Annotated in this window: 48 protein-coding genes; 39 read left to right on the forward strand and 9 right to left on the reverse strand. The window is 62.8% G+C overall.

What is annotated here, in order from left to right:
• Positions 1-144: 144 nt before the first annotated feature.
• The gene (locus VJX68_RS16860; RefSeq protein ID WP_324096881.1) at positions 145-738 is read right to left on the reverse strand and encodes an MBL fold metallo-hydrolase; all 594 of its coding nucleotides are present in this window, start codon (positions 736-738) and stop codon (positions 145-147) included.
• Between the two features lie 64 nt (positions 739-802).
• Between VJX68_RS16860 and glgB the strand changes: the two genes are divergently transcribed.
• The 21 genes from glgB to glmM all read left to right on the forward strand — a co-directional run bounded on the left by glgB (position 803) and on the right by glmM (position 21,183).
• On the forward strand, positions 803-3,004 hold the full coding sequence (gene glgB / locus VJX68_RS16865; protein ID WP_324096882.1) for a 1,4-alpha-glucan branching protein GlgB: 2,202 nt from the start codon (positions 803-805) through the stop codon (positions 3,002-3,004).
• A gap of 19 nt (positions 3,005-3,023) precedes the next feature.
• A complete protein-coding gene (locus VJX68_RS16870; RefSeq protein ID WP_324096883.1) occupies positions 3,024-3,659 on the forward strand; it encodes a hypothetical protein in 636 nt (211 codons plus the stop codon).
• Between the two features lie 222 nt (positions 3,660-3,881).
• A complete protein-coding gene (locus tag VJX68_RS16875) occupies positions 3,882-4,199 on the forward strand; it encodes a hypothetical protein (protein ID WP_324096884.1) in 318 nt (105 codons plus the stop codon).
• A 258-nt stretch (positions 4,200-4,457) separates the two neighbouring features.
• Entirely contained in the window at positions 4,458-4,616 is a 159-nt protein-coding gene (gene yacG, locus VJX68_RS16880) for a DNA gyrase inhibitor YacG (RefSeq protein WP_414643497.1), read from the forward strand.
• Positions 4,613-5,443, forward strand: coding sequence for an acyl-ACP--UDP-N-acetylglucosamine O-acyltransferase (gene lpxA / locus VJX68_RS16885; protein ID WP_324096886.1), 831 nt, complete (start codon positions 4,613-4,615; stop codon positions 5,441-5,443). Before yacG ends, lpxA begins: the two co-directional genes overlap by 4 nt.
• 671 nt (positions 5,444-6,114) lie before the next feature.
• Positions 6,115-6,564, forward strand: coding sequence for a cytochrome c maturation protein CcmE (locus VJX68_RS16890; protein WP_324096887.1), 450 nt, complete (start codon positions 6,115-6,117; stop codon positions 6,562-6,564).
• Positions 6,565-6,579: 15 nt separating this feature from the next.
• Positions 6,580-8,604 (forward strand): heme lyase CcmF/NrfE family subunit, encoded by a 2,025-nt coding sequence (locus tag VJX68_RS16895; protein WP_324096889.1) that lies wholly within the window; start codon positions 6,580-6,582, stop codon positions 8,602-8,604.
• 49 nt (positions 8,605-8,653) lie between these two features.
• Complete coding sequence (locus VJX68_RS16900; RefSeq protein ID WP_324096928.1) at positions 8,654-9,127, forward strand: cytochrome c-type biogenesis protein; 474 nt, start codon at positions 8,654-8,656, stop codon at positions 9,125-9,127.
• A 3-nt stretch (positions 9,128-9,130) separates the two neighbouring features.
• The gene (ccmI, locus tag VJX68_RS16905) at positions 9,131-9,697 is read left to right on the forward strand and encodes a c-type cytochrome biogenesis protein CcmI (RefSeq protein WP_324096890.1); all 567 of its coding nucleotides are present in this window, start codon (positions 9,131-9,133) and stop codon (positions 9,695-9,697) included.
• Positions 9,646-10,398 carry a heme ABC exporter ATP-binding protein CcmA gene (ccmA, locus tag VJX68_RS16910; RefSeq protein ID WP_324096891.1) on the forward strand — a complete coding sequence of 251 codons (753 nt, stop codon included), beginning with the start codon at positions 9,646-9,648 and terminating at the stop codon, positions 10,396-10,398. Before ccmI ends, ccmA begins: the two co-directional genes overlap by 52 nt.
• 3 nt (positions 10,399-10,401) lie before the next feature.
• Positions 10,402-11,073, forward strand: a complete 672-nt coding sequence (locus VJX68_RS16915; RefSeq protein ID WP_324096892.1) for a heme exporter protein CcmB — start codon at positions 10,402-10,404, stop codon at positions 11,071-11,073.
• Positions 11,074-11,080: 7 nt separating this feature from the next.
• Positions 11,081-11,809 carry a cytochrome c biogenesis protein CcsA gene (gene ccsA, locus VJX68_RS16920; RefSeq protein ID WP_324096893.1) on the forward strand — a complete coding sequence of 243 codons (729 nt, stop codon included), beginning with the start codon at positions 11,081-11,083 and terminating at the stop codon, positions 11,807-11,809.
• Positions 11,809-11,994, forward strand: coding sequence for a CcmD family protein (locus tag VJX68_RS16925; protein WP_324096894.1), 186 nt, complete (start codon positions 11,809-11,811; stop codon positions 11,992-11,994). Before ccsA ends, VJX68_RS16925 begins: the two co-directional genes overlap by 1 nt.
• 60 nt (positions 11,995-12,054) lie before the next feature.
• Positions 12,055-13,176 (forward strand): J domain-containing protein, encoded by a 1,122-nt coding sequence (locus tag VJX68_RS16930; RefSeq protein WP_324096895.1) that lies wholly within the window; start codon positions 12,055-12,057, stop codon positions 13,174-13,176.
• Positions 13,177-13,192: 16 nt separating this feature from the next.
• Positions 13,193-13,483 carry a chaperone modulator CbpM gene (locus VJX68_RS16935; RefSeq protein WP_324096896.1) on the forward strand — a complete coding sequence of 97 codons (291 nt, stop codon included), beginning with the start codon at positions 13,193-13,195 and terminating at the stop codon, positions 13,481-13,483.
• A gap of 193 nt (positions 13,484-13,676) precedes the next feature.
• A complete protein-coding gene (gene tilS / locus VJX68_RS16940; RefSeq protein ID WP_324096929.1) occupies positions 13,677-15,074 on the forward strand; it encodes a tRNA lysidine(34) synthetase TilS in 1,398 nt (465 codons plus the stop codon).
• Between the two features lie 50 nt (positions 15,075-15,124).
• The gene (gene ftsH, locus VJX68_RS16945; RefSeq protein ID WP_324096897.1) at positions 15,125-17,053 is read left to right on the forward strand and encodes an ATP-dependent zinc metalloprotease FtsH; all 1,929 of its coding nucleotides are present in this window, start codon (positions 15,125-15,127) and stop codon (positions 17,051-17,053) included.
• An 81-nt stretch (positions 17,054-17,134) separates the two neighbouring features.
• Positions 17,135-18,073, forward strand: coding sequence for a dihydropteroate synthase (folP, locus tag VJX68_RS16950; protein WP_324096898.1), 939 nt, complete (start codon positions 17,135-17,137; stop codon positions 18,071-18,073).
• Positions 18,066-18,818 carry a diadenylate cyclase CdaA gene (gene cdaA / locus VJX68_RS16955; RefSeq protein ID WP_324096899.1) on the forward strand — a complete coding sequence of 251 codons (753 nt, stop codon included), beginning with the start codon at positions 18,066-18,068 and terminating at the stop codon, positions 18,816-18,818. The genes folP and cdaA overlap by 8 nt, the downstream gene beginning before the upstream one ends.
• Before the next feature lie 30 nt (positions 18,819-18,848).
• Complete coding sequence (locus VJX68_RS16960) at positions 18,849-19,832, forward strand: CdaR family protein (protein ID WP_324096900.1); 984 nt, start codon at positions 18,849-18,851, stop codon at positions 19,830-19,832.
• Positions 19,816-21,183 carry a phosphoglucosamine mutase gene (glmM, locus tag VJX68_RS16965; RefSeq protein WP_324096901.1) on the forward strand — a complete coding sequence of 456 codons (1,368 nt, stop codon included), beginning with the start codon at positions 19,816-19,818 and terminating at the stop codon, positions 21,181-21,183. The genes VJX68_RS16960 and glmM overlap by 17 nt, the downstream gene beginning before the upstream one ends.
• A gap of 3 nt (positions 21,184-21,186) precedes the next feature.
• Here the strand turns inward: glmM and VJX68_RS16970 are convergent, their stop codons facing one another.
• Positions 21,187-21,933 (reverse strand): pyridoxine 5'-phosphate synthase, encoded by a 747-nt coding sequence (locus tag VJX68_RS16970; RefSeq protein WP_324096902.1) that lies wholly within the window; start codon positions 21,931-21,933, stop codon positions 21,187-21,189.
• A gap of 88 nt (positions 21,934-22,021) precedes the next feature.
• On the opposite strand from VJX68_RS16970, the gene VJX68_RS16975 reads away from it, so the two are divergent.
• A complete protein-coding gene (locus tag VJX68_RS16975; protein ID WP_324096903.1) occupies positions 22,022-23,575 on the forward strand; it encodes an NAD(P)H-hydrate dehydratase in 1,554 nt (517 codons plus the stop codon).
• Positions 23,576-23,605: 30 nt separating this feature from the next.
• Complete coding sequence (tsaE, locus tag VJX68_RS16980; protein ID WP_324096904.1) at positions 23,606-24,109, forward strand: tRNA (adenosine(37)-N6)-threonylcarbamoyltransferase complex ATPase subunit type 1 TsaE; 504 nt, start codon at positions 23,606-23,608, stop codon at positions 24,107-24,109.
• A gap of 18 nt (positions 24,110-24,127) precedes the next feature.
• Here the strand turns inward: tsaE and VJX68_RS16985 are convergent, their stop codons facing one another.
• Positions 24,128-24,466, reverse strand: coding sequence for a cupin domain-containing protein (locus VJX68_RS16985; RefSeq protein ID WP_324096905.1), 339 nt, complete (start codon positions 24,464-24,466; stop codon positions 24,128-24,130).
• Between the two features lie 144 nt (positions 24,467-24,610).
• On the opposite strand from VJX68_RS16985, the gene VJX68_RS16990 reads away from it, so the two are divergent.
• The 3 genes from VJX68_RS16990 to cysE are packed head-to-tail and all read left to right on the forward strand — an operon-like array spanning position 24,611 to position 28,285.
• Positions 24,611-25,858 (forward strand): aspartate kinase, encoded by a 1,248-nt coding sequence (locus VJX68_RS16990; protein ID WP_324096906.1) that lies wholly within the window; start codon positions 24,611-24,613, stop codon positions 25,856-25,858.
• Positions 25,859-25,863: 5 nt separating this feature from the next.
• Positions 25,864-27,537, forward strand: a complete 1,674-nt coding sequence (cimA, locus tag VJX68_RS16995) for a citramalate synthase (RefSeq protein WP_324096907.1) — start codon at positions 25,864-25,866, stop codon at positions 27,535-27,537.
• Positions 27,538-27,586: 49 nt separating this feature from the next.
• Positions 27,587-28,285, forward strand: coding sequence for a serine O-acetyltransferase (cysE, locus tag VJX68_RS17000; RefSeq protein ID WP_414643498.1), 699 nt, complete (start codon positions 27,587-27,589; stop codon positions 28,283-28,285).
• Between the two features lie 36 nt (positions 28,286-28,321).
• Here cysE and VJX68_RS17005 read toward each other — a convergent pair whose 3' ends face one another.
• Together VJX68_RS17005 and VJX68_RS17010 are read right to left on the reverse strand one after the other, a co-directional pair.
• Positions 28,322-29,332: a DUF4331 family protein gene (locus VJX68_RS17005; protein ID WP_324096909.1), complete on the reverse strand. Its 1,011-nt coding sequence runs from the start codon at positions 29,330-29,332 to the stop codon at positions 28,322-28,324.
• Positions 29,333-29,429: 97 nt separating this feature from the next.
• The gene (locus tag VJX68_RS17010; protein WP_324096910.1) at positions 29,430-30,626 is read right to left on the reverse strand and encodes an NAD(P)/FAD-dependent oxidoreductase; all 1,197 of its coding nucleotides are present in this window, start codon (positions 30,624-30,626) and stop codon (positions 29,430-29,432) included.
• Positions 30,627-30,702: 76 nt separating this feature from the next.
• On the opposite strand from VJX68_RS17010, the gene VJX68_RS17015 reads away from it, so the two are divergent.
• The 8 genes from VJX68_RS17015 to gltX all read left to right on the forward strand — a co-directional run bounded on the left by VJX68_RS17015 (position 30,703) and on the right by gltX (position 40,371).
• Positions 30,703-31,866, forward strand: a complete 1,164-nt coding sequence (locus VJX68_RS17015; protein WP_324096911.1) for a cysteine desulfurase family protein — start codon at positions 30,703-30,705, stop codon at positions 31,864-31,866.
• Positions 31,863-32,969, forward strand: a complete 1,107-nt coding sequence (gene mnmA / locus VJX68_RS17020; RefSeq protein WP_324096912.1) for a tRNA 2-thiouridine(34) synthase MnmA — start codon at positions 31,863-31,865, stop codon at positions 32,967-32,969. Before VJX68_RS17015 ends, mnmA begins: the two co-directional genes overlap by 4 nt.
• 2 nt (positions 32,970-32,971) lie before the next feature.
• Positions 32,972-34,303: a tRNA (N(6)-L-threonylcarbamoyladenosine(37)-C(2))-methylthiotransferase MtaB gene (gene mtaB / locus VJX68_RS17025; protein ID WP_324096913.1), complete on the forward strand. Its 1,332-nt coding sequence runs from the start codon at positions 32,972-32,974 to the stop codon at positions 34,301-34,303.
• On the forward strand, positions 34,230-34,991 hold the full coding sequence (gene rnc, locus VJX68_RS17030) for a ribonuclease III (RefSeq protein ID WP_324096915.1): 762 nt from the start codon (positions 34,230-34,232) through the stop codon (positions 34,989-34,991). Before mtaB ends, rnc begins: the two co-directional genes overlap by 74 nt.
• On the forward strand, positions 34,984-35,871 hold the full coding sequence (era, locus tag VJX68_RS17035; protein ID WP_324096930.1) for a GTPase Era: 888 nt from the start codon (positions 34,984-34,986) through the stop codon (positions 35,869-35,871). The genes rnc and era overlap by 8 nt, the downstream gene beginning before the upstream one ends.
• Positions 35,868-37,319: a ribosome biogenesis GTPase Der gene (gene der / locus VJX68_RS17040; protein ID WP_324096916.1), complete on the forward strand. Its 1,452-nt coding sequence runs from the start codon at positions 35,868-35,870 to the stop codon at positions 37,317-37,319. Before era ends, der begins: the two co-directional genes overlap by 4 nt.
• Positions 37,320-37,393: 74 nt before the next feature.
• Positions 37,394-38,923, forward strand: coding sequence for a glutamine-hydrolyzing GMP synthase (guaA, locus tag VJX68_RS17045; protein ID WP_324096917.1), 1,530 nt, complete (start codon positions 37,394-37,396; stop codon positions 38,921-38,923).
• Between the two features lie 2 nt (positions 38,924-38,925).
• Positions 38,926-40,371 carry a glutamate--tRNA ligase gene (gene gltX / locus VJX68_RS17050; RefSeq protein WP_324096918.1) on the forward strand — a complete coding sequence of 482 codons (1,446 nt, stop codon included), beginning with the start codon at positions 38,926-38,928 and terminating at the stop codon, positions 40,369-40,371.
• A 1-nt stretch (position 40,372) separates the two neighbouring features.
• Here the strand turns inward: gltX and VJX68_RS17055 are convergent, their stop codons facing one another.
• The gene (locus VJX68_RS17055) at positions 40,373-40,900 is read right to left on the reverse strand and encodes a cupredoxin domain-containing protein (protein ID WP_324096919.1); all 528 of its coding nucleotides are present in this window, start codon (positions 40,898-40,900) and stop codon (positions 40,373-40,375) included.
• 20 nt (positions 40,901-40,920) lie between these two features.
• On the opposite strand from VJX68_RS17055, the gene clpP reads away from it, so the two are divergent.
• From clpP to VJX68_RS17070, 3 genes are read left to right on the forward strand one after another with little or no spacing between them, the layout of a single operon-like run.
• On the forward strand, positions 40,921-41,523 hold the full coding sequence (gene clpP / locus VJX68_RS17060; protein WP_324096920.1) for an ATP-dependent Clp endopeptidase proteolytic subunit ClpP: 603 nt from the start codon (positions 40,921-40,923) through the stop codon (positions 41,521-41,523).
• A gap of 26 nt (positions 41,524-41,549) precedes the next feature.
• On the forward strand, positions 41,550-44,057 hold the full coding sequence (locus VJX68_RS17065; RefSeq protein ID WP_324096921.1) for a heavy metal translocating P-type ATPase: 2,508 nt from the start codon (positions 41,550-41,552) through the stop codon (positions 44,055-44,057).
• Between the two features lie 9 nt (positions 44,058-44,066).
• On the forward strand, positions 44,067-44,849 hold the full coding sequence (locus tag VJX68_RS17070) for a sulfite exporter TauE/SafE family protein (RefSeq protein ID WP_324096922.1): 783 nt from the start codon (positions 44,067-44,069) through the stop codon (positions 44,847-44,849).
• Here the strand turns inward: VJX68_RS17070 and VJX68_RS17075 are convergent.
• The gene (locus tag VJX68_RS17075; RefSeq protein ID WP_324096923.1) at positions 44,846-46,567 is read right to left on the reverse strand and encodes a DUF885 domain-containing protein; all 1,722 of its coding nucleotides are present in this window, start codon (positions 46,565-46,567) and stop codon (positions 44,846-44,848) included. The genes VJX68_RS17070 and VJX68_RS17075 overlap by 4 nt on opposite strands.
• A 14-nt stretch (positions 46,568-46,581) precedes the next feature.
• Positions 46,582-47,322 carry a dienelactone hydrolase family protein gene (locus VJX68_RS17080; RefSeq protein ID WP_324096924.1) on the reverse strand — a complete coding sequence of 247 codons (741 nt, stop codon included), beginning with the start codon at positions 47,320-47,322 and terminating at the stop codon, positions 46,582-46,584.
• 144 nt (positions 47,323-47,466) lie between these two features.
• Here VJX68_RS17080 and VJX68_RS17085 point away from each other — a divergent pair, with 144 nt between their 5' ends.
• Together VJX68_RS17085 and VJX68_RS17090 are read left to right on the forward strand one after the other, a co-directional pair.
• Positions 47,467-48,252 carry an RMD1 family protein gene (locus tag VJX68_RS17085; protein WP_324096925.1) on the forward strand — a complete coding sequence of 262 codons (786 nt, stop codon included), beginning with the start codon at positions 47,467-47,469 and terminating at the stop codon, positions 48,250-48,252.
• A 116-nt stretch (positions 48,253-48,368) separates the two neighbouring features.
• Positions 48,369-48,809, forward strand: coding sequence for a hypothetical protein (locus VJX68_RS17090; RefSeq protein WP_324096926.1), 441 nt, complete (start codon positions 48,369-48,371; stop codon positions 48,807-48,809).
• Between the two features lie 150 nt (positions 48,810-48,959).
• Here the strand turns inward: VJX68_RS17090 and VJX68_RS17095 are convergent, their stop codons facing one another.
• Positions 48,960-49,490 (reverse strand): pyridoxamine 5'-phosphate oxidase family protein, encoded by a 531-nt coding sequence (locus VJX68_RS17095; RefSeq protein ID WP_324096927.1) that lies wholly within the window; start codon positions 49,488-49,490, stop codon positions 48,960-48,962.
• Between the last annotated feature and the right edge of the window lie 173 nt (positions 49,491-49,663).

Genomic DNA, 49,663 nt, shown 5'->3' on the forward strand with positions numbered 1-49,663 from the left:
GCTGCTCGCCGCGATACGCGGGTCCGTGCCCCGGCAGAACGTATCGCGGTCCGCACTTCGCGATCGCCTCGAGCGTCTCCGCCCATTCGAGCGTGTAACGCTGCACCTTGTTGGGATTGCCCGTGTTCGGCATCGACGAGACGATCAGATCGCCGACCATCGCGAGCCGCCGCGTCGGCATCCAGACCCACGTCGCGTCGTCCGTCTCGCCCATCGCGTGATGCAGCTCGACCGGCTCTCCCACCAATTCGAGAAATTGTTGATCGCGATAAACCAGGTCGGGGTAGCTGAACGACTTGGGCTCGAACAGGCCGTCGGTCGCGAACGCGCCCCCGAACTGGAGCCGATTGATATGCGACTGCCATCCGCGAGTGAGCGCATAGCGCTTGAAGCGGCCGGCGACGTCCTCGTGCGCCAGATTTTCGGCCGCGCATGCCCGCGCGTGAGAGCGTCGGTGATGAACGCCTCGGTGCCGAACGCGTGGTCGCCGTGACCGTGCGTATAGATGAGAAACGCGAACGGCTCGTCGCTGACCTCGCGAATCGCGCGCGCCGCCATCGCGCCCATCAACCGCGAGCTGGTATCGACGACGATCATCTCGCCGCGCCCGTATGCGAACGCGACGTTGGCGAAGCCGTGGAACATCGCGATGCCCGGCTCGAGCACCTCGAGCTGTCCCATCTGCGGGTCGAAGCCGGGCAGGTTGTTCGATCGGTTCGGGTTGGGCGTGGAACTCATGGTCTGTCTCCATCCGGACGCGGGTCGCTTACGACGAATCTATCGTTTAGACTTTGCACTTGGAATGAAGGCTGAAGTCATCGCGTCGAGCGCGCCGGATAACGAGCTGGAACGCCTGCTGGCATTCGAGCATCACGATCCCCATTCGATCCTCGGCGCGCATCTCGACGGCAAGTATCTCGTGGTGCGTGCGTTTCGCCCCGACGCGTCGCACATCGAGCTGCTCGTGCCGGGAGACGCGCCGCGTCCGATGCGCCTGCGCGATCCGGCGGGATTGTTCGAGGCTATGGTCGAGGGTCGCGTCTCGATTTTTCCCTATCAGCTCGAGATTCACTATCCCGACGGCGAATCAGTCACGATTCACGATCCGTACTCGTTCATGCCGACGCTCGGCGACCTCGACCTTCACTTGTGGGGCGAGCAGCGGGACGACCGCGCCTACGACAAGCTCGGCGCCCACGTGCGCGAGATGTCGGGAATCCGCGGCGTGTCGTTCGCGGTGTGGGCGCCCAACGCGCGCGGCGTCAGCGTGGTCGGCGACTTCAATCGATGGGACGGCCGCGTCCACATGATGCGCACGCTCGGCAGCTCGGGCGTGTGGGAGCTGTTCCTTCCCGGCGTCGGCGCCGGCGCGAATTACAAATACGAAATCCGCACGCGCGACGGCGGCTTGCTGCTGAAGAGCGATCCGTTCGCGCAGCAGATGGAAGCGCCGCCCGCGACGGCCTCCGTCGTTTACCAATCGAGCTACGAGTTCCACGACGCGGAGTGGCTTGCAGAGCGGGCGCGCCGCGAATGGATCAAATGCCCCATATCGATCTACGAAGTCCATCTCGGCTCATGGCGGCGCGTGCCTGAGGACGGCAATCGCCCGCTGACGTATCGCGAGATGGCGCCGATGCTTGGCGACTACGTCACGCGCATGGGCTTTACCCACGTCGAATTGCTGCCCGTGATGGAGCATCCGTTCACCGGCTCGTGGGGCTACCAGGTCAGCGGCTACTTCGCGCCGACCTCGCGCTACGGCAGCCCCGACGACTTGCGCTACCTCATCGACGAGCTCCATCGCCGCGGCATCGGCGTGATCCTCGACTGGGTGCCCGCACATTTCCCCAAGGACGAATTCAGCCTCGGCCGCTTCGACGGCACCGCACTGTTCGAGCACGCCGATCCACGCCAGGGCGACCATCCCGAATGGGGCACCTATATCTTCAACTACGGCCGCGCCGAAGTGCGCAACTTCCTGACTGCCAGCGCGCTCTACTGGCTCGGCGAGTTCCACGCCGACGGCCTGCGCGTCGACGCGGTCGCGTCGATGATCTACCTCGACTACGCGCGCAGCGAAGGCGAGTGGATTCCCAACGCTTTCGGCGGGCGTGAGAACCTCGACGCCATCTCATTCATCAAGAAGCTCAACCAGGACGTGTACCGCCTCAACCCCGGCGTCATGATGATCGCGGAAGAATCCACCGCGTGGACCGGAGTCAGTCGCCCGGTCTTTCTGGGCGGACTCGGCTTCGGCTTCAAGTGGGACATGGGCTGGATGCATGACACGCTCGAGTACTTCACGCTCGATCCCATCTACCGCCGTTACCACCATCGCGATCTCACCTTCGGACTGCTCTACGCATGGAGCGAAAATTTCGTGCTGCCGCTCTCGCATGACGAGGTCGTCCACGGCAAGCGCGCGATGCTCGCGAAGATGCCTGGCGACCGCTGGCGCCAGTTCGCCAATCAGCGCGCGCTCTTCGCCTACATGTGGGCGCGCTCGGGCAAGAAGCTGATTTTCATGGGCGAGGAAATCGGCCAGTGGCGCGAGTGGGATCACGACTCGAGCCTCGATTGGAACCTGCTCGAGTACTCCGACCATCGCGAACTGCAGGTCCTCGTGCGCGATCTCAACCACATCTACCGCGACGAGCCCGCGCTGTGGGAGGCCGATACCGACCCGGCGGGCTTTCGATGGCTCGACGCCGACGACGCCGACAGCAACATGATTGCGTTCATGCGTACCGCGCCAAGTACCGGCCGCCGCATCGTCTGTATGTGCAATTTCTCGCCGGTGCTGCGCAAGCGTTTTCGCGTCGGCGTCCCCGGCCCCGGATTCTATCGCGAGATTCTCAACACCGACTCGGCCGCATACGGTGGCTCCAACGCGGGCAACATGGGCGGCGTCGAGGCTGCCGCGATTCCGTGGCATGGATTCCCGCATTCGATCGCGATCGAGATGCCGCCGCTCGCCGTGATCTGGTTCTCCGTCCCGTAGTCGGGTTATACAGTCCGCAATGGACGAACCCGACTCTCACCAGCACTCGTATGCCGAATCGTCCACCGAGCGGCGCAATCGCGAGATAGTTAGCACCGAGCGCTCGCTGCTCGTCAGGCTTGGGCAGGCAGTCAAGCTCGCCGACTTCATGGCGCTCCTGATGGTGCTCGCCACCTTCTTCAGTGCCTACGCGACCTGGCGCACCGCGATGGTCACCAGCACGATCTTCGCCGTCGCGGATCGCCCGTTCATCGGCGTCCAGCAGGTCGCCTTCGCGGGAACTGACACGCAACATCCTATGATTTCGGTCAACTTCAGAAATTTCGGAAGCATCCCCGCCCTCGATACGATCGTCGCCGTTCATGCCGTCGTCGATGGCAAGGTCGTCAGGCCGCCCTCGAGCACGATGTCGGAGATGGACGCGGGAATTGTGTCGCCAAACGTGCCGCACGATTTTTTCGTCTTCCTACCGCCGGACCAATACCAGGCGGTCACTGCGGGCAAATCCAACCTGCAAGTTCACGTCAGCGTTCAGTACAAGGGCCCTGCCCATGAAATGCAGCTCTGCTACTTCGAGCGCTTTGCGTACGATCTCCGCGTCAACGTTTTTCTGGCCTCGGGCGGCAGCGACAAATGCGGCACCGACGTCTTCTGATTTTTACCTCGCCCGTTACTTTACGGGAGAGGTGGCTGGCCGCAGCGCGGCCGCTAGGTGAGGGTTCTGCGGCATCGAGCAAAAGTGCGTCACGCCCCCCTCTTTTAGGCAGCCCGCCCATCGTGTATTAGAATTCTCTAGCGCGTGATCGCCTACCGCGCGGCTCGCTTGGATCTCGTAACAGGCGGACGACCGCCTCAACCCGGTTGAGAGGAGAACACGATGCGCACTCGAAAAGTTATCAGCTCGAATATTCGCCAACGCGGGCTGCGATTCATTCCCGCAGCGGCCATCGCCGCGTCGATTGGGATGCTCGCGCTCGGCGGATGCTCGTCGCAGAGCGCTGACCAGCCGACCGCACCGCCGATGAATGCAAATTTCGCGCTCGACAAGTGCCAAGTGCTGGGCCCGAACCTTTACAAATGTCCGGCCGTCGATCAGCCGCTGTGCACTCCGGAGTTCACTCGCACCGATATCAATTGCGTGCACATCGGCCCCAAGGGCAGTGTCTTCATCCAGCGCCAGGGGGCAACTCCCTAGCGTAGTGGAGTCTTGGCCTGCGGCTGGGGCGCCCGCCTGAGCAGTCACACTCAGGCGAGCGCTCTACCTTCCGAATCGACCCGCATCCACTCAGCTGCGGTTCCCCTTCCCCCAGGGGAAGGGGTTAGGGGTTAGGTGAGCTGACATCCGCACCAATCTCCTTAAGAGCTTCTCGCGCCTCAACGTTGCGCGTCGCGCGCTCATCTGACAATTTTCTTAGACAGGATGAACTGTCCCATCTGCAAAAGGCCCGCTGACTTGTCGCCGCGAAATCGCTTCCGCCCCTTCTGCTCCGAGCGATGCCAGATGATCGATCTCGGCACCTGGGCCTCCGGCGACTACAAGGTCGAAGGCTCGACGACGCCCGCCGACAACGAGCATCACGACGATCTGAAAAAACGCAGGCTCCTCAATTGACGCGTGATGCGCCGCCGCGGATTCATCCGACGTCGGTGGTCGGTCCCAACGTCGAATTGGCCGCCGGCGTCGAGATCGGCCCTCTCTGCCTGCTCGACGGAAAAATCCGCATCGGCGCGCGCACCCGCCTGATCGGTCACGTCACGATTCTCGGCATTACCGAGCTCGGCGCCGACAACGTGCTGCATCCCGGCGCGGTAATCGGCGACGAGCCGCAGGATCTCACTTACACCGGCGTCGCCCGCTCGGTGAAAATCGGCGATCGCAACATCTTTCGCGAATACACCACCGTGCATCGCGGATGCGAGCATGGCGATGTCACCATCATGGGGAACGACAACTTCATGATGCAGAATGCGCACGTCGCGCACGATTGCCGCATCGGCAACTCCACCATCATTGCCGGCGGCGCTCTACTCGCCGGATGGGTCGAGCTGGGTGACCGCGCTTTGGTCTCCGGCAACTGCGTAGTGCATCAATACACGCGCATCGGCCGCCTCGCGATGATGCGCGGTCTCTCCCGCACCAGCCGCGACGTCCCTCCATTCTGCATAATGGATGACACTCACACGCTCCGCGGCATCAACGTAGTAGGCCTCAAACGCGCAGGTATCCCGTTAAAATCGATTCACGCCCTGCGCCACGCCTTCACAACTCTGTTCGGTACCCGTCAAAACCTAAAACTGGCAATCGAGCGGTTAGAAAAATCCGGCAATCTAACAGTGGAAGTAACCGAGCTGCTGAATTTCATCAAATCCTCAAAACGCGGCGTAGCCTTCGGCCCCCAAGACCCCCACTCGTCCAACGACGCCGAGTCCGATTCCTAATCCGAAATACCTCGCCCGTTATTTTCACGGGAGAGGCAGCCGAACCGCGTCGCGGTCGGCAGGTGAGGTTCTGCGGCGCGAGCAAAAGGCGAGATGGGACAGCAACCTTTCCGCGCTTCGTCTGGTGTACTCTCGTTTGTGTCGTCACCTCCCTTCTTTGTGTCATCCCGAGCGTAGCCGAGGGATACCGGATCTTCTTCGAGGCATGCCGACGCACCCCAACCGCGGAGCGAACACGACGGGCGTCCAATGCGCGCAAGCAAATCCTGCAGTAGAGGGCGCCTCGCCTCGGCAAGACCTGAGAGAGGGGGTCGAAGGCCTTGGCTTTAAAAAAGATTGGGGTGTCCCTCGGCTACGCTCGGGATGACACAAAAAATAAGGGAACACAAAAAAGTGAGCAGGCGCGCTTTTGCGCTGCGATCGCGGAACCCTCACCTGCCGGCCGCGATGCGGTTCGGCTGCCTCTCCCGCGAAAATAACGGGCGAGGTAAGAGTCGAACCCCTCCGCCCCAAAATAACTCCTAACAGGGACGAAGTCCCGCATCTTTCCTATCATTGGGTGCAGGGGTCACCCTTGCCGAAGGAAGCGTGAAACCCACCGCGGGTTTCACATACAATCAAGCTCTACACCGTTTGCTCGCACGCCCAACCCCTGAAACAATCACTAAGCAATGCGAATACGTCCACGATTCTTCATCGGCGGCGGCCTGATCGTCCTCGCGATCGGCTACCTTATATTCAGTTCGATTCGCACCACCTCCGAGTACTACCTCACCGTTCCCGAAGTGGCCGCGCGCCAGAGCGTGCTGGGCGGACAGGCGATCCGCGTCGCCGGTCGCGTCAAGCCCGGCAACATCGCCTGGGACCCGAACTCCCTCACCCTCAAATTTGAAATCGTGCCGATTCCCGACGTCGACGATGCCGGTGCGCCCGTCAAGCCCGTCGCGGCGACCGATCCCGTTTCGTTCCGCGTCGTCGCCGCCGGCGAGCCGAAGCCCGACATGTTTGCGCCCGGCCGCGACGTTATCGTCGAGGGCAAGCTCAGCCCCGACGGCGCCATCGCCGCGACGCAGGTGATGACCAGTTGCCCTTCCAAGTACAAGCCTAAGCAAGCACAATAGCAGCGGGTTTTTTTGATGCCGCAACTTGGCAACCTTGCGCTCGCGATCGCGCTGATTCTCGCCGTCTATTCCATCGTCGCGAATATCTACGGCGCGCGCCGGGGTGCGCCCGACTTCGTCGTCAGTGCCCGCCACGCAATCTGGGCGATGTGCGCGATGGTCACGATCGCGGTCGTCGTGTTGTGGACCGCGCTCCTGCGCAGCGACTTCTCGCTCGAGTACGTCGCCGCATACTCCAGCACCACGCTCCCGACCGTTTACAAAATCACCTCGCTATGGGGCGGGCAGCAGGGCTCGCTGCTGTTCTGGACCTGGCTGCTGTCGATCTTCACGTCGATCGCCGCCTTTCAGAATCGCCGCCGCAATCCCGACATCGCCCCGTATGCGCTCGCCGTGCTGGCCGGCGTCGCAATCTTCTTCCTGTTGATGCTGAATTTCGTCACGCGTCCATTCGATCTGCTGGCGACAGTTCCCGCCGAAGGCTCCGACCTCAATCCGCTGCTGCAAAACTATTGGATGGCGATACATCCGCCGTCGCTCTACACCGGCTACGTCAGCGCGACCGTGCCGTTCGCCTTCGGCGCCGCCGCGCTGATCACCGGCAAGCTCGACGACGGATGGATTCGTTCGACGCGCCGCTGGGCAATCTTCTCCTGGTTCTTTCTGACGCTGGGCAACATGTTCGGCGCGCGATGGGCGTACGAAGTGCTCGGCTGGGGCGGTTACTGGGCATGGGACCCGGTAGAGAACGCCGCCTTCATGCCGTGGCTCGTGATGACCGCATACCTGCATTCGGTGATGATCCAGGAACGCAAGGACATGCTGAAGGTCTGGAACCTGTCGCTGATCGGACTCGCCTTCGGACTAACGCTGTTCGGCACCTTCATCACGCGCAGCGGCGTCATCTCGTCGGTGCATTCGTTCACGCAGTCTGGCCTCGGCCCATACTTCCTGAGCTTCCTGATAACCGTGACGCTCGCCTACACCGCGCTTCTGATCTTCCGCTCGAAGGATTTGCGCAGTCCCGCCGAATTCGAGTCGTACCTCTCACGCGAGGCCGCGTTCCTGTTCAACAACCTGATGCTGGTCGGCATCGCGTTCGCGGTTTTCTGGGGCACGATCTTTCCGGTGCTGTCGGAGGCGGTGCGCGGCGTGAAGATCACCGTCGGACCTCCGTTCTTCAATCGCGTCAACGGCCCGCTCGCGCTCGGCCTCGTGTTCCTGATGGGGATAGGCCCGCTGATCGCATGGCGGCGCACGACGACCAGCAATCTTGTGCGCAGTTTCGCTGCGCCCGTTGTGATCGGCGTCGCGACCGGAATCGTCGCCGCTGCCGCCGGGCTGCGCCAATGGTACGTGCTGACCGCCTTCTCGCTGGCCGCGTTCGTGCTCGGCACCGTGCTCGTCGAGTTTCGCCGCGGGATGAACGCGCGTCGCCACATGGTCTCAGAGCCGCGCGCAAAGGCGCTCGTCAATCTCGTCGCCAAGAACAACCGCCGCTACGGCGGCTACATCATCCACATCGGCACGATCGTCGCCTTTGTCGGAATCGTCGGCTCGTCATTCTTTCGCACCGAGGTAAAGAAGAGCGTGCACGTGGGCGAGAGCTTCATGATCGGTTCATACACTCTGCGCTTCCAGGGTTTGGATGAAACCGACACGCCTCATCTCGAGAGCGCGACCGCCCGCGTCCAGGTGCTGAACGCCGACGGCCGCGAGATCACCGTGATGTCGCCGGCCAAACTCTTCTACAAACGCCCGCAGCAGCCCGCGACCAAGGTCGCAATCCGCTCGACGCCCGCCAGCGACCTCTACGTTGTGCTTGCCGGAATCGACGACAGCGGCCAGACCGCGACCTTCGAAGTGTTCCTGACGCCGCTCGTCTTCTGGCTATGGGCTGGCGGCCTTATGATGGTGCTCGGCACCGTGATTGTAATGTGGCCGAACGTCCGCGAGCGAGCCGCAATCGCAACCGCGCTGAGCCGCTCATCGGCCGGCGCGCGCGAACTCGGCGACCTCGGCGCGCCCGGAGGCGACTGAATCCGTGCGCGCTAGAGTGACGCTCGCATCATCGCTTGTATTCCTCATCGTGGCGCTTTTCGTTTTTCTTTCTCCTGAACTAAAATACGTTTCACGTGAAACATTCGCAGCGGAAAACCCAACGAATTCGCAGGTTTCCGAGGGTCTGACCTGCCAATGCGGCTGCGGTTTGACGGTCGCCAACTGCAACATGCCGACCTGCGGCTTCTCCGTGCCGATGCGCGCGGAAATCGACCGCATGATAGGCAAGGGCATGACCCGCGCGCAGATAATCGCCTTCTATCGCCGCGAGTACGGCGAGAAAGTTCTCTCCGCGCCGACCACCGAGGGCTTCAACATCCTCGCGTGGACAATGCCGTTCATCGCACTCGCACTCGGCGGCGGCCTGATGGTATTCGCCGTCGGGCGCTGGCGCTCTCATCAGCCATCCGCGCCGCCGGACTCAACGCGTGGCGCGCAGGAGATGCCATTCGATCCCGAACTCAGGCGCAGACTCGAAAAAGAGCTCGAGGAGCGCAGGTAGCCGATGTTCATTCTTGCCGCCGCGCTGATTGTCGCCGGAGTCGCGCTGTTCGTCGCCGCTCCGCTCGGAATCGGGCTGGTCGGAGCGCGCGCCAAGTCTGCCGGTGAGCTTCAAGTCGAGCGCCACGAGCATGAATGCGCGCTCGCGGTACAGGGCCTCCGCGAACTTGAGTTCGATCGCGAGATGGGCAAGCTGTCCGACGCGGACTATGAGTCGATGCACAAAACGCTCGAGGATCGAGCGCTGACCGCGATGGCCGCCGTCGAGAATATCCGGATGCAGAGCGAAAAGGCCGCAAACGCGAAGAAGCCGAGCGTTACGCCGCTGACGGATGCGCTGCGCCGACCCGCGGCGCCCCGCCGCATCGACCCGATACCGACCCTCGTCCTGCGCACCGAACACCCGCGCCCGGTACAACCCTCGCCGCAGCAGCAGCCGACGCCGTCGGCGTCGGGCAAGATTCGCTTCTGTCCCCAATGCGGAATGCGCGCCGCGATCGATTCGAAGTTCTGCGCGCAATGCGGCATCGCGATCAGGCCGCTCGGCGGCGCGGCCGCCCGGACCGAATGATGTCGGCGCCGGTCGTCGAGACTCACAGCCTGGCCAAGACTTACGGTCTCGCGCCCGTGCTCCGCGACGTGGATTTGCGGCTGCTGCCGGGTGCGGGCGCATTCATCGTCGGCGGCAACGGTGCCGGGAAATCCACGCTGCTGCGAATTCTCGCCGGACTCGAAGCGCCGAGCGGCGGCCATGCACTCGTCTTCGGGCAGGACACGCGCAAGCTCGCGGCGCGCTACCGGCGCCGAATCGGTATGATGGCGCATCAGAGCTTCCTCTATCCGAATCTGACCGCGCGCGAGAATCTGGAATTCTTCGGCGAACTGTATTCGCTCGCCGACCCGCAGGCGTCCGCCGATCAATGGCTCGGGCGCGTTGGGTTGGCCGAGGTTGCCGACGCCCGCGTGCGTACATTCTCGCGCGGGATGGAGCAGCGGCTGTCCGCGGCGCGCGCGATGCTTGCAGATCCGGCGCTGCTGCTGCTCGACGAGCCGTTCGCGTCGCTCGACCATGACGGCGCGGAAATCGTCGCGACTCTTATTCGTGGCGCGGTCGAGCGCGGAGCCTCGGTGCTGGCGACCGCGCATGAGGTTCCCGAAATCGACGGCGTCGAGTTCGCGGTGTTCGAGATCTCGCGCGGCCTGCTGACGCAGCGTGCGTATAAGGAGGAGGTCCGGCGCGGCGGGCGAATCCGCTCGCTGCTCGGCAGATAAACCGTGTCCGGTTTTGCCGCCGTACTCCGCAAGGACCTGCGCCTCGAGCTCCGCAGCGGCGAGAGCACGCTCGCGCTGCTCGCGCTGTCGATGCTGGTGCTGGTGGTGCTGGTGTTCGCGCTCGACGCGGCGCGCGTGCGCAGCGTGGACGCCGCGGCCGGCGCGCTGTGGGTCGCGATGGTGTTCGCAGGGATGCTCGGCGCGAATCGAGCGCTGCTCGCCGAGCGCGACAACGGCGCGATGCGCGGCCTGCTGCTGAGCCCGCTCGATCCAGCCACACTCTACGCCGCCAAGTTCGCCGTCGCGTTGATCTTCATGGCAGTTGCGGAAGTAGGCGCGGTCATCCTGATGGTGTTGTTCTTCAACCTTGAGTTCGACGCGTCGATCGCGCGCCTCGCGCCGATCCTGGCGCTTGGCGCGCTGGGCTTTTCCGCGCTGGCGACGTTGCTCTCCGCAATCACGGGACGCACGCGCGGCGGCGATATGCTATTGCCGATTCTCGCCGTGCCGATTTTCGTGCCCGCGCTGATTGCGGGCGTCAAGGCGAGCGCGGCCGCGCTTGCGGGCGCGCAGCTTGCCTCGATGGGCGACTGGCTGAAGATCATGATCGCGTTCGACGTGCTATTCGTCACCGCCGGTTACCTGCTGTTCGAGCATGTGGTAGGTGAGGACTAGCTATTCAATGAACAGCTCCGCGATTCGCAACTGGCTCGGGTACTCGACGCTTGCTCTCATGCTCGCGGCACTGTTCATGGTATTCGACTATGTACCGCCGGAAGCCGAGCAGGGCATCGCGCAGTTGATATTTTATTTTCATGTGCCGCTGGCGTGGGTCGCGTTCGCGTCGTTCGGGCTGGTCGCGATCGCGGGAATATTTTACCTGTGGCTTGGCGATCAGCTGTGGGATGACCTTGGCTACGCCGCCGCCGAAACCGGGATGGTCTTCTGCACACTGATGATTGTCGCGGGTTCGATCTGGGCCAAGCCGATTTGGGGTACGTGGTGGACGTGGGACTCGCGGCTGACGACCACCTTTATCCTTTGGCTGATGTACGGCGGCTACCTGATGCTGCGTGCGAGCGCCGATGACACGCCGCAGGTGGCGCGCTTCGCGGCGGTGCTCGGAATCGTCGCGGTGCTCGACGTGCCAATAGTCATTGCGTCCGTGCGGCTTTGGCGCACGATTCATCCCGCGGTGCTGGTGACGAAGCAGGGCGGTCATGGACTGGAGGACCCTCGTATGGTCGCGACGCTGCTGGTATGCCTGGCGGCATTCACGGCGTTGTGGGCGTGGCTGCTGATGCTAAGATTCACGCAGCTGCGGACCCGCAGCCGGATGAGCGCGCTGGCGGTCAGGATAGCGTTCGCGACGGCGGCCGCGTCCGATAAGCAAGTGATGGAATTGGGTTGATGGAACATCTGGAATACCTGGTCGCGGCTTACAGCATCATCTTTGCGGTGATTTTCCTGTATGTCGTGTTCATCTGGCGCCGCCAGGCGGCGCTTGACGCCGAGCTTCGCTCGCTCGAAGCGCGAATGGCGTCGCTGACGCAGGCGTCGTCAGAGACTGTACCTCAGGAGCGGTCCGATATCTGATTGGCTAATTGACTGACTATAGCAACTGAGTACTGGAAGATCCTGAACTGAGTATCCCTGATGGACTTTCGCGACTACTACAAAGTTCTCGGAGTTGATCGCAAGGCGAGCGACGCGGAGATCAAGAGCGCCTATCGCAAGCTCGCCCGCAAGTTCCATCCCGACGTCAATCCCAACAACAAGGAAGCCGAGGCTAAATTCAAGGAACTGAATGAGGCCTACCAGGTCATCAGTGACCCCGACAAGCGCAAGAAGTACGACGAGCTTGGCGCCGACTGGGAGCATGGCGTGTCGCAGGAAGAGATGATGCGCCGCTACGCTCGGCAACAATCCGCGGCCGGCGCGCGAGGCGGCGGGGGCGCGGACTTCGGCGGCGGCGACTTCAGCGATTTCTTCTCGCAATTTTTCGGCGGCGGCGGGGGCGCGAGACGCGGTGGCGGACGCAGCCGCGGCGGCGCGCCGCGCGGGTTTTCCGGCTTCGAGTTCGATACCGAACCCGCGGGCGCGCCAGACCTTCGCGCCGAGGTCGAAATATCGCTCGTCGATGCGGTCAAGGGCGCGAAGCGGCGGCTCGATCTCGTCGCCGAGGACGAATGCGCGACCTGCGGCGGCAGCGGGATGATTGCGCGCGAAGAAAAGCAGGGCAAGGCGCGCGTGATTCGCTCCGCCGAGGCATGTCCGACCTGCGGCGGCAACGGTGTGGTGCCGGCGCGGCGCACGCTCGAAGTCACAATCCCCGCGGGAGTCGCCGATGGATCGCAGTTGCGCTTGAAGGGGCAGGGCGGGCGCGCGCCGCGTCCCGATCAGAATGGCGATCTGTTTCTCACGATTAGAATCGAACTTAACCCCGTGTTCGCGATTGCGGGCCGTGATCTGCGGGTGAGTCTGCCGGTGTGGGACTACGAAGCGGCGCTCGGCGCCGAAATCACCGCGCCCACCGTTGACGGACGCGTGTCGCTCAAGATTCCGCCCGGCAGCCAGACGGGACGCGTGATGCGATTGCGCGGGCGCGGACTGCCGGCGCGCGGCAGGGAGCCGGCCGGCGACCTGCTCTACGAGCTGAAAGTCCTCGCGCCGACGGACTTGACGGCTAAGGAGCGCACGCTGATGCAGCAGTTGGCCGATAGCCTGAAGGATCGCGGAGTTGCCGATCCGCGGGCCGAACTGATGGCATCGAAGTGATCGGGAGTTGAATGCGATGGCGCGGCGGACTTCAAGCAAGAGCTCGACTCGCGGCAAAGCCGTGTTGATGAGCAGGAGCGTGTTGTGCGTAGTCGGCGGAATCAGCGAACGCGAGTTGGCTTCATGGGAGCGCGAGGATCTAATCGCCCCGGCGCGAGTCGAGCGCGTGCGCGGACGAATCGAGGCGCTGTACGATCGCGACGCATTGCGGCGCGTCCGCGTGATTCGCACGCTCGGCGAGGAGCTCGAAGTTAATATCCCGGGGATCGGGGTGATACTGCATCTGCTGGATCGAATGGGTCGCTGATTTTGGGGGAAGGGCAAATCATATTACTGAATGTGAAACCCGCCGCTGGGTTTTACACTTCCTTCGGCAGGGGTGACCCCTGCACCCAGTGAAAAAAAGAGCGGCGCGGCCCCTATCCTAACCTCTCCTCGGACAAGAGATTAGGATCTGGGCGCGTTGATGCCGATCTCCTGGCGGAATAATCTCATCGATGATGGCTCGCGAGGCTGAAAATAAAGTCGTTGGCGCGATCGAGCGCGCACTGGCGCGGGCCGGGGTTCGTTCGGGCTCATCCTTACTCGTTGGACTTTCTGGTGGCGCGGATTCTGTCGCGCTCATCTCTGCGCTGCTCGAGTTGCGTGCGCGGTTGGGGCTCAAAATTGCGGCGGCGCATTTGAACCATCGGATTCGCGGCGCCGAGTCGGACCGCGATGAGGAGTTTGTGCGGGAGCTCTGTGCGCGGCTCGATGTCGAACTCTTCGTTGAACGGGCTCCTGGGCTTGGTGCCGGTGCAAATCTTGAGGAGCGGGCGCGGGAGGTTCGGCGGGAGTTCCTTCTGCGTGTTGCGGATCGAATCGGAGCGGAGTTTGTGGCGCTGGGACATCATAGGGATGACCAGGCTGAGACTGTCTTGATGCGGTTGATGCGCGGGGCGGGGGCGGCCGGAATGGCGGCTATGGCTGAGCGCGGGCCGGGCAAACTCATTCGGCCGATGCTCTCGATTTCTCGCGCTGAGATTCGTGAGTACCTTGATGCGCGCGGGATTGCGTTCGTTGAGGACACGTCGAATTCCTCGCGCGATATTTTGCGCAACCGGATTCGCGCTGAACTGATGCCGATGATCGAGCGCGAATATGCGCCCGGAATTAGCGGGCGGCTGGTGGAACTGGCGAGCGAGACGCGATCGCTCGACGAGCTGGTCTCCGAAATTGCGGCGCGCGAGCTGGACGCTATGCGTGTCAGCGGCGGCGCGCTCGACGTGTCGGGATTTGGCGCGGTGAATCGCGCGGTGCAGGCGGTTGCGATTCGGCTGTATCTCGCCGAACGGATGGGATCGTTGCGCGGAATCTCGCGCGCGCATGTCGAAGATGCGCTTCATCTTATACTCGAAGGCGGGCCGAGCGACTCGATTGATCTTCCGGGCGAGTGGCGCGCCGAGCGCGAGTACAATTTATTTCGGTTGGTGAATTCGCGAAAGCGCAAAGCCGAGGGCATCGCATTTTCGGTTGCGATTGCGGCGGACGGGATCACAGTCGTCGAGGCGGCGGGTTTCAAATTCGAGGCTTCGACGATTGCGGCTGTCGATACATCGATGCCCGACAGTTTGGTGGTTGCGATGTTCGATGCCGCAAAAATCGCGGACGGACAGCTGGTCGCGCGCAGTTTTGTGAAGGGCGACCGGATTCATCCGATGGGGATGCGGGGCGCGCGCAAAGTCCACGACGTGTTTGTCGATTGCAAGCTTCCGCGCGTTCGGCGCGAGCGCTTTCCGGTCGTGACGATTGGCGGCGCGATCGCGTGGATCCCCGGGCTTGCGCGCGGGGACTGCGCGCTCGTGACCAAGGCCACCGAAACCGTACTGCGCGTTGAGGCGTCTGAAATCGCGGCTTAGCGCCTACCACGTTGCGTGCGTATTAACGCGCGTGATACTTTGCTAATAGGATGAACCAGTTTTCCCGCAGTATTGCACTATGGCTGGTGCTGGGACTTATGTTCCTGCTGCTGTTCAATATCTTCAGCAGGCAGCAGCCCAAAGAACCTGAAATAATTTTCTCCGACTTCCTCAACCAGGTTGAAAAGGGCCAGGTTGCGCAGGCAACGATCCAGGGCGACCTGATCAAGGGCGACACCGTCAGCGGAGACCATTTCAAGGTCAACGCGCCCGCTTATCCCGACCTGGTCAAGACGCTGCGCGAGAAGGGCGTCAAGATCGCGGCCAAGCCGGCCGAGGGCGATCCGTGGTGGATGATCGCGCTGATGCAGTGGTTCCCGGTGCTGATCCTTGCGGCGCTGTGGATTTTCTTCATGAGACAGATGCAAATTGGCGGCGGCAAGGCGATGTCGTTCGGCAAGAGCCGCGCCAAGCTACTGACTGAGAATACGCACAAAGTTACCTTCGGCGACGTCGCGGGAATCGACGAGGCGAAGGACGAGCTCGAAGAGATAATTCAATTTTTGCGCGACCCCAAGCGCTTCACGCGGCTGGGCGGCCGAATTCCCAAGGGCGTGCTGCTGGTCGGGGCGCCCGGAACTGGCAAGACGCTGCTCGCGCGCGCGATTGCGGGCGAAGCAGGCGTGCCGTTCTTTTCGATTTCGGGATCGGACTTTGTCGAGATGTTTGTTGGCGTGGGCGCGTCGCGCGTGCGCGACCTGTTCGTGCAGGGCAAGAAGCATGCACCGTGCATCATTTTTATAGATGAGATCGACGCCGTGGGACGCCATCGAGGGGCCGGACTTGGCGGCGGTCATGATGAACGCGAGCAGACGCTCAACCAGTTGCTGGTCGAGATGGACGGTTTCGAGGCCAACGAGGGCGTGATCCTCGTCGCGGCGACCAACCGTCCCGACGTGCTCGATCCCGCGCTGCTGCGGCCGGGCCGATTCGACCGGCGCGTGGTGGTTCCTCTCCCCGACGTGAAAGGACGCGAGGGCATCTTGAAGGTGCATACGCGCAAAGTGCCGCTGTCCGACGACGTCGATGGCAGCAAGATTGCGCGTTCGACGCCGGGCTTTGCGGGCGCCGATTTGGAGAACCTTGTCAATGAGGCTGCGCTGCTGGCGGCGCGCCGCAACAAGGACAAGGTCGAGATGTCGGACTTCGAGCTGGCCAAGGACAAGGTCATGATGGGCGCGGAGCGGCGCTCGATGGTGATGTCGGGCTCGGAGCGCAAGATAATCGCGTACCACGAAGGCGGGCATGCGCTGGTCGCGATGCTGCAGCCCGGCGCGGACCCGGTCCACAAGGTGACGATTATCCCGCGCGGAATGGCGCTCGGGGTCACCCAGCAATTGCCGATGGACGATCGCTACACCTATCCGCGCGACTATCTGGTGACGCGGCTCGCGGTGATGTTCGGCGGGCGCACGGCGGAAGAGCTGGTGTTCGGGCAGATGACGACGGGCGCGGGCAACGATATCGAAAAGGCGACCGAACTCGCGCGCAAGATGGTCTGCGAATGGGGCATGAGCAAGGAGCTCGGCCCGATGACGTTCGGGCGGCGCGAGGAGCAGATTTTCCTGGGCCGCGACATCTCGCATCATAAGGATTACTCGGAGCAGACGGCGCTCGAGATCGATCGCGAGGTGCGCAAGATAATCGACGACTCGTATCAGAAGGCCCGGCAACTGCTGTCGGACCATCTGGTGCTGCTCCATGCGATCGCGGCGCGGCTGCTCGAGAAGGAAGTGCTCGACGGCAGCGAAGTCGAGGCGATGGTGACGGCGTTCCGCGAAGGGCGCCCGTTGCCGCCGTCGCCGGCTGCGGTGCGCAATGATTTTCCGCCGCGTCCCGGGCCGGACACGGGCAAGGAAAAGCGCGTCGAGGACGAGAGCCCGGTGCCAGGACTCCCGCCGAAGCCGGTTCTGGTTTAGTCGTCTCTCGGAGCGCTCGATAGCGGTGCTTCACAATCGCGAGTGAATAACCACGCGTGGAGGGGAAGTGGGGGCGGTGCTATGCGACGCTCGCGGATTCAATCCAAGTCCTCATCCAATGATCGCGGCTCGCGCAAGCGAGCGCCGCAATTCCTACCCGCTCCTGCGAACCTCAAGCTGGCCGACGGCCGCATAATCAAATTTCCCGCAGTGATGGGCGTGCTTAACGTGACGCCCGACTCCTTCTCCGACGGCGGCAGATATCTCGACCCGAATCGCGCCGTCGAACATGCGCTCGCGATGGAAGCGGCGGGCGCCGACGTGATCGACGTGGGCGGAGAATCGTCGCGTCCTGTCGGCGCAGTAGAGATACCAGTCGAAGTTGAGCTAGCGCGAGTGACGCCGGTGCTCGCGCGGCTGGGAAAACGGCTGCGCGTGCCGATCTCGATCGACACGCGCCGGGCGGAGGTCGCTCGCGTCGCGTTCGAGTCGGGGGCGGCGATAATCAACGACATCACGGCGCTCGGGCACGACTGCGAAATGGCGCCGCTCGCGGCACGGACGAAGTGCGCGGTGGTGCTGATGCATATGCGCGGCGGTCCCGCGAATCATATCGCGTTCGCCCGCTACCGCGACGTGGTGAGGGAGGTCGTCGAGTACCTGGACGCGCGTGCGAGGTTTGCTGCGACGGCTGGAGTCGCGCGCGCGCGAATCATCGTCGATCCGGGACTGGGCTTTGCCAAGACCGCGCAGCATAATCTGAAATTGCTGGCCGCCTTGCCCGACCTCCTTGCGCTCGGCTATCCCGTATTAGTAGGAGCGTCGCGCAAGACCTTCGTGGCGCGAATTGCCGGCGCGGGCGAGCGGGAGCTGGAATTCGGCACGGCGGCGGCGAATGCGCTCGCGATTGCGGCGGGCGCTTCGATCGTGCGCGTGCATGACGTAGGTGCCGGCGTTGCCGCGATGCGAATGGCCGCGGCAATGACGGGACGGGATCGGCGGTTCAGGCGCGATGCATAACTACATACCAATGATTCCGCAGCCGCGGTGGCAGGATGTCCTTGACGTCCTGATCGTGGCGTATGTGATCTACCGGATCGCGCTTTTGATTCGCGGCACGCGCACGATGCAGATGGTGCTGGGAATGGTGATCGTGGGCGGCGCGTTCGTGGCGTCACAGGTGCTTGGACTGTTCACCCTCAACTGGCTGCTTAATAATTTTCTCGGATCGTTGTTCGTGATCCTGGTGGTGATCTTCCAGGCGGACATTCGGCGCGCGCTGACTCGCGTCGGTGCGCAATCCTTCCTCGGACGCAATTCGGCGGCGGTCACGCCCGCGGAAGAAATCGCGACGGCGGCGGCGTGGCTGTCGGCGCGCAAAGTGGGCGCGCTGATCGTGATCGAGCAGGACGATGGGCTCGGCGAGTTCGTCGAAAGCGGAAGAATCGTGGACGGCAGGGTCTCGCCGGAACTGCTCGAAACGATTTTCATGAACGGCTCTCCGCTGCATGATGGCGCCGTGATAATAAATGGCGATCGGATACTCGCGGCGGCGTGCCTGTTGCCGCTGTCGCAAAATCCCAACGTGAGTCTGTCGCTCGGCACGCGGCATCGCGCGGCGATTGGGCTGAGCGAGGACAGCGACGCGGTCGTGCTGGTCGTGTCGGAGGAGAGCGGGCAGGTTTCGCTGGCGCGCGGCGGCGTGCTGAGCCGTGGACTGGAGCCGGCCGAGGTCCTGTCCACATTGAGGAAGCTGCCGGGCTAGGAGCATGAACGCGAAGAGCGACGACGCACGATGAGGCTTGGCGATTTCAATTATTTGTTTGCAGCCAGAGGCTCGCGACGGCTTCGCGGCGGCGACATCGGGCTGCGGGTCCTCGCGGTAGTGCTCGCGATCGGGTTGTGGATATTCGTCAACGCGGGCGAGCGCGGCTCGGTCGAGTCGCTGACGGTGCCTATCAGCTATGCCTCGCTGCCGAACGGGATGGTGATCGTGAACCGTCCGCCGGCACAGGTGAAAATCGAAGTCACCGGTCCGCGGACGCTGCTGTCTCTGCTGGACCCCGAGCGGCTCACGCTCAAGATCGATCTGCGCACCGTCGCTGCCGGGCAATCCGAATACAAGATATATCCCGCGATGTTCAACGTGGGACGGAATACCGCCGTCACGAGCATCTCGCCGGATCAGTTGTCGCTCGATATCGATCGGATGGTTACGCGCGACGTGCCAGTGCACCTGGCGGTCGAGGACAAGGTCGCGCCCGGCTACACGATTTCGTCGGTGGACATTGTGCCGCCCAGTGTGACGATCGTCGGGCCGAGCCGCTATGTCGAGCCGCTCACGTCGGTCAGCACGGAGCCGTTCGACCTGAAGGGACTCACCTCGGATACCAACCGTTCGGTTGATATCGTGCCGCCCGATCCGTCGCTGGGACTGTCCACCGGTCACGTCGAGGCGAAGGTCAACGTCGCCGAGGCGATCACCGACCGCGAGTTTCGCGCGGTGGACGTGGAAGTGAAGGACAGCGATTTCAAGTACCGCGTCGAGCCGAGGCAGGCGACGCTGACGATTCGCGGACCGGCGGTCAAGCTGGCGGGCCTCGCGCCGAAGGGGCTGGCGTATGTCGACGCCAAGGGCGTAGCGCCAGGCTCGCACGAATTACCGCTGCAGGTGACGCTGCCGGACGGGATGCAGTTGGTGCGCCAGTCGCCCGACAAGGTTAGACTGCGGATGTATCACGAGAAGCTGACCACTACTGCCGATGAGCACCCATCGTAAATTGTTCGGCACCGACGGCGTCCGCGGAGTCGCCAACGAGGAGCCGATCACGTCGGAGACGGCGCTGAAGCTCGGCCGTGCGCTCGCGCACGTGTTCCGCAATACGACGGGGCGTCATCGCAGAATTCTTATCGGCAAGGACACGCGGCTGTCGGGCTACATGCTCGAGACCGCGATCGAGTCCGGGATTTGCTCGATGGGCGTGGACGTGTGGCTGGTCGGTCCGCTGCCTACGCCGGCGATCGCGTTTCTGACGCGCAGCATGCGCGCTGATGCGGGCGTGGTCATATCGGCCTCGCACAATCCCTTCCAGGATAACGGCATCAAGTTTTTTTCGCGCGAAGGATTCAAGCTCGACGACGAGACCGAGCGGCGAATCGAAGCGCTGGTGTTCGACGAGGCCGAAATCGGGAGGCATCGCGCGCGCCCGGACGATATCGGCAAGGCGGCCCGAATCGACGACGCGCTCGGCCGTTACCTGGTGTTTCTGAAGTCGTGCCTGCCGCGCTCGGTCGTGTTCGACGGGCTGAAGGTGGCGATCGACTGCGCCAACGGCGCAGCCTACAAGGTCGGTCCCGAGGCGCTCGAGGAACTGGGCGCCGAGGTCGTCGCGATCGGGGCCGAGCCCAATGGGACCAACATCAATCTGAATTGCGGCGCAGTGCATCTCGACGCGATTCGGCAAACCGTTCTGGGCGAGCACTGCAACGTCGGCATCGCACTCGACGGCGACGGCGATCGCGTGATGCTGATCGACGAGCGCGGCGAAGTCTTCGACGGCGATGATGTGATGGCGCTGCTCGGGCGCAAGCTCGCTGCTGAAGGCCGGCTCCACGGCAACGCTGTCGTCGCGACAGTGATGAGCAACTTCGGACTCGAGCTGGCGCTTCGCGACGCGGGCGTGCGGCTGATTCGCACCGAGGTCGGCGACCCCGCTGTGGCGCGCGAGATGAGGCTTAACTCGTACAACCTTGGCGGCGAGCAGTCGGGCCACGTGATTTTCATGGACCATTCGACCACCGGCGACGGACTGATCAGCGCGCTGCTGGTGCTCGCGCACCTAGCCGAGAGTGGACGGACGCTCGCCGAGCTGCGCGCGATGCGCCGCGTGCCGCAGGTGCTGGAAAATGTGCGCGTCAAAAGTCGTGTGCCATTCGCCGAGATGCCCGACGTTCAACGAATAATCACCGACGCCGAAAAGCGGCTCGCGGGCACTGGCAGGCTGCTGGTGCGATATTCAGGGACCGAGATGCTGGCGCGCGTGATGGTCGAGGGCGAGGACGGCGTTCAGATCAAGACACTCGCGCAAGAGATTGGCGCCGCGATTCAGAAATACGCCGGCGCTTTCTGACCGTTATTTTCGTTTGACCATCAGCGGCTTCGAGCCCAGCGCCTTCAGATACGACTTCACCGTGCGCGTCAGGCCCACATAGAGCGCGTCCGAGATCAGCGCATGGCCGATCGAGACTTCCTGCAAGCCTTTGGCCGCTTTCGCGTAGGCGGGAATGTTCTTGAGGTCGAGATCGTGGCCCGCATTCACGCCGAGCCCGATTTTCCGCGCCAGGCGTGCGGCCTCGCGATGCGCCGCGAGAATCACGTTGCCTTCCGGCGTGCCGAAGGCCTTCGCATAAGGCCCGGTGTATAGCTCGATTCGATCCGCGCCGAGCTTTCGCGCGCGTTTGATCTGCTCGGCGTCGGGCTCGAGAAAAAGACTCGTGCGGATGCCGGCCTTGCGGAACCGTGTGAGCAAGTCGCCCAGCCAATCCGCCGATCCACTCGTCAGGTTCCATCCCGCGTTCGAGGTCAGCACGCCGGGCGGATCGGGCACCAGGGTCACCTGTGTCGGGCGCACCAGCATCACGAGGTCGATAAACTCCGCGCCGGGGTATCCTTCGATATTGAACTCGACCGTCAGCATTGCGGCCAGGTCGAAGACGTCCTGAAACGTGATATGCCGCGCGTCGGGCCGCGGATGCACCGTTATCCCGTGGCATCCTGCGGCTATGCACGTGCGCGCGGCCTCGACGACGTTGGGAATATTTCCACCGCGCGCATTTCTGAGCGTGGCGATTTTGTTGACGTTGACGCTGAGGCGAATCACTTGGCCACCGACCGCAAGGCTACCAGAGCTACAGCGCGCATTCACGGGTGGTGCGCATGGTGTAATATTTTTGCCGGGATAGCTGACGATGATTTTACTCAACGCCGCCGAGAGCCGCGAACTCGATCGCCTCAGCCATGAAAAGTATGGAATCCCGTCGTATTCGCTGATGATGCGTGCGGGCGAAGCGGTTGCCGACGCGCTGGTCGAGAGATTTCCCGACGCGGCGACGGACGTGCTCGTCGTGGCGGGAAAGGGTAACAATGGCGGCGACGGATTCGTCGCCGCACGGCGGCTGACTCAAGACGGCTTCGCGGCGCGAGCGGTTCTGCTCGGCCGTGCGGCGGACTTGAAGGGCGATGCCGCACGCGCACATGCGGAGTTTCGGAAATGCGGCGGCAAGGTGATCGAGGCGTCGGGAGAGTCGAGTCTCGAAGCCGCGCTGAGCAAACGGCCGAGCGCTGTTGTCGATGCGATTTTCGGCACGGGGCTTCACGCGGAGGTGAAGGACGGCACCCGCCGCGCGATCGAAATTGTTAATTCATTCGCCGTGCCGACGGTCGCGGTAGATATCGCGTCGGGGGTGAACTCGGATACCGGCGCTGTCATGGGCGCGGCGATCCGCGCCTCGCTGACGGTGACCTTCGGGTTCGCGAAGTTTGGCCATGTTTCGTATCCGGGCGCGGCGGATTGCGGCGAACTGCGCATCGTCGATATTGGTTTCGCACCCCGCGCGATTGAAGAGATAGCGCCGCGCGGACGATTTCTCGAGCGCGCGGACTTGCAGCATTTGATTCGCCCGCGCCCAATCGACTCGCACAAGGGAATGTATGGGCATCCGCTGGTGATTGCCGGCGGTCGCGGCAAGTCCGGCGCCGTCCTGCTCGCGTCGCGCGCGGCTCTCAGAGCGGGCGCGGGACTGGTAACGGCGGCGGTGCCGGAGTCGATCCAGCCGATAGTCGCGGCGGGGCAGGCCGAACTGATGACGGAACCGATTGCAGATCGCGACGGCCATTTTGACGGCGCTCATGCGCCCGACGCGCTGAAGATGTTGCTGCCGGGCAAGAACGCGCTGATCGTGGGACCGGGAATCGGAGTCAGCGACGATACGAAGCGGCTCGTCGAATGGTTGATTTCGGACGCCTGCGCGCCAGAGCGTCCGATGCTGATCGATGCCGACGGGCTCAACGCGCTCGCCGCGATCGGCTGCGGAGTTCTGAAGCGTGCGCATGGTCCCGTCGTGCTGACGCCTCATCCGGGAGAAGCCGCGCGTCTGCTCGGAGTTACGACGACGACAATCAACGATGATCGCGTCTCAGCCGCGCGCAATTTGATGGAACTAACCAGGGCGACCGTGCTGATTAAGGGTGCGCGCTCGGTTATCGCCTCGCCTGACGGCGACATCTTTGTCAATTCGACCGGGAATCCAGGCATGTCCACGCCGGGTGTGGGTGACGCGCTGTCGGGTATCGTCGGGGCGCTGCTCGGACAGCACATGCGACCGCTTGACGCGCTCGCGCTCGGCGTTTTCCTCCACGGCGATGCGGCGGATCGCGTCGCGCAGCGGATGGGGCGAGTTGGCTATATTGCGGGCGACGTTATCGACGAGCTGCCGGCGGCGCTGGAAGCACTAACTGAGTAATTTAGCTATGATAGTTAGTGAGTAATCAAGATGGCTAATGCTGTTACAGAGTCCGGAGCGGCTGCGGTCACGATGGTGATCGAGAGCCGCTCGCCGCACGAGACTAAATCGTGGGGACGTCGGCTGGCGTCGCTGCTCGAAGGCGGTGAGCTGCTGGGCCTGACTGGCGATCTCGGCGCGGGCAAGACCTGCTTCATCAAGGGCCTCGCGAGCGGACTCAGCCTGCGCGAGGAGGACATCCTGAGTCCAACCTTCACAATGATCCAGGAGCATCACGGGCGCTTCCCGCTCTATCATATCGATCTGTACCGGCTCGAAGAGGCAACGCTCGACGACCTGGGTCTTCGCGAATACTTGTTTTCCGAAGGTGTTGCGGCGGTGGAATGGTTCGAACGTCTGCGCGGCGGCGATGAGATGGAGTATCTGTCGGTCCGAATCAGCTACGCCGGTGCGAATCTGCGGCGGATAGAATTCAGCGCCGGCGACTCGCGCCACGCGCAGATTATTTCCAGGTTGAAGCGGCGCTTCGCCTGAGGCCGCGTCGTCGAATTTTCATCTTGCCGGTTTGATGCCGCTCATCTCGCGGCGCAGCGGATAGTCCACGACGATTGCGCGTCCATTTGTGATTGCTCTCACGAAGTGAAGGGTTTCCGGCGGCACGATCGCTACGAAGCCGGGCCCGGCTATTTGCTTGTTGCCGCCGATCGTCACTTCGAGCTGGCCTTCGATGACGTTCCAGACTTCTTCGTTCGCGTGGGAATGCTCGTGGATTGTCGAGCCCGCCTCGAATACGTAGTGGCCGAAGGTCATGCTTTCCGAATCGAAGTATTTTCCTTTCCAGCCGGGCAGGCGCTCGATGGTGTTCAGTCGGTTAGTGTCGATGAAAGGCATTTGCTGATCTCCGCATTGCCTCTGATACCTATATCAACCGCCGGCCGCGGCAAGAAGTTACGGTAGCATGGGGGCTGGTTTGGGGGCCATTTTCCGAACATAATACTCGATTACCCCATTTTTCGGGGCAGATAGGGCATTCTGGTGGGATTGGTCGTTCAAAAATACGGCGGAACTTCGGTCGGTTCGATCGAGCGGATCAAGGCGGTCGCCGATCGCGTCGTCAGGGCCCGCGACGCCGGCGATCGGATCGTTGTGGTCGTGTCCGCGATGGCTGGCGAGACGAACCGGTTGTTCAAGCTCGCTTCCGAACTGAGCGAATCGCCGAACGCGCGCGAGACTGACGTGCTGGTCGCGACGGGTGAACAAGTGTCGGCCGCATTGCTTGCGATCAGGCTCCAGGCGATGGGGCATCCGACGGTTTCTTTTCTCGCTTTTCAAATGAACCTGACCACCGACTCGAATTATGGCCGCGCGCGAATCAAATCCGTGCAATGCGAGCGCGTTATGCGGGCGCTCGACGACGGCAAGATTGTTGTCGTAGCGGGATACCAGGGCGTCAACCCCAGCGGCGATATTACCACGCTTGGCCGCGGCGCGTCGGACCTGACCGCGGTCGCGCTCGCAGCCGCTCTCAAAGCCAACGCGTGCGAAATCTACACTGACGTGGACGGCGTTTATACTGCTGATCCCAACATCTGCCCGAAGGCGAAAAAACTCGGGCGCATCTCGTACGATGAAATGCTCGAGATGGCGGGACTCGGCGCTAAGGTCCTGCAAACCCGCTCGGTAGAACTTGCCCGCCGCTACAACGTGCCGCTCGTCGTCCGCTCCAGCTTTAGTGAAGCGGAGGGGACGTGGGTCGGACAAGAGGATCAGTCGATGGAGGACGTGCTCGTCTCGGGCGTAACGCTCGACCAGAACCAAAGCAAGATAACGGTAGCCGGCGTCGAGGATCGGCCCGGGCTCGCGGCGAAGATTTTCAGCCCGATTGCGGACGCGGGAATCGTCGTGGACATGATAATCCAGAACGCCAGCGCCGACGGCCGCACCGACATGACGTTTACGATCGGGCGCGAAGATCTCAAGCGCGCGCTCGAAATCGTCACGCGCACGGCGAACGAAATCGGCGCGGCGGGCGTGCGGTACAACGACCAGGTCGCGAAGGTCTCGGTGGTCGGGGTTGGCATGCGGACGCATGCAGGGGTCGCGTCAACAATGTTCAAGGTGCTGGCGGCGGAGCGGATTAATATCGAGATGATTTCGACCTCGGAGATTAAAGTGTCGGTCGTGGTCAATTCGAAATACGGCGAGCTCGCGATGCGTGCGCTGCACGACGCGTTTATCAACGGCGACGGCGGGCCGAATGCCGCGCCGCGGGAGTCAGTTTGAGTCCGATGGCGGATGCAAAACATATCCAGGTTTACGACACCACTTTGCGCGACGGGTGCCAGTCCGAGGACGTCTCGCTGACGGTCGAGGACAAGGTCACGATTGCGGAGCGGCTGGACGATCTCGGCTTCGATTATATCGAGGGTGGATGGCCGGGCTCGAACGATCGCGACGCGGCGTTTTTCAAAGAGATCAAGAAGATCAAGATTCGCCACGCGAAGATCGCGGCCTTCGGCTCTACCCGCCGCTCCGGAGTGCGCGCCTCGGCCGATCGCAATCTTCAACTGCTGCTGCGCACCGGCACTCAGGTCGCGACGGTCGTGGGCAAGACCTGGGACATGCACGTGCGCGAGGCGCTCAGAATCCCGCTCAACGAGAATCTCGAGATCCTCAACGATACGATCGCGTTTCTGAAAAAGAACTTTGACGAGGCGATTTTCGATGCCGAGCACTTCTTCGACGGTTATTTTCACAATCCGGAGTACGCGCTCGCGTGTCTGAAGGCGGTCGATGACGCGGGCGTCACGCTGATCGCACTGTGCGATACCAACGGCGGCCGCCTACCGCATGAAATCGAAGCCGCGGTAACGGCGGCGAGCGCGGCGGTGAATTGCCCGATCGGAATTCACTGCCACAACGACTCGGAGGTCGCGGTCGCCAATACCCTTGCCGGCGTGCAGGCAGGTGCGGTCCAGGTCCAGGGGACCGTCAACGGTTTTGGCGAACGATGCGGCAACGCGAACCTCGTCTCGATCGTCGCGAACCTTCAGCTCAAGCTCGGATACCATTGCGTGCCGCCCGCGAAGCTTAAGACGATGCGCGAGGTCTCCACGCTGGTCTACGAGCTCGCGAACATCACGCCATTCGCGCGTCAGCCGTACGTTGGCCGCAGCGCGTTCGCGCACAAGGGCGGGCTGCACGTGTCGGGAATCCAGCGCAACACGGCGACTTACGAGCATATCGACCCCGCGCTGGTCGGCAACGATCGCCGCGTGCTGCTCTCGGAGCTGTCGGGCCGCGCCAATATCGTGTACAAGGCCAAAGAATTCGGCCTCGACCTCGATGCGGCGAACGACAAGATCGGGCTGCTGCTCGACGAGCTCAAGCGGCTCGAGGGCGCGGGCTATACCTTCGACGGTGCGGATGCTTCGTTCGAGCTGCTGATGCTGCGCACGCTCGGCCTCGCGAAGGAACATTTCAACTTCGTCAGCTTCCGCGTGTTCGACGACAAGTGGCATGAGGATCGCGCGCCATTCAGCGAGGCGGTGGTCGTGATCGAAGGGCCGGACGGAGTGCGCACGCGCAACTCCGCGATCGGCAACGGCCCCGTCAACGCGCTCGATTCGGCGCTGCGTCATGCGCTGTTGCCGTACTATCCGAATCTTGAGGCGATGCAGCTGGTCGATTACAAAGTCCGGGTGCTCGACAACGGCGCGGGCACCGAGGCTCGTGTCCGCGTGCTGATCGAATCAACGGACGGCAAGCGCCGATGGGGCACGGTCGGGCTGTCGAGCAACGTGGTCGAGGCGAGCTGGCAGGCGCTGGTTGACTCGGTCGAATACAAGCTGCACAAGGATAACGTGAAGCCGCGAGCGAAGGCGGCGAGCAAACACAACGGAGCGCGTCCGCGGTCCGCCAAATCCGCGGAGAACAGTCACGCCGCCCATCCTAAAGCTTGAACAGCAGCGGGAGGCGGAAAAGGAACGTGCCATGGGTGTTGTGAGCCGAATGAGGGAAGACATCCAGTCGGTCTTCGACCGCGACCCCGCCGCGCGCACTTCGCTCGAAGTGGTGCTCCTGTATCCGGGGCTTCACGCTATCTGGGCCTATCGCATCGCACATTGGCTCTGGGAGCATCACTGCAAGCTGCTCGGCCGCTTGGTCAGCGAGCTGGCACGCTTCATCACCGGAATCGAGATTCACCCCGGCGCGAAAATTGGCCGCCGCCTGTTCATCGATCACGGGATGGGCATCGTGATGGGGGAGACTACGGAAATCGGCGACGACGTCCTCATCTACCAGGGCGTCACGCTCGGCGGCACCAGCCTCAAGAAGGAAAAGCGGCATCCGACCCTCGAGGATCACGTGATCGTCGGCACGGGCGCGTCGGTCATTGGCCCGGTACGAATCGGCGAAGGCAGCCGCATCGGCGCGGGCGCCGTGGTCGTGTCGTCGTCACCGCCATGGTCAACGGTCGTGGGAATCCCCGGCAAAGTGATCGAAGGCGACAACGCTCGCCACGACGTGATGGAGCTCGATCACGCCAAGCTGCCTGACCCGGTCGCACGCGCGATGGGCAATCTAATCGAGAAGCTCAACCGGATGGGCGTGCGGATGGAAGAGATCGAGGAGCGGCAGGATTGCCTCGAAGACAAAGTCAGCGAGCATCACCCGCCGCCCGATCGCATCCTCGCCAACAAGGGCTAGTTTTTCAGCGGATACTTCCTGCGTGGTTGCGCTGCTCTATTTCTTCTGATGCGGCGTGCCGATGTACGGGAACTCCTTTAGAGTGTCGGTGTGCGGCTTGAGGCCGCTGGGAGGGCATTCGCCCTTGGTGAGGAACGCGAGGCGGTAATCGATCACGTCCTCAGTGAAGACGCGGCCGTTGGGATATTTCGCCGGCTTCGACGGATCGAAACTCAGCACGTCGGGCAGTGTGCGCTCCTTGTCGATCGCGGCAATCGCCTCTTCGCGCGTGTAATTTCCGGTGTGGCCCATCAGATGCACGAACTGATCGAGCCAGCGCTTGCGATCGTTAACCGGCTCGCTGGCGTTGTATTCCAATTTGGTGTCGTCGGTGTTGAAGAAGCTGCTGACGCTTGGATGACCCGCGCGATCGACGTGGAGCAGCTTGCCGTCTTTGCGCACGCTGCATCGTCCCCAAATGTGTATTTCGGGCTTCGGCGCTAGTTCGCTCGTCGGCAGCTCGATCACCGTCGAGAACACATTGGCTTCCGTATTTGAATCCACGCCGGTCCATGGCGATTTGGCGCCGAGGTGAGGCTCGGTGAAGTTCCGTTTGCCCCTGATATCGAACAGATTCTTGATTCCGTCGAAGTCGAAAAAGAAAGCGTCGCTGCGACTGCCGGCGAAGAAGGTGTAATCGCCCGCATTGACGATGTTGGGCTTGGGGCCGAACGAGACCTCTGCATCGGCGACTATCTTCTTCCCGACAGCTTCTACGGAGCGCGACTCCGTGCCTTTGGCCAGAAATACGTTGAACGTTTGCCTGCCGTTTTGCGGCTTCGAGAAAACGTAGCTGAGCGCGATATCTGTCAGCAAATCTCCGTCGCAGTCGATGTTAAGGCGATAGATGGCATCGGGATGGAGTGCGTCGGCGTTCGGATTTGCATTGAGGATGATTACGGTCCGCGACGGATCCGCGGGCGCCTGGAACGCGTAGAGGTCGCAGAGGTCGAGCCGTTGGTCACCCAACGGCGGGCCGAGACTGAGTCCAGTGAAGTGGTTCGACATATTTTTATCTCCTTTGAAAATTGAAGATGCGATTACGCCGTCCGCCAGGATCGTAACAAACGGTAGATCTTATGTCGCCCCGCCTTTTTCGACGGCGTCAGAGCTTATGTCCAAAGCCCGCGCCCATCTCGTACTCATTCGGACTCTCGATCATCCGCCCGTTTAAGATTCGCTCGAAGCCGAACGGCGTCAGATCAACCGTCGCACAGGTGCCGGTCAGAATCAGCTCGGCCATCGACGCGCCAACCGCCGGTGCGGTTTTGAATCCCGTCCCGCTGAAGCCGGCGGCGACGAAGAGGCGCTCGACGCCCGGCACCGGGCCCATCACGGCGCGCGCGTCGGGGCTGACGTCGTAGATTCCGGCGTGACCGCGAGCATACGGCGCATCGGCCATCGCGGGAATCCTCTGCGCCAGGCGTTTGCGCACGGCGGCGACGAAGTCGTCATCATTGGTCTCGCGGAAATCGTCGGGATTCGCCTCTGCCTCATGCTTCCATCCACCGAGCCCGGCCAGCGTCAGATCGTCGGCATGCGGGCGAAAATAGCTGCCAGCGATCGTATCGATATAGATGCAGTGCCTGAGCTGAGACGGCCGCTTGAAGAACGCAGTCTGTGCGCGCTCGCTCTTGATGCCGATCTTCACGCCCAGCGGCGCCAGTAGCGCATCCGTCCACGGACCGGCCACGACACACACCGCTTCGGCCTCGTAAAGGTGCCCGGCGCTGTCGACGACGCCCGCAGCTCGTCCGCCGCGATGCAAGATTCGCACGATCGGTGTACTCGTCGAGAACTCCGCGCCGTGACGCTTTGCGGCGGCCGCCAGCGACTCAGTGGTCGCAACCGGATCGGCGTATCCGCTATGCGCTTCGAACGCGGCTAGCGCGACGTCATCGACGAAGGTGCCAGGCTCGCGCTCGTGCAACTCCGCCGCGGTCACAATTTCTGTATCGACGCCGACGCGTTGGAGCATCGCGACGTTCGCGCGCAGCCGCGCCGCGTTGCGCTCGTCAACCACGACCGCGAAGCCGGTCTCGACAAAACCGCATCGCCCGCCGACAATGTCGCCCCAGTTGCGGAAGTAGTGAAGGCTCTTCCATGCCAGCTCGGCTTCCGGCGCGAACGTGTAATGCATCCTGACCAGCGCGCCCGACCGCGCCGACATCCCGGCGCAAATCCCGCCCTTGTCGAACAGGCGCACGCGAGCGCCTGCCCGCGCAAGATGGAACGCGAGCGAGCATCCGACAACGCCCGCTCCGATTACGATTGTGTTCTCGCTCGATGATGCCCGCGTCACGCGGCGAACCCCGTCTTTTGCCGTCGATCGGTGTACGATAAGCTAGTCGCCGCACTGGTGGCGAACAAAACCGTCTATGCCGATTTATCTCGATCATAACGCGGGCTCTCCGCTTCGCGTCGAGGCTGCCGCCGCGATTTCGCGCCTGCTGGCCGATGCGGGAGGGAATCCCTCGTCGGTGCATCGAGCGGGCCAGCGCTCGCGACGGATGCTCGAGGCGGCGCGGGCTCAGGTGGCCGCGATTGTCGGCGCCGAGCCGCGGCGGATCGTGTTTACCAGCGGCGGCACTGAGTCGAACAATCTTGCAATCTTCGGCGCGATCACCGCGGCGTCGCGGAGGCGTAAAATTATTTCATCCGAGATCGAGCATTCATCGATCCTCGCTCCGCTGGCGGAACTCGAGCGCCGTGGCTTTGAGGTGGTGCGAATCGCACCCGACTCCGACGGACGAATCGATCCTGCGCGGGTGCTCGCTGCGCTCGACGGCGAGACCGCGCTGGTCGCGCTCGGACTCGCGAACTCCGAGGTAGGAACGATCCAGGATCTTGCGCCGCTCGCATCGGGATGCAGCAAGGCTGGCGCGCTGCTTCATATCGATGCGGCACAGGCGGTTGGCCGAATTCCGGTGGACGTGGCGGCTCTCGGATGCGATCTGATGACGCTCAGCGGTCACAAGCTCGGCGCACCCGCCGGAGTTGGCGCTTTGTACGTCCGTGACTACGCACGCATCGCGCCGATCATTTTTGGCGGGCCGCATGAAAGCGGCGTGCGCGCGGGGACGCCGAATCAGCTTAGCGCAGTGGCGTTTGGCGCTGCGACCGAGGCGGCGATAAATGCGATGCGCGAAGAATCAGAGCGAATCGGTTCGCTAACGATGTCGCTGCTGAACAGACTGCGCGAGACGATTCCCGGACTTCGCTTGAACGGCCCGCTTGCCGGCAGGCTGCCGAATACGCTCAACCTCACGTTCCCCGGCGTGCTCGGCGAGAGCATGCTGATTGCGCTCGATCTCGAAGGCGTTGAAGTTTCGATGGGATCGGCGTGCGCGGCAGGAGCTGTCGAGCCGTCGCACGTGTTGCGCGCGCTGGGCCGCAGCGTCGCCGGCGCGCGCAGCTCCCTTAGAATCAGCCTTGGCTGGGACAACACGGCGGATGAAATCGACGCTGTCGAGGCGATCATCCCGGCTGTGTGGCGGCGAGTAGCGGCCGCCGAGCCTCTGTCGGAGGCGAGCGCGCGATGAAGCCGCGAGTGCTGGTCGCGATGTCTGGCGGGGTGGACAGCTCCGTCGCGGCGGCTCTTCTGCGCGAGCAGGGTTACGACGTCGTCGGCGTCGCGATGCGGCTTGCGCCCGAGCCATCGGTGCCCGTCGCGAAGCGCCGAGGAACCTGCTGCTCGCATGACGACTTCGAAGATGCGCGCCGGGTGGCGGAGCGGATGAATTTCCCGTTCTACGTGATCGATCTGCGCGCTGACTTTGCCGCTCGTGTGGTCGATAACTTCGTTTCCGAATATCTCGGCGGGCGCACGCCGAATCCGTGCGTGATGTGTAATCGCGAGATCAAATTCGATCGCTTGTGGAGCCGCGCTCGCGCGCTGAACGCCGAGTACGTCGCGACCGGGCATTACGCGCGGATCGAGCGCGGGTCGGACGGCATGTTTCATCTGCTGCGGGCGGCTGACGACTCCAAGGATCAGTCGTACTTTCTTTTCACGCTCGGGCAGGACGAACTCGCGCGAACCATTTTCCCGCTCGGCGAGATGACCAAGACTGAAGTTCGTGCCCGCGCCCGCGCGTTGGGGTTGGCGACCGCGGACAAGCCGGAGAGCCAGGAAATCTGTTTCGTTCCGGATGGCGACTACGCGAGCTTTGTCGAGCGCAGAAGCGATCCCGCGCGACTGCGTCCCGGCTCGATCATTGACGGCGGAGGAAAGCGGCTGGCCGATCACGCAGGCGTGCATCGATTCACCGTGGGGCAGCGTCGCGGGCTCGGTGTCGCCAGTGGCGAACGGCTCTACGTTCGCGAGATTCGGGCCGAGTTGGGCGAGGTCGTCGCCGGGCGCCGCGAAGAGCTCGATTCATCGGGCTTGATCGCGAACCGGGTGAGCCTGGTCGATGGTTCAATCGCGTCGGGCGGCGAGCTGAGCGTCGAGGTGAAGATTCGCTATCGGCATCGCTCGATCCCGGCGACGATGCGCGTCGATTCTCTGCGCCGCGCTGAGATTCGTTTCGCGTCGGGCGGTCCTGCGGTGACACCCGGACAGGCGTGCGTCTTTTACCGCGGTGAGGAAGTGCTCGGCGGCGGATTTATCGAGCGGGCGATCACGGAAGGGCGAGCGAACTGAGTATGGCGACGCGCTTCGCAATCGCAACGCTCGGGTGCAAGGTCAATCAGTACGATTCGGCGATAATAGATTCGCGGCTGCGCGCGCGCGGGATGGAACGCCGCGAGTTCACTGAACAGGCCGACGTTTATATCGTCAACACCTGCACGATTACCGATCGCGCCGACGCCGAGAGTCTGCGGATAGCGCGGCGTGCGCGGCGGCTCAATCCGAATGCGCGCGTCGTCATGACCGGATGCCTGGCGCAGGCGAGTCCCGACATGCTGGCGGAGGCGGCGGAAGTCGATGCCGTGATCGGGCTCGGCAGGCTTGACGACCTCGAGCGCGCAGCCGCTTCGGGAGCCGTTGAGCGCGTGATGGTCACGAACCTGCGCAAGGAAAAGGCGCCGATTGAGCTGGCCGCGGTCACGCTGGACGGTCATACGCGCGCGTTCTTGAAATTGCAGGAGGGATGCGATCAGTTCTGCACGTTCTGCATCGTGCCGTTTTCGCGCGGCACTTCACGTAGCGTCGAGCCCCGCCGCGTAATGGCGGCGCTGGATGATCTTCACGCGCGCGATTTCAAAGAAGCTATTCTCACGGGGGTGCATCTTGGCGGCTACGGCAAGGATCTCGAGCCGCCGGTCGAGCTGGCCGACCTGCTAGAGATGGTTGCCGAGCGATGCCCGCTCGAGCGGGTGCGGATAAGCTCGCTCGATCCCCAAGAGTTGAGCGATCGGATCGTGCAAATTATTTCGAGCAACGCAAAATTCTGCCCGCATCTGCATCTCCCGCTGCAGTCGGGCGACGACGATACCTTGTTGCGAATGCGGCGACGTTATGAGCGCGATTATTTTCGTGATCGCGTCGAGCGCGTGCTGCGCGCGTGGCCGGACGCGGCGATCGGCACCGACCTCATCGTGGGGTTTCCGGGCGAGACGGGAGCGCATTTCGAGTCGTACTTTAACTTTGTCGAATCGATGCCGCTGGCGTACTTTCACGTGTTTCCGTATTCGGTGCGAGCCGGAACCACGGCGGCAAAATTTTCCGGACGCGTGAAGGCGGCGGAGATCAAGCGGCGCGCGGCGCTGATGCGCGAACTCGGAGAGCGCAAGCGGGTGGAATTCGCCCGGCGCTTCGTCGGGACAAAACTTAAGGTATTACTTGAAGACCGCGGGCCGGGCGGCGAGATGCGCGGATACAGCCGCAACTACGTGCGGGTGTCGACGCAGGGCCCCGATGAACTGACAAACCGCGAAGTCGAGGTGGAGGCGTCAACCGTTGAAGGCACCCAACTGGTTGGGGAGATTGTTCGGCCGTGGGCGGACGGAACCGCTTGCGGCAGAGCTTCCTGAAAGTCCCGGCACCAAACTCGAGCGCGTGCTCGGCTATGCGTTCGTGCGGCCGGAACTGCTCGAGACCGCGCTGACGCATCCGAGCGCGGCGGTCGGCAGCGAAGTGCATTACGAGCGGTTCGAGTTTCTTGGCGACGCGGTGCTGGATCTTGCGATCGCGGATCTGCTGATGCGCAAATTTCCGACGGCGAAAGAAGGCCCGCTGTCCAAGCAGCGCGCGTCGATCGTGAATGCGCGCACGCTAGCGCTCAAGGCGCAGTCGGTTGAGTTGAACGAGATGATGCGGCTGGGCAAAGGCGAAGAAAAAAGCGGCGGGCGCGAGAAGACCTCGATTCTTGCGGCCGTGTTCGAGGCGGTGATCGGCGCGATCTATACCGATGGCGGACTGGCGCCCGCGCAGGAAGTAGTCGAACGCCTCTTCACCAACGATATCGGCGGGCCGGCCGCCGAGCGCGATTACAAAACCGAATTGCAGGAAGTCGCGTACCGGCATTTTCGCACCCAGCCGGTGTACGAACTGATCGGGACGGATGGCCCAGACCATGCCAAGCGCTTCACGACCCGAATACGAATCGCGGGGCGCGAGCTCGGCGTGGCCGAAGGCGGCAGCAAGAAACAGAGCGAGCAGGCTGCCGCGCGCCTCGCGCTGGATCGAATTGAAGAAGAGCGCGGTGAGCGCAATGGGTGAGCATCGCGCATGCTTCGTGGCGGTTGCGGGCCGCACGAACGTCGGTAAATCCACGCTCGTGAATCGGCTCGTCGGGCACAAGGTCGCGATCGTAACGCCGCGTCCGCAAACCACGCGCCGTCGAATTCTCGGAATCCGCAGCGACGCCGACGCGCAGATCCTGCTGATCGACACGCCGGGACTTCACGAGGCGAAGAAGCAACTGAATCAGCGCATGGTGCAGACGGCGCGCCGGGCGATCGCGGAAGGCGAAGTCATTCTGACCGTGGTGGAAGCGGGCGATCATCTCAATTCGGGAGATCGCGCGGTGCTGATCGATATCCGCGCGCTTGGCCGTCCGACGGTCGTTGCGATCAACAAGGTCGATCGCATGCCGCGCGCGCAACTGCTGCCGCTGATCGAGGAAATCAACCAGGGATTCCCCGGGGCGGAGATCGTGCCCGTCAGCGCGCTGACCGGCGAAAACGTCGAGGAGTTGCTGCTGACTCTGAAGCGGATGCTGCCGGAGAGCCCAGCGCTGATGTCGCCTGATGAGTACACCGATCAGACCGAACGAATGATCGCGGAAGAAATCGTTCGCGAGAAAATTTTCCTGAAGATGCGCCAAGAGATACCGTTCTCGACCGCGGTCAGAGTCGAGAAATTCGAAGATGACGAGGAGCGCAGGCTCAAGCGAATCGGCGCGACGGTCGTGGTCGATCGCGAGTCTCACAAAGGCATGCTGATTGGCGCGGGCGGGCGCACGCTTAAGGAGATCGGCACCGCGGCGCGGCTCGAGCTCGAGACAATTCTCGACGCGCACGTGTTCCTGGAAATCACCGTCAAGGTCGAGCGTGACTGGACGCGCGATCCGCGCAAGCTCGCGGAGTTCGGACTGTGACGAATCCGCGTAGAGACTCGGGCGTCGAGGCGCGGCGAATCGCGGCCGAAGGGCTGCCGGCTGTCGTGCTGGTTGGGCGCGCGAACGCAGGCAAGTCGACGCTGTTCAATCGAATTACGAAGGGCGGACGCGCAATCACCAGCGCGATTCCCGGCACCACGCGCGATCTGAACTTCGCGCGCGCGAAATACGGCGACCGCGAATTCGTCGTCGTCGATAGCGGCGGGCTGGAGCTGGGCGGGCATGAGCGGATGACCGAGCGGATTGTCAGCGAGGCGCTCGCCGCGGTCGGCGTCGCCGACGTGGTGGTTTTCATGCTCGATGGAAGAGGCGGGTTGAGCGAGGCTGACGCGGAAGCGCTTGCGCTGGTGCGCGAAACCGGATGCCCGCTGATCATGGCGGTCAACAAGATCGATCGGCCGGGGCAGGAGGCCGAGGCCTCCGAGTTCTACGCGCTCGGCGGAGACGAATTGTTTTTCATATCGGCCGCGCACGGACGCGGCGTCGAGGAGCTGCTCGATCAAGTCGTCGCGCGACTACCCGAGCGCGAAGGCGCCGCGGCCGCATCGCCCGATTTGAGGCTCGCGCTGATCGGCCGTCCCAACGTCGGGAAGTCGTCTCTGCTGAATCGCTTGTCAGGATTCGAGCGCGCGATCGTCGACGATACTCCCGGCACGACCCGCGATCCGGTCGACGTGCGGCTGACCTCGCATGGGCGCGACGTGCTGTTGATCGACACGGCGGGAATACGGAGGCCGCCGCGGGTCGAAGGCGAGTTGGAGCGTCATTCCGTGGGCCGAGCGATCGAAACGATTCGGCGCGCCAACGTCGTGCTGCTGGTAATCGACGCGAGCGAGGGAATCACCGACCAGGACGCGCGGCTGGCGCGGCTGGCGGACACGAGCGATCGCGCGATGGTGATCGTCTGCAACAAGTGGGACGTCGCGGCGAAGGCGGGGCGCAAGGTGGCGACGTTCGTTCGCGACGCGCACGAGCGTTACCCGTTCCTCGAGTATGCGACTATGGTGTTTACGTCGGCGGTGACGGGCGATGGTGTGGACGGAATCATTCCGGCGGCGACGCAGGCGGGAGATTCGTGGCGCGCGGTTTTTCAGACTTCGCGGCTCAATCGAACGCTGGCGGAGGCGTCCGCCGCGATGGATCCGCCGCAGGTCGACAGGCGGCGCCTGAACCTGATGTACGTGACGCAGGTCGGCAGCGCGCCGCCGCGGCTTCGATTTTTCACCAACGTCGAACGCGGCATTCCGGCGCATTACATTCGCTTCATCGAAACGCGATTTCGAAAAGCACTTGGACTGGTCGGGACTCCGCTGCGACTCGATTTTCGGCGCACCGGCCGTTCGTGGGTGCAAGGTGCTCCGCCCCGACCTACGCGCGGCAAGCCTCGCAACCGTCCCGCGCCGCGAATCAAACCGGCGCGCGCGTAGGACAAGCGCTTGTGGAACGTTGAACGCGGCGGCATTTCGTATGCCGCGCGGCGTCCGCTATATTTCAATGTACAGTGATCGTGATTCTTGATTTCGGCAGCCAGTACACGCAGCTAATCGCGCGGCGCGTGCGCGAAGCGAGCGTTTATTGCGAAATCCATCCGTTCAACTTTGCGCCCGAGAAAATCCGCGCAATGAATCCGCGCGGAATAATTCTTTCCGGCGGACCGGCGAGTCTGTACGAAGAGAATGCGCCGGATATCGCCGACGAGGTGCTGAATCTTGGCTGCCCGGTGCTCGGAATCTGCTACGGGCTTTACGTGATCGCGCAGCACATGGGCGCGCGCAGCGTGAGCTCGCGGCAGCGCGAGTACGGCCCGACGACGCTCGTGATCGACGGCGACGATACGCTGTTCGAGGGGCTGAGCGGGCGCGAACATCGCGTGTGGATGAGTCACGGCGACAGGGTCGAAGCGATTCCGGGCTCGTTGTGCGCGATCGCGCATAGCGACAACTCGCCGTATGCGGCGTTCAAGTCGCGCGACGGGCGCCTGCGAGGAATCCAGTTTCATCCCGAGGTGGTGCACACACCATGCGGCACGCAGGTGCTGCGCAACTTTGTGCTGAAAATTTGCGGTGAGCGCGGCGACTGGACGATGGCGAGTTTTGTCGAGACGAAACTCGCGGAGATCCGCAAGCAGGTCGGGCCGACGGACAAGGTGCTGATGGGACTGTCGGGGGGCGTCGATTCTTCCGTGGCGGCCGCACTGATACATCGCGCGATCGGCTCGCGGCTGCATTGCGTATTCGTTGACACGGGACTGCTGCGCGCGGGCGAGCGCGAGCGGATGGAGAATGTGTTCGCCGGCCAGCTCGGGATCGATCTCAAGGTGACCGACGCGTCCGAACTTTTTCTGTCGCGGCTGGCGGGCGTGCTGGACCCCGAGCAGAAGCGGCGCATCATCGGCCATACCTTCATCGACGTGTTTGAATCCGAGGAAGTCGTTAAGGGCGCGAAATTTCTCGGACAGGGAACGCTCTACCCCGACGTGATCGAATCGGTGTCGTTCAAGGGACCGTCGGCGGTGATCAAGAGCCATCACAACGTCGGCGGATTGCCGGAGCGGATGCGCCTGGAACTGGTCGAGCCGTTGCGCGAGTTGTTCAAGGACGAAGTGCGCGAAGTGGGGCGGCAGCTCGGGCTGGCGGCGGAAGTCGTCGAACGCGAACCGTTTCCGGGTCCGGGGCTGGCGGTGCGAATCGTCGGCGAGGTCACGCGCGAGCGGCTCGATCTGTTGCGGCGCGCGGACGCGATAGTGATGGAAGAAACGGCGGCCGCCGGCTTCGGACTCAAACTGTGGCAGGCGTTCGCCGTGCTGTTGCCGCTCAAGACGGTCGGCGTGATGGGCGACGGGCGAAGCTACGAAAGCGTGATTGCGATTCGCGCGGTCGAGTCGATGGACGGGATGACGGCGGATTGGGCGCGGCTGGAGCCGGCGTTTCTCGCGCGCGTGTCGAGCCGAATCACGAACGAGGTCAAGGGCGTCAATCGCGTCGTTTACGACATCACGTCGAAGCCGCCGGCGACGATCGAGTGGGAGTGACTGTGGCGGTTCGCACACGTTTCGCGCCGAGCCCGACCGGCTCGCTGCACATCGGCAATGTCCGCTCGGGGCTGTTCGCGTACCTGTACGCCCGCCACAACGGCGGGCAGTTCATTCTGCGCATCGACGACACGGATCGCGAACGCTCGACAAAGCAGTCGCTCGAGGAACAACTCACCGACTTGAAATGGCTCGGCATGGATTGGGACGAGGGCCCACCCGACGTGGCATACTTTCAGACCAATCGCGTCGAGCTGCATCGTGAAGCCGCGCTGAAACTTTTGCGCGAGCGCAAGGCGTATCCGTGCTACTGCTCGGCGGAAGAACTCGACGCCAAGCGCAAGCAGGCCGAGCGCGAGCGTCGCAGGCCGGTTTACGATCGCAAATGCCGCGGGCTCGATTTCCAGGCAGACCTGCCGCTGCCGGACAAATCCGGCGATCGCAACTACACGATCCGGTTCGCGATGCCGCTGGACGGCGAGACGGTCGTCGATGATCTCGTGAAGGGCCGGATAGTCTTTCAGAACGCCGAGCTCGACGACTTCATCATCGTGCGCTCGGACGGGTCGCCGATATACAACTTCGCGAGCATCCTAGACGACGTCGATATGCGCATCACGCACATCGTGCGCGGCGACGATCACGTGTCGAATACTCCGCGGCAGATGCAGATGGCGTACGCGCTCGGATTCACGCCGCCGGCCTTCGCTCATTTGCCGCAGGTGCTGGGGCCGGACGGGTCTCCGCTGTCAAAGCGGCACGGAGCGACTTCGGTGATCGCGTATCGCGAGAAGGGCTATTTCCCGGAGGCGATGCTGAACTACCTGGCTCGCCTCGGATGGTCGCACGGGGACCAGGAAATTTTCTCGAAGGATGAACTGATCGATTATTTCGGCTTCGAGGCGTGCGGAAAATCAGCCGGCGTGTTCAACGCCGAAAAATTGCTCTGGCTTAATTTCCACTACCTGAAGGAACGGCCGCTGCCTAAGCTGGTCGCTGAGATCAAGCCATTTATCGCGCAACGCGGCTGGCCGATTCCGGGCGACGATGCGTGGCTCGAAAAGGCGGTCGCGACGCTGCACGAGCGCGCCAAGACGCTGGTCGAACTGGTGGAATTCGCGTCGTTCTACCTGAAAGACAACATTGAGATCGATCCGAAGGCGGCGGCGAAATTCCTGAAGCCGGAAGTCACGGAACCATTGCGCGCGTTGGCTGCCGAAATTGAGTCGCACGAGGGCGAAGTTTCCGAGGCGTCGGTGCAGGCGGTTTTCGAATCTGTCCTTGCGCGTTTCAATCTCAAGCTCGGGCAACTCGCGCAGCCCGTCCGCGTCGCGCTAACGGGCGGCACCGTCAGTCCGGGGATTTACGAGGTGATCGCGGTGCTCGGTAAACGCCGCACCGTCGACCGACTGAACGCCGCCGTCGCTGGAATCGAGCCGCCCGCTTAGACTACTTCGTACTCGTGGGTGGCAGCACCAGGATTTGTCCGTTCATCTCCGGCTGATGCACCGCGCAGTAGAAGTTGAAGATTCCGTCCTTGTGAAATGTGAAGATGTACGACGTCTTCGTCAGCGGCTCCAGCTTCAAATGCATCAGGACGGTCGAGTCCGGCGCAGCAAGCATGAAGTCGTGCTCGTCGTCGGGCTGCAGATTCCAGAACGTGAGCATCGTCGGCACTTCGCGGCGAATCGCGATGAACGTCGGCGAGAACGCGTAAACCTCGCCGAATGTCGCGATGGTCTCTTTGGGGCCTGTCTCCTTGATCGCGACCGCCTCGGTCAACACAATCACTTCCGCCTCGGGGTTGCCCGTTTTCGCGACGGAAACGATGTTCGACGCGGCCGCATCCGGCAGATAATAGTGCTTGTCGATCGGGGGCGCCGCGGCGCTCGCGAGGCCAATCAACCCCGGCAACATTGCCAGCACCGTCACCAGGACTCGCAGTCGAATTTCGCGCGGTACTTCCCAGTTACTCATCCAAATAGTACCTTTGTAATATGAGTGTACTTGTACCATACGTAGTCGAGCAGACCGGCCGTGGCGAGCGTTCGTACGACATCTATTCGAGACTGCTCAAGGACCGGATCGTGTTCCTGGGCGGCAGCGTGACGGACGACCTTGCCAACCTGGTCACCGCGCAACTCCTGTTCCTCGAGTCCGAGGATCCCGAGCGCGAAATCAATATGTACATCAACTCGCCCGGCGGATCCGTCACTGCCGGCCTGGCCATCTATGACACGATGCAATTCGTGAAGCCGCCCGTCTCGACGCTATGCGTGGGGCAGGCGGCCAGCATGGGATCGCTCCTGTTGGCTGCAGGAGCGAAGGGGCGCCGCTACGCGCTGCCGCATTCGCGGATACTGATTCATCAGGTATCCGGCGGGTTCGAGGGACAGGCGAGCGATATAGAGATTCACGCCCGTGAGGCGTTGCGTCTTCGCGAAATCCTGAACGACATTCTTGCCCATCATACCGGTCAGAATTCCAAGAAGATCGAGAAGGATACCGACCGCGACAACTTCATGTCCGCGGCGCAGGCGGTAGAGTACGGACTTATCGACGAAGTGATTTCCGGCCGGCCGATCAAGGCGTCGCTGTAGCCGGCGCCGGGCTGCTGCGCTCGGCCATGGACGCGCAACACGTTCCCGAAAGCCCGGCCCACGAAAAGATCGAACGTTTCCGAATTCGCGGCATGCATTGCGCGAATTGCGCGGACACTATCGAAAAAGCCGTCGCGCCGATTCCCGGCGTGGTCGACGCCCATGTAAATTTCGCCGCCGAGACGCTCACCGCGCGCGTCAGCGACGAGCTTGTTCCCGGTAAAATCGAAGCGAAGGTGGCGGCCGCCGGCTATAGCGCTGTCGCCGAAGCGGGCAAAGTCGGTGCGGGCGAATCGGCGCTCGATCGCCAGGATGCGCGCCGCAATCTGGCGTGGGTCATCGCCACTGCGATAGGCGCCGCGGTCGTGATGTATCTGCAGGAGGGCGAGAGCGTCGGCGCGCGGATCGCGACGCTCGTCGCCGCAACTGCGCTGATGTTCACCGCCGGCTTGACGTTCTACCGCGGCGCGTGGATGGCCGCTCGCAATCGCACCGCGAACATGGATACGCTGGTCGCGCTAGGCATAAGCGCCGCCTACTTCTACTCGATCCTCACCACGTTCCCCGAAGTCTTCGTCGCGGGTCCGCGATTTTTCGACACCGCTATCGAGCTGATTCTTTTTATTCGTTTCGGCAAATTGCTGGAGGCGCGCGCTCGCGGCCGCGCGATGGCTGCGTTGCGTTCCTTGCTCACCCTGGTGCCCGACGTTGCAACCGTGGTGCGCGACGGCAAGGAGTTCGTTGTACCGGCAACCGAGCTGGCCGTCGGCGACATCGTGCTGGTGAGACCCGCTTCCAGAATTCCAGTCGATGGGGTGATCGTCGCGGGCGCCAGCGCGATCGACGAGTCGATGCTCACGGGCGAATCGATGCCGGTGGATAAGGCGTCCGGCGCTGCGGTCTCAGGCGGCACCCTCAACACCGCGGCAGCGATTACCGTGCGCGCGATGCGCGTTGGCTCTGAGACGGCGCTTGCGCAGATAGTCAGAATGGTTGCGGACGCGCAGGGCGACAAGGCTCCCATCCAGCGCGTCGCGGACGCGGTCGCCGCGCGATTCGTGCCGGCTGTGATCGCGATTGCGGCGCTCACCTTCCTTGCGTGGATGCGATTCGGCCCCGGTCTGGCGATGGCGCTGACTGCGATGACTGCCGTGTTGGTAATCGCGTGCCCGTGCGCGATGGGCTTGGCGACACCGACCGCGCTCATGGTCGGCAGCGGACTTGGCCTGCGCGCGGGAATTTTGTTCAAACGCGCCTCGGCGCGCGAGCTGATCACGAGAATCCGGGTCATGTTGTTCGACAAGACCGGCACCCTGACGGCCGGCCGGCCGGAACTCGAATCAGTCTTCGCACTCGATGGCGACGAGAACAGTGCGCTGTCTTTTGCCGCGCTCGCCGCCGCCGGATCCCTTCATCCGCTGTCGCGAGCGGTCACATCGAGCGCGCAATCGCGAAACCTCGCGCCGCGGTCCACTCCCGGGAACTCCCGCGAGATAGCCGGGCAGGGCGTTGCCGCCGAGCATCAGGGAAAACAAGTTGCACTTGGCAACGACCGGCTGATGACTGAAGTCGGCGCCAGCGTCGATTCTCGCGCGCACAGTGAGGCCGCGCGCATTGCGGCATCCGCGGCGACACCGCTGTTTCTGGCGATCGATAGCAAAGTGACGGCGGTGCTTGCCTTCCGCGATCCCGTCAAACCCGAAGCGCACGGCGCCATCGCGGCGCTGCATCGGATGGGCATTCGCACCGTGATGATTTCCGGCGACAACGCCGAAGTCGCCAAGGTGGTCGCCGCACGATTGGGAGTAGACGAGTTCCATGCGCAACTGATGCCAGCGGACAAGATTGCGCTGGTCAAGCGCTACCAGGAAGCGGGGCAGTTCAGCGCGATGGTCGGCGACGGAATCAACGACGCGCCCGCACTTGCCGCCGCGGACATCGGAATCGCGATCGGCTCCGGCACGGACGCCGCCAAGGAAACCGGCGACGTAGTGCTGACGCGCGACGACTTGTACGACCTCGTCCGAGCGCTCGTGCTCGGCCGCCTGACGCTGAACAAGGTGAAGCAGAACCTTTTCTGGGCGTTCTTTTACAACGTGATCGGGATTCCGATCGCCGCCGGCGTCCTGTATCCGTCGTTTGGAATCACGCTGAATCCCGCGCTCGCCGGACTTGCGATGGCGCTGTCGAGCGTGAGCGTCGTCAGCAACGCTCTTCTGCTCAATATCACCGGCCCGCGAAAGCTGGCGGCAGTGCATGCTGAAATCGAAGCAGGGCAGGGCATACTTGCGCTGAATCGCTCGAATCCGGCACAAACGCTCAACGAGCTTCCTGAAACGAAGGAGACCGCGGTGGCAACGAAACTTAGATGTGAAAAATGCGGCGCCGAGATTGCGATGCCGACGCATTGCAATTGCCTGATGCACTCCGAGAAAGTCGGCGCCGACACCAAGCTGGTGTGCTGGATGGGTGCGAGCTGCGGCGTTGCCGCCGTACCCATGCATTGCGACGCTCCAATGCACGACGCCGCCTAGCGCATCGCGTTGATCGAATACTGGTTCCTGCTGCCGGTCGGCGTCGCAATCGGGGCGCTCGTGATGTCGGCGGGCGTGTCGGGCGCGACACTGTGGGTTCCGGTCTATCTGTTGTGGCTCAAGCTCGACGCGCCGGTTGCGTTTTGGCTGGGGCTGCTCACGATGCTGTTCGGCTTCGGCAGCGGTGTGATCCGCAACTTTCGCGACGGCACTTTCGACGGCGTCATTGTACGCCGCTACCTGCTTGTTGCGATTCCGGCGGCGCTCGTCGGCGGATGGGCTTCAGGCTCAGTTAACCAGGCGTTGATCGTCGCGTTCTTCGGCGCGTTTCTCATCGTCTATGCGATCCTGATCGCGGGACGCACACTCGCCGCGCCCGGTGACAGCGTTCGCCACGACCGCGTCCCTGCCTCAATCGCGCTGCTGGGTGGCGCGCTCACCGGGCTCATTTCGATCGGCATCGGAATCCTGGCGATGCCATCGGTGCTGCGTCATCGATCGAGCCGTTCGCCCGCCGCAGGGATCGGCTCTCTTGTCATGATTATCTTTTTCACGAGTCTCGCCGCGACGATCGGCCGAATGCGTCCCTCGCTAATCTCGGTGCTTCGCCGCGATTCGTCGCAGATAATCGCGATCGCAATCTGGGCGGTGCCCGGGGTTGTGCTCGGTGGGCAGATCGGTCCGCGCCTCGCGCAGATGCTTCCCTCGGAACGCCACACGCGCCTGTACTTCAGCGCTGTGTTGCTGCTTGTCGGTGTGCTGACGCTGGCTCGTGCAGCCGCCGTCCGCTAGAGCAGCGGGCCATCGTTCCCCAGCATCGCGCGCCTGATCAATCTGATAGGAACCGCGCCTTGCTTGAGAAACGCGTCGTGAAATTTGCCGAGGTCGAATGCGGCGCCCTGCTGTTTGCGAACGTCCTCGCGCAACTTCAAGATCATCAGCTTGCCCAGTTGATAGCGCAGGTAGCCGGGATCGCCGGTGCCGCGCAACGCTTCGACCATCGCGTTGTGCGGTGTCTGGTAAGCGTTGTCTTCGAAAAACCTGGCAGCCTGGTCCACAGTCATTCGCTGCGTGTGCATTCTGATGCCGACCAGGTACCGGCACGCGCGCATCAGCGCCATCTGCAACTGCGCCAGCCGGTATTTCGGATCTCCGTTATGCAGGCCCTCATCGAGCATCATCTGCTCGCAGTACAAACCCCAGCCCTCGATGTCCGCGCCCGATCCATAAATCAGGCGAACGACATCCAGGTTGCGCCGGTTGTTCAGGAACTGCACGTAATGCCCCGGGAAAACCTCGTGCACCGAGGTGTCTGAAATGCTTGGGGCGGAATAGAAGGCGAGCAGCTGCTCCTTCTTCGCGTCGGGCCACGTCGGGTCGGGAAGCGTGACGTAGTAGAACGCCTCGGAGGTTTTTTCGAACGGTCCCGGCGAATCCATCGACGCGAACGTCGTCGCGCGAGCGTACGGCGGCGTCTCTCGCACCATCGGCAGCACGTCCGATGGAATCGTGGCGATATGATGCGCCACGACGTATGCGCGGATGTTCGCGAGTCCCGCCGCGACGGTGGGTAGCACGTGCGCCGTGTCGGGATGCTCGCGAGTCAGCGACTCCATCACTTCGGCGGGCGATCGTTTTGAATCGATCAGCGCCGACGTCTTCTGAAATTCGTCGCGCAACCGCGCCAGCTCTCTGACGCCGACCTGCTCGAGTTGATCGAGGGGAATATCGACCATGTCGTCGTCGTTGAGCATTCGCCGATATGCGTCGGCGCCGATCGCGTAGTCGCCTGACGCCTTCGGCATCAAATCGTTCTTGAGCCACTGCGCGTAGTCCTGGATCGCGGCGACCAGGTTTGCATTCGCCCTTGCGAACGCCTGCTTGCCGGGACCGTCGGCGACCTTCGCGAATGCGAGCGGAACATCGTCGTCGAAAAATCCGATCGTCGCCGGCATTTGTTGCAGCGCGATATCAACAAAGACCTTCGGCGTCATCGCTGGCTTGAGATTACTCCGCGCGGCGTCGAGATTATTGAGCGCGGCGACCTCGCGCGCGGTCACGGAACGCATCCTGGCTTCGGCGGGCGCGAACTCGCGCTTGATCAGGCCGTTCACCGACGACGTGGGCAGATACATCTCAGGATCGCGCTGGTAGCTGCGGACTTGCCCCGTCCACAGCAATTCGCCGTCCGCATGAGCCATCAGCCACTCGCGATCGGCTTCGTTCGCGGGCGAAAGATATTTCGGGTCGTCGGCGCCGAACAGAGCGATCCACTTTTTCGCATGACGTACCACCTCGTCGATGCCATGCGCGCTTACGTCGTCGACGCGATCGTCGAAGCGATGATCCCCCAGCCGCGTCGCGCGCTCGGGATAGAGCTGCAGCTCGGATTGAACGAATTCAGCGACCTGCCTTCTGAACGCGCGATTCAGCGCCGACGCGGTTTGCGCAAACGCCGGCGTGGAGAAAGAGACGACGAGAGCGATCGCAAGACGAGCAGCTATCTTCATTGCTAGTGAGCGCGTTACTTCAGCGTGCCGGCGAACAACTCGGTGAGCTTTTCGAACGCGCGATCCGCTTGCGGCGCGTTGTAAATCGGAGCGTCCGGCACCGTCCAACCGTGAAACGCGCCGTCGTAAACTTCGCTTTCGTATTTTCCGCCCCACGCGGCGAGCGCGCGCTCGAACTTTTCGATTGCCTCGCCCGGCATACTGCGATCATTGGAGGCGTGTCCGAAATATAGGCGTGCCTTGATGCGCGGCAGGAGGAGATGCGGACTCGTGGGTTCATCGGTGTATAGACCGCCGCCGTGGAACGAGGCAACCGCGGCAACTTTGCCGCGCATCGCCGCCGCCGTACGCATCGCCATTGCGCCGGTGAAGCAGTAGCCAACGACGCCGATCGATCCAGCGTTCACGGCATCATGCGCCGCGAGAAAATTTACATAGGCCGTGGCGTCGCGCTCGACGGCCTCGGGGGTCATCGGCGCCCGCAGCTCGGCGAACCGCTTCATCGTGCGCTCATCGCCCAGGCCAATCTTGACGTCGATAACCGGCGGCCTGGTCGTACGGTAAAACACGTTGGGCATCAGCACCGTGTAGCCTTTCTCGGCCAGCCGCCGCGCCATGTCGCGATGCGACTTGCGGATGCCGCCGATGTCGGTCAAATGGATCGCGCCCGGCGAGCGGCGCGCGCCTTCTGCCCGATACAGAAACCCGTCGGCCGTCCCGTCGCTCATGCCAATCTCAACTGCTTCTTCGATCACGGCTCTCTCCTTCAAATCTTGCGGGTGAGTCAAATCCATATACCACAGAGCGGGAATCTCTGGCGCTATTGACTGCCGCCGTGCCATTCGAGACCGCTTTCATCGCGCGCATGGGACTGGGACTATTGGCATCTGGATGTGCTAATGCCGAGTCGGACTCATCAATTCTACGCGGTGGCTTTCGAGGAGAACTTCTCGCTGCGCCAGATTGCGCCTGCATTTCCGGAGGCGAAGACGTCGCCGCTCGAGATGTTCGTGCCAATCGAGTCCGACGGCGGCCTCTACATTTTTCCCTTCGGCGCGATCGTCACGCACGATGTTCCGGTCGAGCAGCGCGAACGCATATTCGGACGCCTCACCCAGGTCCTGCCCAAACTCACCACCCGCATCATCCGCGAGGACTACTCCGTGCTCGAGGATCCAGCATTGCCGATCGGTATCTCGGCCGGGATGCTGCGCGTGGACAAGCTCACTCCGCAACGCGCTGGAATCGTCGCGCTGACGGTCGGCCAGAGCGCCGCGATGGAATACTACGAGCGCATCGTGGACAGCCTCTTCGCGCGGACCGCGCAGTTGGTCGATCGGATGGCGACGCTCGGCACCGTGCCCTATCGGATTAGTCCGTTGCATCGCTTCATCGGCGAGGCGATTTCGTCGCGCACCGAAGTTCTCGCCGTCCTCCATCTGCTCGACAAGCCCGACGCCGCGTGGGAAGACCCCGCGATGGATCTCATCTACGACGACCTGCGCGACGAATTCGATCTCGTCGATCGTTACGCCGCCCTGACCAGCAAGCTGCAGAGCATCCAGGACTCGCTGGTGCTGGTCCTTGACGTCGCGCGTGATCGCCGCCTGGTATTGCTCGAAGTCGCGGTCGCACTGCTGATTTTGCTCGAAGTGATCCTGAGTCTCGGCCACTTCACTTTGTAGGATTTTCACACCTTCCGCGTTCACATTGTCGAAACACTGGTCTGGTACTTTCGTTCTCGCGCGAATTTCAGTCTCGCGCTGGCGCGATCGGGCACTTGTATCAACGGGGGCATGCGATGTCAGACGAAACTCCACCGCACGAAAAAACACTCGACGCCGGGCTCCTCCTGCCGGGACAGTACGTTGACCTGGTCAGGCGAAATCACGTCATCGAGGGCGAGTTGAAACTTCTGCTCGCCGTTTTGGAAGACGCGATTCGATGCTACCTGCGGAACGTTAACGCGAAGGACCGGGAACACCGTCGCGACTTCATCGAAGTCAGGAACTGGTTCGAAGGCAGCAGGGCCAGCGCCCGGCGCGCGGATATTTTCAGCTTCGACAATCTTTGCGCGGCGCTGGGCATCGAACCGCGCTACCTGCTCGACCGCTTGCGGATTCTGACGATCGGCGATCTGCCGTCGCGGCGCTACCAGATGCGCCGCCATCGCCCGCTCTCGAGCCTGCGCCATGCCAACGGCGTGCGCGAGCGCGGCCCAGCCCGCTCCCACGGTTCTTGACGTTGAGGTCAACCTAACCCGTAACCGGTTCAAGAGAAAATCTCCCCCCGACAAACTTCCTAACAGGGACGAAGTCCCGCATCTTCTCTTAATACTGGGTGCAGGGGTCATCCCTGCCCAAGGAAGCGTGAAACCCACGGAGGGGTTTCACTACGATTGAGTTCCCCCCTGCTCGAACAGCCAGCGCGTCGCGCTGCCCTGAAATTCACCCGGCGTCGAGTCGACGGCTATCACCTTGCGCGGACGCACGGCGAAAATCGGTCCCATGTCGAGCACCGTCTCAGGCTTCAAGTCCCATTGGTACTTGGGGTTGTAGGCCTCGACGAACCGGCGGATCGTCGCGACGTCTACGATTTTCCCGGCGACGCCTTCGAGCGAGACCGCCTGGATGCCGTCTTCGGGGCATACAACGCAATTCGGATTCGCCGCGAGGTTGCGCGCCTTGCGCGACTTTGCACCGCTGCTGAAGTAGAACGCATCGTCGAGCCAGACGCCCCAGACCGGCACGCAATGCGGCCGGCTGTCGGGGCACGTCGTCGCCACCCAGTAGTTTCGCGACTTCGTCAATCGCTGGACTGCCCACTCCCACGGCAACAGCCCGCGGCCGCCGCGCGCGTCAAGGATTCCGTAACCGGGCATGTAAGGTCGGCTTGCTTTGGGTATCGCCCGCTTGGTTTTCATGCCGGCTACAATCTCACCAGGGGATTCCGCGCGCTAGTGGCCTGTAACAGATGAAATGGTATCAAGGCTGATGCGCTGTGAGGGGTCGCGGTAAGTCCACTTGATAGGCTTGGGTGCGCGATTGTAGTGACGGATGTAGCGCATGAGCTTGCGGGCCAAGTCCTTGACCGAGG

This window comes from Binatus sp. (SeqCode) (assembly GCF_035272065.1).
GTDB lineage: Bacteria > Desulfobacterota > Binatia > Binatales > Binataceae > Binatus.

Bases quoted from the DNA above. Each gene is read 5' to 3' on its own strand.
- folP (WP_324096898.1), top strand. From the start codon at position 17,135: ATGCGACGCTCGCGGATTCAATCCAAGTCCTCATCCAATGATCGCGGC.
- cdaA (WP_324096899.1), top strand. From the start codon at position 18,066: ATGCATAACTACATACCAATGATTCCGCAGCCGCGGTGGCAGGATGTC.
- tilS (WP_324096929.1), top strand. From the start codon at position 13,677: ATGGCTCGCGAGGCTGAAAATAAAGTCGTTGGCGCGATCGAGCGCGCA.
- VJX68_RS16925 (WP_324096894.1), top strand. From the start codon at position 11,809: ATGGAACATCTGGAATACCTGGTCGCGGCTTACAGCATCATCTTTGCG.
- ccmA (WP_324096891.1), top strand. From the start codon at position 9,646: ATGCGGCATCGCGATCAGGCCGCTCGGCGGCGCGGCCGCCCGGACCGA.
- ftsH (WP_324096897.1), top strand. From the start codon at position 15,125: ATGAACCAGTTTTCCCGCAGTATTGCACTATGGCTGGTGCTGGGACTT.
- clpP (WP_324096920.1), top strand. From the start codon at position 40,921: ATGAGTGTACTTGTACCATACGTAGTCGAGCAGACCGGCCGTGGCGAG.
- VJX68_RS16935 (WP_324096896.1), top strand. From the start codon at position 13,193: ATGGCGCGGCGGACTTCAAGCAAGAGCTCGACTCGCGGCAAAGCCGTG.
- era (WP_324096930.1), top strand. From the start codon at position 34,984: ATGGGTGAGCATCGCGCATGCTTCGTGGCGGTTGCGGGCCGCACGAAC.
- VJX68_RS16930 (WP_324096895.1), top strand. From the start codon at position 12,055: ATGGACTTTCGCGACTACTACAAAGTTCTCGGAGTTGATCGCAAGGCG.
- tsaE (WP_324096904.1), top strand. From the start codon at position 23,606: ATGGCTAATGCTGTTACAGAGTCCGGAGCGGCTGCGGTCACGATGGTG.
- VJX68_RS17075 (WP_324096923.1), bottom strand. From the start codon at position 46,567: ATGAAGATAGCTGCTCGTCTTGCGATCGCTCTCGTCGTCTCTTTCTCC.
- VJX68_RS17090 (WP_324096926.1), top strand. From the start codon at position 48,369: ATGTCAGACGAAACTCCACCGCACGAAAAAACACTCGACGCCGGGCTC.
- glmM (WP_324096901.1), top strand. From the start codon at position 19,816: ATGAGCACCCATCGTAAATTGTTCGGCACCGACGGCGTCCGCGGAGTC.
- glgB (WP_324096882.1), top strand. From the start codon at position 803: ATGAAGGCTGAAGTCATCGCGTCGAGCGCGCCGGATAACGAGCTGGAA.
- VJX68_RS16860 (WP_324096881.1), bottom strand. From the start codon at position 738: ATGAGTTCCACGCCCAACCCGAACCGATCGAACAACCTGCCCGGCTTC.
- VJX68_RS16975 (WP_324096903.1), top strand. From the start codon at position 22,022: ATGATTTTACTCAACGCCGCCGAGAGCCGCGAACTCGATCGCCTCAGC.
- cysE (WP_414643498.1), top strand. From the start codon at position 27,587: ATGAGGGAAGACATCCAGTCGGTCTTCGACCGCGACCCCGCCGCGCGC.
- VJX68_RS17095 (WP_324096927.1), bottom strand. From the start codon at position 49,490: ATGAAAACCAAGCGGGCGATACCCAAAGCAAGCCGACCTTACATGCCC.
- mtaB (WP_324096913.1), top strand. From the start codon at position 32,972: ATGGCGACGCGCTTCGCAATCGCAACGCTCGGGTGCAAGGTCAATCAG.
- VJX68_RS17015 (WP_324096911.1), top strand. From the start codon at position 30,703: ATGCCGATTTATCTCGATCATAACGCGGGCTCTCCGCTTCGCGTCGAG.
- VJX68_RS17065 (WP_324096921.1), top strand. From the start codon at position 41,550: ATGGACGCGCAACACGTTCCCGAAAGCCCGGCCCACGAAAAGATCGAA.
- VJX68_RS16895 (WP_324096889.1), top strand. From the start codon at position 6,580: ATGCCGCAACTTGGCAACCTTGCGCTCGCGATCGCGCTGATTCTCGCC.
- VJX68_RS16875 (WP_324096884.1), top strand. From the start codon at position 3,882: ATGCGCACTCGAAAAGTTATCAGCTCGAATATTCGCCAACGCGGGCTG.
- VJX68_RS16985 (WP_324096905.1), bottom strand. From the start codon at position 24,466: ATGCCTTTCATCGACACTAACCGACTGAACACCATCGAGCGCCTGCCC.
- ccmI (WP_324096890.1), top strand. From the start codon at position 9,131: ATGTTCATTCTTGCCGCCGCGCTGATTGTCGCCGGAGTCGCGCTGTTC.
- VJX68_RS17005 (WP_324096909.1), bottom strand. From the start codon at position 29,332: ATGTCGAACCACTTCACTGGACTCAGTCTCGGCCCGCCGTTGGGTGAC.
- VJX68_RS17085 (WP_324096925.1), top strand. From the start codon at position 47,467: ATGCCGAGTCGGACTCATCAATTCTACGCGGTGGCTTTCGAGGAGAAC.
- VJX68_RS16960 (WP_324096900.1), top strand. From the start codon at position 18,849: ATGAGGCTTGGCGATTTCAATTATTTGTTTGCAGCCAGAGGCTCGCGA.
- cimA (WP_324096907.1), top strand. From the start codon at position 25,864: ATGGCGGATGCAAAACATATCCAGGTTTACGACACCACTTTGCGCGAC.
- VJX68_RS17055 (WP_324096919.1), bottom strand. From the start codon at position 40,900: ATGAGTAACTGGGAAGTACCGCGCGAAATTCGACTGCGAGTCCTGGTG.
- ccsA (WP_324096893.1), top strand. From the start codon at position 11,081: ATGAACAGCTCCGCGATTCGCAACTGGCTCGGGTACTCGACGCTTGCT.
- VJX68_RS16870 (WP_324096883.1), top strand. From the start codon at position 3,024: ATGGACGAACCCGACTCTCACCAGCACTCGTATGCCGAATCGTCCACC.
- mnmA (WP_324096912.1), top strand. From the start codon at position 31,863: ATGAAGCCGCGAGTGCTGGTCGCGATGTCTGGCGGGGTGGACAGCTCC.
- VJX68_RS16890 (WP_324096887.1), top strand. From the start codon at position 6,115: ATGCGAATACGTCCACGATTCTTCATCGGCGGCGGCCTGATCGTCCTC.